The 57,069-nt window shown below is 60.5% G+C and carries 52 protein-coding genes, 2 tRNA genes and 1 pseudogene (1 of these 55 cut by a window edge); 35 read left to right on the top strand and 20 right to left on the bottom strand.

Annotation, left to right across the window (positions count from 1 at the left end; translation table 11 throughout):
- Positions 1 to 190: 190 nt before the first annotated feature.
- The 6 genes from HNR59_RS14545 to HNR59_RS14520 all read left to right on the top strand — a co-directional run bounded on the left by HNR59_RS14545 (position 191) and on the right by HNR59_RS14520 (position 7,407).
- Entirely contained in the window at positions 191 to 1,108 is a 918-nt protein-coding gene (locus HNR59_RS14545; RefSeq protein WP_183831746.1) for a branched-chain amino acid ABC transporter permease, read from the top strand.
- Positions 1,109 to 1,111: 3 nt separating this feature from the next.
- On the top strand, positions 1,112 to 2,302 hold the full coding sequence (locus HNR59_RS14540) for a branched-chain amino acid ABC transporter permease (RefSeq protein ID WP_183831745.1): 1,191 nt from the start codon (positions 1,112 to 1,114) through the stop codon (positions 2,300 to 2,302).
- Entirely contained in the window at positions 2,299 to 3,090 is a 792-nt protein-coding gene (locus HNR59_RS14535; RefSeq protein WP_183831744.1) for an ABC transporter ATP-binding protein, read from the top strand. The genes HNR59_RS14540 and HNR59_RS14535 overlap by 4 nt, the downstream gene beginning before the upstream one ends.
- The gene (locus HNR59_RS14530) at positions 3,083 to 3,784 is read left to right on the top strand and encodes an ABC transporter ATP-binding protein (protein ID WP_183831743.1); all 702 of its coding nucleotides are present in this window, start codon (positions 3,083 to 3,085) and stop codon (positions 3,782 to 3,784) included. Before HNR59_RS14535 ends, HNR59_RS14530 begins: the two co-directional genes overlap by 8 nt.
- Before the next feature lie 214 nt (positions 3,785 to 3,998).
- Positions 3,999 to 6,143 (top strand): TonB-dependent receptor domain-containing protein, encoded by a 2,145-nt coding sequence (locus HNR59_RS14525; protein ID WP_183831742.1) that lies wholly within the window; start codon positions 3,999 to 4,001, stop codon positions 6,141 to 6,143.
- Between the two features lie 22 nt (positions 6,144 to 6,165).
- Positions 6,166 to 7,407 carry an FAD-dependent oxidoreductase gene (locus HNR59_RS14520; protein ID WP_183831968.1) on the top strand — a complete coding sequence of 414 codons (1,242 nt, stop codon included), beginning with the start codon at positions 6,166 to 6,168 and terminating at the stop codon, positions 7,405 to 7,407.
- An 18-nt stretch (positions 7,408 to 7,425) separates the two neighbouring features.
- Here HNR59_RS14520 and HNR59_RS14515 read toward each other — a convergent pair whose 3' ends face one another.
- The gene (locus tag HNR59_RS14515; protein ID WP_183831741.1) at positions 7,426 to 8,331 is read right to left on the bottom strand and encodes a LysR family transcriptional regulator; all 906 of its coding nucleotides are present in this window, start codon (positions 8,329 to 8,331) and stop codon (positions 7,426 to 7,428) included.
- A 105-nt stretch (positions 8,332 to 8,436) separates the two neighbouring features.
- Here HNR59_RS14515 and HNR59_RS14510 point away from each other — a divergent pair, with 105 nt between their 5' ends.
- The 4 genes from HNR59_RS14510 (at position 8,437) to HNR59_RS14495 (ending at position 13,045) form a co-directional block, all read left to right on the top strand.
- Positions 8,437 to 9,462 carry a zinc-dependent alcohol dehydrogenase family protein gene (locus HNR59_RS14510; RefSeq protein WP_183831967.1) on the top strand — a complete coding sequence of 342 codons (1,026 nt, stop codon included), beginning with the start codon at positions 8,437 to 8,439 and terminating at the stop codon, positions 9,460 to 9,462.
- A 346-nt stretch (positions 9,463 to 9,808) separates the two neighbouring features.
- On the top strand, positions 9,809 to 10,498 hold the full coding sequence (locus HNR59_RS14505) for a GntR family transcriptional regulator (protein WP_183831740.1): 690 nt from the start codon (positions 9,809 to 9,811) through the stop codon (positions 10,496 to 10,498).
- A complete protein-coding gene (locus tag HNR59_RS14500; RefSeq protein ID WP_183831739.1) occupies positions 10,498 to 11,619 on the top strand; it encodes an NAD(P)/FAD-dependent oxidoreductase in 1,122 nt (373 codons plus the stop codon). The genes HNR59_RS14505 and HNR59_RS14500 overlap by 1 nt, the downstream gene beginning before the upstream one ends.
- Before the next feature lie 16 nt (positions 11,620 to 11,635).
- Entirely contained in the window at positions 11,636 to 13,045 is a 1,410-nt protein-coding gene (locus HNR59_RS14495) for an FAD-binding oxidoreductase (RefSeq protein ID WP_183831738.1), read from the top strand.
- Positions 13,046 to 13,060: 15 nt separating this feature from the next.
- Here HNR59_RS14495 and HNR59_RS14490 read toward each other — a convergent pair whose 3' ends face one another.
- From HNR59_RS14490 to HNR59_RS14445, 10 genes are all read right to left on the bottom strand, one after another.
- Positions 13,061 to 13,753 carry a GntR family transcriptional regulator gene (locus tag HNR59_RS14490; protein ID WP_246374724.1) on the bottom strand — a complete coding sequence of 231 codons (693 nt, stop codon included), beginning with the start codon at positions 13,751 to 13,753 and terminating at the stop codon, positions 13,061 to 13,063.
- A 24-nt stretch (positions 13,754 to 13,777) separates the two neighbouring features.
- A complete protein-coding gene (locus tag HNR59_RS14485; protein WP_183831737.1) occupies positions 13,778 to 14,827 on the bottom strand; it encodes a histone deacetylase family protein in 1,050 nt (349 codons plus the stop codon).
- Between the two features lie 20 nt (positions 14,828 to 14,847).
- The gene (locus HNR59_RS14480) at positions 14,848 to 16,560 is read right to left on the bottom strand and encodes a thiamine pyrophosphate-binding protein (protein ID WP_183831736.1); all 1,713 of its coding nucleotides are present in this window, start codon (positions 16,558 to 16,560) and stop codon (positions 14,848 to 14,850) included.
- A complete protein-coding gene (locus HNR59_RS14475) occupies positions 16,560 to 18,224 on the bottom strand; it encodes an ABC transporter ATP-binding protein (RefSeq protein ID WP_183831735.1) in 1,665 nt (554 codons plus the stop codon). Before HNR59_RS14475 ends, HNR59_RS14480 begins: the two co-directional genes overlap by 1 nt.
- Positions 18,221 to 19,057, bottom strand: a complete 837-nt coding sequence (locus HNR59_RS14470) for an ABC transporter permease (RefSeq protein WP_210307366.1) — start codon at positions 19,055 to 19,057, stop codon at positions 18,221 to 18,223. The genes HNR59_RS14475 and HNR59_RS14470 overlap by 4 nt, the downstream gene beginning before the upstream one ends.
- 9 nt (positions 19,058 to 19,066) lie before the next feature.
- Complete coding sequence (locus HNR59_RS14465; protein ID WP_183831734.1) at positions 19,067 to 20,035, bottom strand: ABC transporter permease; 969 nt, start codon at positions 20,033 to 20,035, stop codon at positions 19,067 to 19,069.
- Positions 20,036 to 20,131: 96 nt separating this feature from the next.
- Positions 20,132 to 21,724, bottom strand: a complete 1,593-nt coding sequence (locus HNR59_RS14460; RefSeq protein ID WP_246374722.1) for an ABC transporter substrate-binding protein — start codon at positions 21,722 to 21,724, stop codon at positions 20,132 to 20,134.
- A 497-nt stretch (positions 21,725 to 22,221) separates the two neighbouring features.
- Positions 22,222 to 23,673, bottom strand: a complete 1,452-nt coding sequence (locus HNR59_RS14455) for an aldehyde dehydrogenase family protein (protein WP_183831733.1) — start codon at positions 23,671 to 23,673, stop codon at positions 22,222 to 22,224.
- 113 nt (positions 23,674 to 23,786) lie between these two features.
- Positions 23,787 to 25,232, bottom strand: a complete 1,446-nt coding sequence (locus tag HNR59_RS14450; RefSeq protein ID WP_183831732.1) for an aldehyde dehydrogenase family protein — start codon at positions 25,230 to 25,232, stop codon at positions 23,787 to 23,789.
- A 78-nt stretch (positions 25,233 to 25,310) separates the two neighbouring features.
- Positions 25,311 to 26,690, bottom strand: a complete 1,380-nt coding sequence (locus HNR59_RS14445; protein ID WP_183831731.1) for an aspartate aminotransferase family protein — start codon at positions 26,688 to 26,690, stop codon at positions 25,311 to 25,313.
- Between the two features lie 285 nt (positions 26,691 to 26,975).
- Between HNR59_RS14445 and HNR59_RS14440 the strand changes: the two genes are divergently transcribed.
- Positions 26,976 to 27,938 carry a LysR family transcriptional regulator gene (locus HNR59_RS14440; RefSeq protein WP_183831730.1) on the top strand — a complete coding sequence of 321 codons (963 nt, stop codon included), beginning with the start codon at positions 26,976 to 26,978 and terminating at the stop codon, positions 27,936 to 27,938.
- Between the two features lie 15 nt (positions 27,939 to 27,953).
- On the opposite strand, the gene HNR59_RS14435 is transcribed toward HNR59_RS14440, so the two are convergent.
- Entirely contained in the window at positions 27,954 to 29,546 is a 1,593-nt protein-coding gene (locus HNR59_RS14435) for an AMP-binding protein (RefSeq protein WP_183831729.1), read from the bottom strand.
- 161 nt (positions 29,547 to 29,707) lie between these two features.
- Between HNR59_RS14435 and HNR59_RS14430 the strand changes: the two genes are divergently transcribed.
- The 7 genes from HNR59_RS14430 to HNR59_RS14400 all read left to right on the top strand — a co-directional run bounded on the left by HNR59_RS14430 (position 29,708) and on the right by HNR59_RS14400 (position 35,620).
- On the top strand, positions 29,708 to 30,445 hold the full coding sequence (locus tag HNR59_RS14430; protein WP_183831728.1) for an enoyl-CoA hydratase/isomerase family protein: 738 nt from the start codon (positions 29,708 to 29,710) through the stop codon (positions 30,443 to 30,445).
- A gap of 72 nt (positions 30,446 to 30,517) precedes the next feature.
- On the top strand, positions 30,518 to 31,720 hold the full coding sequence (locus HNR59_RS14425; protein WP_183831727.1) for an ABC transporter substrate-binding protein: 1,203 nt from the start codon (positions 30,518 to 30,520) through the stop codon (positions 31,718 to 31,720).
- A gap of 10 nt (positions 31,721 to 31,730) precedes the next feature.
- The gene (locus HNR59_RS14420; RefSeq protein WP_183831726.1) at positions 31,731 to 32,528 is read left to right on the top strand and encodes an ABC transporter ATP-binding protein; all 798 of its coding nucleotides are present in this window, start codon (positions 31,731 to 31,733) and stop codon (positions 32,526 to 32,528) included.
- Positions 32,529 to 32,580: 52 nt separating this feature from the next.
- The gene (locus tag HNR59_RS14415) at positions 32,581 to 33,270 is read left to right on the top strand and encodes an ABC transporter ATP-binding protein (RefSeq protein WP_239801054.1); all 690 of its coding nucleotides are present in this window, start codon (positions 32,581 to 32,583) and stop codon (positions 33,268 to 33,270) included.
- A gap of 1 nt (position 33,271) precedes the next feature.
- Positions 33,272 to 34,159: a branched-chain amino acid ABC transporter permease gene (locus HNR59_RS14410; protein WP_183831724.1), complete on the top strand. Its 888-nt coding sequence runs from the start codon at positions 33,272 to 33,274 to the stop codon at positions 34,157 to 34,159.
- Between the two features lie 31 nt (positions 34,160 to 34,190).
- On the top strand, positions 34,191 to 35,132 hold the full coding sequence (locus HNR59_RS14405; protein ID WP_246374742.1) for a branched-chain amino acid ABC transporter permease: 942 nt from the start codon (positions 34,191 to 34,193) through the stop codon (positions 35,130 to 35,132).
- The gene (locus HNR59_RS14400; RefSeq protein WP_183831722.1) at positions 35,129 to 35,620 is read left to right on the top strand and encodes a thioesterase family protein; all 492 of its coding nucleotides are present in this window, start codon (positions 35,129 to 35,131) and stop codon (positions 35,618 to 35,620) included. Before HNR59_RS14405 ends, HNR59_RS14400 begins: the two co-directional genes overlap by 4 nt.
- A gap of 67 nt (positions 35,621 to 35,687) precedes the next feature.
- Here HNR59_RS14400 and HNR59_RS14395 read toward each other — a convergent pair whose 3' ends face one another.
- From HNR59_RS14395 to HNR59_RS14380, 4 genes are read right to left on the bottom strand one after another with little or no spacing between them, the layout of a single operon-like run.
- Positions 35,688 to 36,890 carry an acetyl-CoA C-acyltransferase gene (locus HNR59_RS14395; RefSeq protein WP_183831721.1) on the bottom strand — a complete coding sequence of 401 codons (1,203 nt, stop codon included), beginning with the start codon at positions 36,888 to 36,890 and terminating at the stop codon, positions 35,688 to 35,690.
- A 14-nt stretch (positions 36,891 to 36,904) separates the two neighbouring features.
- Positions 36,905 to 37,360, bottom strand: a complete 456-nt coding sequence (locus HNR59_RS14390) for an acyl-CoA thioesterase (RefSeq protein WP_183831720.1) — start codon at positions 37,358 to 37,360, stop codon at positions 36,905 to 36,907.
- Positions 37,361 to 37,378: 18 nt separating this feature from the next.
- The gene (locus HNR59_RS14385; protein ID WP_183831719.1) at positions 37,379 to 38,293 is read right to left on the bottom strand and encodes an SDR family NAD(P)-dependent oxidoreductase; all 915 of its coding nucleotides are present in this window, start codon (positions 38,291 to 38,293) and stop codon (positions 37,379 to 37,381) included.
- Positions 38,293 to 38,739 carry a MaoC family dehydratase gene (locus tag HNR59_RS14380; RefSeq protein ID WP_183831718.1) on the bottom strand — a complete coding sequence of 149 codons (447 nt, stop codon included), beginning with the start codon at positions 38,737 to 38,739 and terminating at the stop codon, positions 38,293 to 38,295. Before HNR59_RS14380 ends, HNR59_RS14385 begins: the two co-directional genes overlap by 1 nt.
- Positions 38,740 to 38,921: 182 nt before the next feature.
- Between HNR59_RS14380 and HNR59_RS14375 the strand changes: the two genes are divergently transcribed.
- Together HNR59_RS14375 and HNR59_RS14370 are read left to right on the top strand one after the other, a co-directional pair.
- Positions 38,922 to 39,638: a TetR/AcrR family transcriptional regulator gene (locus HNR59_RS14375; protein ID WP_183831717.1), complete on the top strand. Its 717-nt coding sequence runs from the start codon at positions 38,922 to 38,924 to the stop codon at positions 39,636 to 39,638.
- Positions 39,639 to 39,742: 104 nt separating this feature from the next.
- The gene (locus tag HNR59_RS14370) at positions 39,743 to 40,909 is read left to right on the top strand and encodes an iron-containing alcohol dehydrogenase (RefSeq protein WP_183831716.1); all 1,167 of its coding nucleotides are present in this window, start codon (positions 39,743 to 39,745) and stop codon (positions 40,907 to 40,909) included.
- A 238-nt stretch (positions 40,910 to 41,147) separates the two neighbouring features.
- On the opposite strand, the gene tig is transcribed toward HNR59_RS14370, so the two are convergent.
- Positions 41,148 to 42,620 carry a trigger factor gene (tig, locus tag HNR59_RS14365; protein WP_183831963.1) on the bottom strand — a complete coding sequence of 491 codons (1,473 nt, stop codon included), beginning with the start codon at positions 42,618 to 42,620 and terminating at the stop codon, positions 41,148 to 41,150.
- Positions 42,621 to 42,983: 363 nt separating this feature from the next.
- Here tig and HNR59_RS14360 point away from each other — a divergent pair.
- Positions 42,984 to 43,068: transfer RNA gene (locus HNR59_RS14360), tRNA-Leu, on the top strand.
- Positions 43,069 to 43,218: 150 nt separating this feature from the next.
- Positions 43,219 to 43,923, top strand: coding sequence for a hypothetical protein (locus tag HNR59_RS14355; protein ID WP_183831715.1), 705 nt, complete (start codon positions 43,219 to 43,221; stop codon positions 43,921 to 43,923).
- Positions 43,924 to 44,016: 93 nt separating this feature from the next.
- Here HNR59_RS14355 and HNR59_RS20800 read toward each other — a convergent pair.
- The 3 genes and pseudogenes from HNR59_RS20800 to HNR59_RS14345 all read right to left on the bottom strand — a co-directional run.
- Positions 44,017 to 44,281: pseudogene (locus HNR59_RS20800) on the bottom strand (IS5/IS1182 family transposase); the annotation flags it as partial.
- Positions 44,282 to 44,657: 376 nt separating this feature from the next.
- A complete protein-coding gene (locus HNR59_RS14350; RefSeq protein ID WP_183831714.1) occupies positions 44,658 to 45,794 on the bottom strand; it encodes a tyrosine-type recombinase/integrase in 1,137 nt (378 codons plus the stop codon).
- Positions 45,794 to 46,138, bottom strand: coding sequence for a helix-turn-helix domain-containing protein (locus tag HNR59_RS14345; protein WP_183831713.1), 345 nt, complete (start codon positions 46,136 to 46,138; stop codon positions 45,794 to 45,796). The genes HNR59_RS14350 and HNR59_RS14345 overlap by 1 nt, the downstream gene beginning before the upstream one ends.
- A 130-nt stretch (positions 46,139 to 46,268) precedes the next feature.
- On the opposite strand from HNR59_RS14345, the gene HNR59_RS14340 reads away from it, so the two are divergent.
- The 13 genes from HNR59_RS14340 to HNR59_RS14280 all read left to right on the top strand — a co-directional run.
- The gene (locus HNR59_RS14340) at positions 46,269 to 46,475 is read left to right on the top strand and encodes an excisionase family DNA-binding protein (protein WP_183831712.1); all 207 of its coding nucleotides are present in this window, start codon (positions 46,269 to 46,271) and stop codon (positions 46,473 to 46,475) included.
- Entirely contained in the window at positions 46,415 to 46,750 is a 336-nt protein-coding gene (locus tag HNR59_RS14335) for a hypothetical protein (protein ID WP_183831983.1), read from the top strand. Before HNR59_RS14340 ends, HNR59_RS14335 begins: the two co-directional genes overlap by 61 nt.
- 113 nt (positions 46,751 to 46,863) lie before the next feature.
- A complete protein-coding gene (locus HNR59_RS14330; protein ID WP_183831711.1) occupies positions 46,864 to 47,223 on the top strand; it encodes a hypothetical protein in 360 nt (119 codons plus the stop codon).
- A gap of 225 nt (positions 47,224 to 47,448) precedes the next feature.
- Positions 47,449 to 49,788 carry a DUF3987 domain-containing protein gene (locus tag HNR59_RS14325; protein ID WP_246374720.1) on the top strand — a complete coding sequence of 780 codons (2,340 nt, stop codon included), beginning with the start codon at positions 47,449 to 47,451 and terminating at the stop codon, positions 49,786 to 49,788.
- 261 nt (positions 49,789 to 50,049) lie between these two features.
- Complete coding sequence (locus tag HNR59_RS14320) at positions 50,050 to 50,742, top strand: hypothetical protein (RefSeq protein ID WP_183831710.1); 693 nt, start codon at positions 50,050 to 50,052, stop codon at positions 50,740 to 50,742.
- A gap of 201 nt (positions 50,743 to 50,943) precedes the next feature.
- Positions 50,944 to 52,032, top strand: coding sequence for a hypothetical protein (locus HNR59_RS14315; protein ID WP_183831709.1), 1,089 nt, complete (start codon positions 50,944 to 50,946; stop codon positions 52,030 to 52,032).
- Positions 52,033 to 52,457: 425 nt separating this feature from the next.
- Positions 52,458 to 52,814: a hypothetical protein gene (locus HNR59_RS14310; RefSeq protein WP_183831708.1), complete on the top strand. Its 357-nt coding sequence runs from the start codon at positions 52,458 to 52,460 to the stop codon at positions 52,812 to 52,814.
- Entirely contained in the window at positions 52,811 to 53,206 is a 396-nt protein-coding gene (locus HNR59_RS14305) for a hypothetical protein (RefSeq protein WP_183831707.1), read from the top strand. The genes HNR59_RS14310 and HNR59_RS14305 overlap by 4 nt, the downstream gene beginning before the upstream one ends.
- A gap of 313 nt (positions 53,207 to 53,519) precedes the next feature.
- Positions 53,520 to 53,595, top strand: a tRNA-Thr gene (locus HNR59_RS14300).
- 9 nt (positions 53,596 to 53,604) lie between these two features.
- On the top strand, positions 53,605 to 53,916 hold the full coding sequence (locus HNR59_RS14295) for an HNH endonuclease (RefSeq protein WP_183831706.1): 312 nt from the start codon (positions 53,605 to 53,607) through the stop codon (positions 53,914 to 53,916).
- A 343-nt stretch (positions 53,917 to 54,259) separates the two neighbouring features.
- A complete protein-coding gene (locus HNR59_RS14290) occupies positions 54,260 to 54,547 on the top strand; it encodes a hypothetical protein (protein ID WP_246374718.1) in 288 nt (95 codons plus the stop codon).
- Positions 54,510 to 56,417 (top strand): terminase large subunit, encoded by a 1,908-nt coding sequence (locus HNR59_RS14285; RefSeq protein ID WP_183831704.1) that lies wholly within the window; start codon positions 54,510 to 54,512, stop codon positions 56,415 to 56,417. The genes HNR59_RS14290 and HNR59_RS14285 overlap by 38 nt, the downstream gene beginning before the upstream one ends.
- Before the next feature lie 15 nt (positions 56,418 to 56,432).
- Positions 56,433 to 57,069, top strand: the start of a protein-coding gene (locus HNR59_RS14280) for a phage major capsid protein (RefSeq protein ID WP_183831703.1). The gene runs 1,361 nt beyond the window's last position; only the first 637 of its 1,998 coding nucleotides appear in the window; its start codon is at positions 56,433 to 56,435; its stop codon lies beyond the right edge, outside the window.

Raw genomic sequence — 57,069 nt, 5'->3', positions numbered from 1 at the left:
CCGGGCCCGGAACATGTTCATGCGTCAGCCGATGATGCAGGCTGCGGGATCGCCCCTGCGATAGAAAGTCGTAATTTCCGATGGCCTGCTTCGGAAAACCCTAGTCAAAATCTCAGGCTTTTGCTTTGCGCTGGAACAGAAGGCGCTCATAAGCTGGACCATTAGCGCCACATGAAGAGGGAGGATCTTGATGGACGCTCTGCTTATGCAGCATTTGCTCAACTGGCTGGTGCTTGGCAGCATCTACACATTGATCGCGCTTGGCTTCAGCCTGCTTTTCGGCGTCCTGAATGTGATTCACTTTTCGCACGGCGACGTGGCGATGGTCGGTCCCTTCATCGCACTGGCCATTGTTCAGGCGGTTACGGCCATGGCCATGCCGCTCGGGGCGTCGGCAGCACTGCTGGTGGCGATATTGGCGGCCATGGCCGCCATTGGCTTGCTCGGCGTGTTGCTCGACTGGCTTGTGATCCGGCGCTTTCGCACCTCTCCGGCCATGATGGCGCTCGTCGCAACGGTCGCCCTCGGCACCGTCATCCGCGAAATGATCCGCACCCTCTACCCGCAAGGCTCCAATCCCAAGCCGTTTCCGGCAATCGCCACCGGCGTGATCCAGATCGGCGACGTGGTCATTCCCGTGTTCAGCCTGATCGTGATCGGCGTCAGCGTTGCCATGGTCGCGGCCCTGTTCGCGCTGATCAGCCACACGCCCGTCGGTGTGCGCATCCGTGCGGTCGCCGAAGATCTGAGCATTGCGCGCCTGATGGCTGTCCGGCCGGATCGCATTTTTGCCGTCACCTTCTTCATCGCCTCGGCGGTGGGTGCGATCGGTGCGGTGTTCTTCGTCAGCCATGCGGGCGTCGTCCGCTTCGATTTCGGCATCCAGCTCGGGCTGATCGGGTTTTCTGCGGCGGTGATCGGCGGCCTCGGTTCGATGAACGGAGCCATTCTGGGCAGTCTGCTGATCGCGGGCGTGGACGTTCTGGTTCAGGTGCTGGTTCCCGATGGCGCGTCCTACAGGCTGGTTTTCATCTTCATGCTGACCATCCTCGTCCTGGTGTTCAAACCATCGGGAATGCTCGGCAAACCCGTTTTCGAGAAGGTGTGATCCATGTCGCAAACCGGTATTCAAGTGGAGGCTCCGGCGGAGCGCTCCGGCACGAGCCTTGATGCCTCCATCGTCGTGGCGGTGGAGCTTGGCAGCGCGGTCCTGCTGGGCGCCTTCCTGCTCAGCGAACAGACTGCAATCGTGGTGCTGCTGCTGGCCGTCATGGGCGCCGTCTTCGGCCTCCTGCAATGGCGCCCGGCGTTCGAGGAGCGGATCGTCGCTGCCTTTCATGATCAGCAGCAACTGGCGATCGCGCTGGGAGCCGTGATCGTGATGGTCTATCCCTTCTTCATGCAGGGCAGCAGCTATGCATTGCATCTGCTTATCGTCGCGCAGCTCTATGCCGTGCTGGCGCTGGCGCTGAACTTCCAGCTCGGCAGCGCCAACATTCCCAATTTCGCGACGGGTGCCTCCTACGGCATCGGCGCCTATACCTCGGCGCTTCTGGCCATCAATTTCGGGGTGTCGTTCTGGCTGACCCTGCCGGTTGCGGCGGTCGTCGCCACCATATTCGGCTTCCTGCTGGGCTTTCCGTCGATGCGGACCAAGGACAGCTATCTGGCGCTCGTCACCATCGCTTTCGGCATCGTCGTGCATCAGCTTCTCAACAATTTCAGCTGGACAGGCGGCGCGAACGGGCTGGTCGGCATTCCCGCGCCGAGCCTTTTCGGCCACTCGTTTACCCGCCCGATCGAGGTGTTTGGATTCCGCTTGCCGAGCCAGGCGAACTTCTACTACCTGTCGGCAGCGCTCGTCGGCCTGTCGATCATCGCCGCCCGCCGCCTGCACAACAGCCGGGTCGGGCTTGCCTGGAACGCCCTGCGGGCCGACCCGCTGGCGGCGCGCTGCCAGGGCATCGACATCGTCTGGTACAAGATGCTGGCCTTCGGCGTGGATGCATTTTTGGCGGCGTTCGCGGGCACCATCTACGCCTTCTATGTCAGCTACATCTCGCCGGACAATTTTACCTTCCTCGTCTCCGTGACCATCATGACCATGGTGATCGTGGGAGGCATGGACAACACGCTGGGCGTCATCATCGGAGCCTTCCTGCTGACCATGCTGCCCGAGAAGTTGCGCATTTTCTCCGACTACAGGCTGCTGTTTGTCGGCGTGGTGGTGATCCTGTTCCTCATCCTGCGTCCGCAGGGACTGTTCCCGCAGCGCGCGCGAAACTATGGAGCCCATCGATGAGCCATCCGCTGCTTGAAGTCCGCGGCCTGTCGATCCGCTTCGGAGGTCTGGTCGCGGTCGCAGAGGTCGACCTTACGTTGAACCATTCCGAGGTGGTCTGCATCATCGGCCCGAACGGGGCGGGAAAGTCGACCCTCTTCAACCTGATCTCCGGCATCTACCGGCCAACCCACGGCAGCATGAAGCTGGAGGGTAAGGACATTACGGGCTGGCCTGCGCATCGCATCGCGGCGGCCGGTATTGCCCGCACCTTCCAGTCCAGCCGCCTGTTCAATGACCTGACCCTTCTGGACAACGTGCTGATCGGCATGCACACCCGCACCAGATCCGGTGTCTTCGACGCCTTGCTGCGTCCCGCCACCGCGCGGGCCGAGCTTGAAGCGGCGGCCGTGCGGGCAGGCGAATTGCTTCATGCGGTCTCGCCGCAACTGCATGCCCGCCGGCACACGCTTGCCGGCGCGCTGCCGCAGGCCGATCGTCGCCGTCTTGAGATCGTGCGGGCACTGGCCTCGGAGCCCAGGGTCATCATGCTGGACGAGCCGTCTTCGGGAATGGACGACCGCGACACGGACGGGCTGATGGCCGATGTGCGCAGGGTGATGGCCGAGCGACCGGGCCTCTCCTTCCTGATCATCGAACATGACATGCGCCTCGTCGCGGCGCTGCCCGACCGGGTGGCGGTGATCGACTATGGCCGCAAGATCGCCGATGGCGATTTCTCGCAGGTGCGGCTCATGCCGCGCGTACAGGAAGCCTATCTCGGACAGAAGGCAGCGCATCATGCTTGAGATGAATTCCGTCAGCACGAGTTATGGTTCGGTGCCGATGCTGCGGGATGTCTCGCTGCAGGTGGGGCCGAGCGAGATGGTGTGCCTGCTCGGGCCGAACGGCGCCGGCAAGAGCACCACCTTCAATGCCATCTGCGGCCTGCTGCGCAGCGACAGCGGTTCCATCCGGATCGCCGGACAGGACGTGAAGGAATGCGGCACGGAGCGGCTGGCCAGTCTTGGCGCGGGCTTCGTTCCGGAGGGGCGGCGGCTGTTTCCGACGCTGACCGTTCGCGAGAACCTGCGGCTTGCCTTCGATGCGGCGCGCAATCCCGCGCTTGACTTCGAGACGCAACTCGAACGCATGGCCGATCTCTTCCCGCGCATCCGTGAGCGGCTGGGCCAGAAAGCTGGCACCATGTCCGGTGGCGAGCAGGCCATGGTGGCGCTGGCGCGCGCGCTGATCGGCGATCCCAGGCTGGTGGTGATGGATGAGCCGTCGCTCGGACTGTCGCCGAAGCTCATCGACGAATATTTCCAGATCGTTTCCCGTATCCGCGACGAGGGAAAGGCCGTGCTGCTGATCGAGCAGAATGCGGAAACAGCCCTTTCGATCGCCGAGAGGGGGTATCTGCTGATCCGCGGCAAGATCGCGCTGAGCGGCAAGAGCTCGGACCTGCTGCAGGACGATACCATCCGCCACCTTTATCTCTGAGGCCGGAGCCTTCACGCGCGGGATACGGTAGCGCTTCCGGGGAGCAGGCATATGCCGGTGTTCCCGGTGGCGCTTTTCGGGAAGCAGTGCCCCTGCGGCAATCGCATTGGCCATCCTTGATGGAACCGGTGCGATCTGTTTTTTTAAACTTGACTCGTGATGTTATATAATTACAAAACGCGAACTCCAACCATCCGGTTTTCAGGAGAGTTCCGTGGCCATTGTTCCGCTGCGCAGCGAGAAGCTGCTTGTCGCCACCGCTTTGTCGACGGGTGTCGCGCTTCTATGCGCGATGACCCATGCATCGGCGCAGCAAACTGCGGACGACGGGAGCTCCACCCTGCTCGACACCATCGTGGTGCCTGCCGGAAAGCGGGCACGGCTGGGTGCCGAGGACGCCAGGGCGCTGCGCGAGGCGGATTTCCGTGCGTCGTCATCCGTTCGCACCGTGACACGCGAAGAGATAAAGCAGATCGGACCCGGCCGGCCGGACAACATCCTGCAAACGGTTCCCGGCGTGTTCACGCAAGGGCAGGCGCGGATGCCCGGCGTTTCTGTAAACGTACGCGGCATGCAGGATTTCGGCCGCACCAATGTTTCGATCGACGGTGCGCGCCAGACTTTCCAGTACACGACGGCGGGGCCGATGGGCATGGCATTCATCGACCCCGCCCTTGTTCGCGGCGTGTCCATCGCGAAGGGAACGGTCGCGACCGAGGGCGGTGCTGGCTCGCTCGGTGGAATCGTCAATTTTCGGACGCTCGAACTGGACGACATTCTTACCGGCGGCAAGAATTGGGGTGCTGAAGCCACCACGACCTATGGCACGAACGGCTACAACTGGTCGGGCACGCTGGCCGCAGGTGCGCGCAACGACCGCATCTCCGGGATTGGCGCGCTCAGCTTTCGCGATTCAGGGCGCTACAGGGACGGCAACGGGAAGTACGCCAACCAGACCGGACAGGACCTCGTCTCAGGGCTGGCAAAGGTCGGCCTTCAGTTGAGCGATGACCAGACGCTCGATCTCGGCTTCATCCGCTATCACAACGAATTCGCGCTCAACTCCACCGAGTTCGACGCCAATGTCACCACGCTGACGGCGAAGCATCGTTACGATCCCGACAGCGATCTGGTCGATCTGCGCACCAATGCCTACTACAACAAGACGAAGGTCAACCAGTACTGGTTCACCGGCAACCTGATTGCCGGCGAGGACATCGACTACAACAATGACAGCTTCGGCTTCGATGTCAGCAATGTCTCGCGCTTTTCAGCTGGCGATGTCGCTCTGGCCCTGAAATACGGGATGGAGGGCACATGGGACCGGGTTCGCACCGAAGAAACCGGCCCGGACACACATCAGACCTCATCCGGCTGGACGCCGTCCGGCAATCGCAGCATCGTTTCCGGTTTTGCCGAGATGACGGCGACGAAGGGCATGTTCGACCTGACGGCGGCCGCGCGCATCGATCACTTCTCGCTGTCGGGCTCGGGCAACAATCCGACCACCGGAACGGGAGGCATGCCAGCTGTGCCGGCCGGCCCGTTCTCGGTCGACAAATCCGAGACGGCTGTGAGCCCGAAGGTAACGCTGGCCGCGCGGCCGGCACCGTGGCTTTCCGTCTACGGAAGCTATGGGCTCGGCTTCCGCCCGCCGGCGATCACGGAAACACTGATGGCCAACCGCCATCCCGGTTTTGTCGGGAATTTCGTGCGCTTCTATCCCAATCCCTTCCTCGAACCCGAGCGCTCGAAGGGATGGGAGGCCGGTGCCAATCTGGTTTTCGACAATGTGCTGCGGGCGGGCGACGGCCTGCGCCTCAAGGGCAGCTACTATTCCAGCGAGATCGACGATTACATCGTCTCCATGCAGGGAAGCTGCGTGGCCGCGACCTGCTTCTATTTCGACAATGTGGCTGGCACCAGCAAGGTGAAGGGGTTTGAGCTGGACGCAGCCTATGATGCCGGTTTCGCCTTCGCAGGCCTCGGCTATCACCGCATCAACGCGGACCTGCCGGTGCCGTCTGCTGGTCTCGGCGTCTTCGCCGGGCCGCCGAAACAGGTCTGGACGCTGACCGCCGGGGTCCGGCTGTTCGAGGACCGGCTGACACTTGGCGGGCGCGTGCGCAGCGTTTCTGAGAGCGTCTATGGCGGGCAGGCCTCGACGGGAACACCGCCTTCCGGCGTCGAACCCTACCGGCTTTACGATGCGTTCGCCTCATACAAGGTCAGCGAAAATCTCGATCTCAATTTCACCGCAGAAAACCTGACTGATAAGGTATACAAGCCGGGCATGACCGCGGATTCGATGAACGGTCCGGGCCGCACGCTGAAATTCAGCATCGCGGCGCGGTTCTGACCGCAAAGACAGGAGATCGATGATGGACCAGCCCGCAACATCCAGAACGATCGACACGCAATGCGTGGTCGCCGGCTCCGGCCCCGGCGGGCTCATGCTCGGCCTGCTTCTGGCGCGGGCAGGGGTCGACGTCACCGTGGTGGAGAAGCACGCCGATTTCCTGCGCGACTTCAGGGGCGACACGGTGCATCCCTCGACGCTCGACATCATCGACCAGCTTGGGCTGCTGGAAGAGCTGCTCAAGGTGCCGCACACGCAGGCACCGCGGCTGCATGCCGAGATCGGCGGCAGGGACGTCACCATCGCCGATTTCTCGCGCCTGCCGACGAAATGCCGCTTCATCGCCTTCATGCCGCAGTGGGATTTCCTAGATTTTCTGGCGCGCGAGGCGAGGAAATTGCCGAATTTCCACATCGTCATGTCGGCCGAGGTCACCGACCTGATCGAGGACGGCGGACGCATTGCCGGGCTTGTCGCCCGCACGCCGGACGGTTCGGTCGAAATCAGGGCGCCGCTCGTCGTCGGTGCGGATGGCCGCAATTCCGTCGTGCGGGCAAAGGCCGGGCTGGAAGTCGAAAGCTTCGGCGCGCCGAGCGACGTCTTGTGGATGAAGCTCTCCCATCAGCCGGACGATCCGCCCTACACGATGGGGCATGGCGGACCGCGCCAGGGCTTCGTGATGGTGGATCGCGGCGATTACTGGCAGTGCGGCTATGTGGTGCGCAAGGGCAGCTTCGCCGAGGTGAAGGAAAAGGGCATCGAGGCGTTCCGCGAAGCGGTGGCGGCCGTCTCGCCGCTTCCGGCCGACCGTGTCGGGGAAATCAGGTCATGGGATGAAGTTCACCTGCTTTCCATCCGCATCGACCGGCTGAAAAGCTGGTGGCGGCCGGGGCTGCTGTGCATTGGAGACGCCGCGCACGCGATGTCGCCCATCGGCGGCTTCGGCGTGAACCTCGCCATTCAGGATGCCGTGGCGGCAGCCAACATATTGTCCGTTCCTCTGCGCGAGGACAGGCTGGCCGACCGCTATCTTGCGGCGGTGGAAAAGCGCCGGGCCTTCCCGACCAAAGCCACGCAGAAACTTCAGCTTATGATGCAGTCGAGCAGCAAGAAGCGTCAGGAAAGCGCAACGAAGCGCAGCGGCCCGCCTTCCTTCGTGAGGGGCATTGCCCGCTGGCCATTTCTCGCCCATCTGACCGGACGCCTTGTCGGACTGGGGATCCGTTCGGAGAAGGTGAACATGGCGGCGCTGAAAGCGCGCTGACCTACCTTTGCCGGCGGCCTACAGTTCCGCGCTTCCGGGCAGGGCTGCCGCCAGAGCATCGATGGCAAGGCGCACCCGCAATGGAAGATGCGGGGTTTCGGGCCACAGCGCGTGAGTGCGAAACACCAGCCGCGGCACGTCCTGCAGGAGCGGAAGCAGGCGTCCGTTGTGAACACGCTCGCGGATGAGCCAGCAGGGCAGCCATGCCAGCCCGTGGCCGGCCTCTGCGGCATCGGCGATGGCTTCCAGATCGTCGAACCGCATCCGGCTGGCGGGCGTAACCTCCAGCATGCCATTTTCGGAGGTCGGGAACTGCCATGTCCGGATGCGGCCGGCGCGGCCATAGGTGATGGCGTGATGCGCCATCAGATCGTCGAGCGTTTCGGGCCTGCCATGTCTGGCGACGTAGTCGGGCGAGCCGCACACGGTCATGCGCTGAAGGCTGATCGTGCGTGTCATCAGTCCGGCGCCATCTCCCGTATCGCCATTGCGGATGGCGAGGTCGAAGCCGTCCTCGATGAGATCCACCGGGCGGTCGCTGAAGGAGAGATCGATTTCCAGCCTTCGATGGCTGGCCGCCAGACCGGCGAGAACCGGCGCCACGCAGCGCCGCCCGAACAGCACAGGCATTGATACGCGCAGCCTGCCTGAGGCCTCGCGGCGGCCGGTTTCCAGCGCTGATTCCCCCATGCGCAGTTCTTCGAGCGCTCTTGAGCAGCGCTCGTAATAGACCTGTCCGTCCTCGGTGAGGCTCTGGCTGCGGGTGGTGCGATGGAAAAGGCGCACCTCCAGCCGTGCCTCGATGCGGGCGATGGTCTTGGCCACCGCCGAGCGCGTGAGGTGAAGCCGCTCGGCCGCAGCGGCGAAGCTGCCACATTCCACCGTTGCCACAAAAACATCCACGCCATTGAGATGATCGCTCATCTATTGTCATCCTGAACTATCCAATCAATGGAACAAATATCACCACTGGATAGGATATGGAAACGGTATGGTCGCCGTTCCAAACATCGGAACAAGGACCGTATGATGAAAGAGACAATGAAGCGCTGGGAAATGGATGCCATCGGCCGCGACAGGCTTGAGCTGCGAGAGGTTCCGGTGCCCTGCCCGCAGGCTGGTGAAGTTCTCGTGAAGGTAAACGCAGCCTCTCTCAACTACCGCGACAGGCTGGTGATCGATGGCGGCATGGGCCTGCCGCTTGCCTTTCCTTTCACGCCCGGTTCCGACCTCGCGGGAGAGGTGGCTGCTGTCGGAGAAGGCACCAGTCGCTTCGGCATCGGCGACAGGGTGATCTCTAACTTCGCGCCGGACTGGATAGACGGAGCGCCCAAGGGCGACGCGCGCACGCCTCCCTACCGCACGCTCGGCGGGGTCTATCCCGGCGTGCTGGCGGAATATGTGGCATTTCCGGAGGAATGGCTGGTGCGGGCGCCCGCAACGCTTTCCGATGCGCAAGCGAGCACTTTGCCGTGCGCCGGCCTGACCGCATGGTTCTCGCTTGTCGAAAAGGGGAAGGTCCGCGCCGGCGAGACGGTGATCGTCGAGGGAACCGGGGGCGTTGCCCTTTTCGGGCTTCAGATCGCCAAGGCACATGGGGCCCGTGTGATCGTGATTTCAGGCAGCGCGGAAAAGCTGGAACGGGCACGGCTGCTCGGGGCCGATCACGGCATCGACCGCACGGCGCAGGACTGGCCAGAGGCCGTACTGCGCATCACGCACGATCATGGTGCCGATCATGTTCTGGAACTGGTGGGAGGGCCGCACCTCGGCAGGGCGGTGCAGGCCGCGGCCATAGACGGGCGCGTCTATCAGATCGGGGTCATGGAGGGTTTCGACATTGCCGCTTCCGCCGGGCCGCTGATGCTGAAGAACGTGGTCGTTCACGGCATCGGCGTGGGACATCGCAGAGCGCTGGAAGATCTTGTCGCCGCGGTCGACCAGACAGGCATCAAACCCGTCATCGACACGCGCTATCCCTTCGCCGATCTGCCTGCCGCCCTCGACCGGCTGGATCGCGGCGCGTTCGGCAAGCTCGTCATCGACGTGGGGTGACGCCGGCGCGCGTATGCGCTTTCATGTGTTGACCTTAGGGACCAAAGGCATGACTGCTTGTCTCTGTCTGCAACCAAGGCCGGGACAAGCAGATATTTCTACGCTGCGGCACTTGCCGTTTGCGTTAGATGGCACATGCGGCATGTTTTGAGGTCGCAATCCAGCTGCCTGTCGTTTTTCGCACTCTGGTAATCGGAACCATCACAGGAGACTGCTCTTCACTTTCTTGCGCGCGGCGTTGCCAAAACGGCTTTTTCAGTCTTGCTATTTGGTGTGTGATGCATCATGTTTTTTGATGTGCCGATATCTGTTTCGGTCAAAGTGTTGATGACAGGATGGAAGCGGCATGCAGCCAGACTTCAGCCTCGCGGCGCTGGAAAAGGAAAACCTTGGCGAGACGGTTTACAACCGGCTGGCAGAGGCCCTGATGAAAGGCCGCTTCGCGCCGGATGCACGTCTCACCATCCGTGATCTGGCGCAGTCGCTCGGCACCAGCGTCACGCCGGTGCGTGATGCCATTCTGCGGCTTATTCAGGATGATGCCCTTGTGCAGAAATCGGCGCGCGAGGTGCGCGTGCCGGTGATCACGCCGGACCGCTACCGCGAAATCCGCATGATCCGGCTGAAACTTGAAGGACTGGCGGCACGGGAGACGGCGCTGCGTGCCGGACCGGAAGATGTTGCGCGGTTGCGCAATCTTGTCGAGCGCAATGAGCAGGCTCTGGCTGCTTGCGACTGGGCGGCGGCGCTTGAATTGAACCAGACCTTCCATTTTGCGCTCGCGGACATTGCCGGACTGCCACTGCTGCGCGGCATTCTTCATCGTCTGTGGCTTCAGATGGGGCCTCTGATAGCGGAGGCCTATCAGCCGGGCGGGCGGGTGATGATCGATCATCACCATGAGCTTGTGAAGGCCGTGGAGGCAGGCGATCCGGATGCCGCGGAGCGCGCAATCGAAAGCGATATAGGCGACGCGGGCAGCATCATTCTGGACAGGCTGACGGCGCGTTCCAAATCCAATGCGGGCGAACTTTGATGGATGAAGTCGATTGCATCGTTGCCGGTGCTGGTGTCGTTGGTCTTGCCGTGGCGCGGGAACTGGCTTTGAGCGGACGAGACGTCCTCATCCTCGAAGCTGCCGATGCGATTGGCACGGCCACGAGTTCCCGAAATTCCGAGGTCATCCATGCCGGGCTATACTATGCGCCCGGATCGCTGAAGGCCGGGCTTTGTGTGTCCGGTCGTGACAGCCTTTATGAGTATTGTGCAGAGCGTGGCATTCCGCATCAGCGCTGCGGCAAGCTGATCGTGGCCACCGGTGCGGGGCAGGAGGCGGCGCTGGATGCCATTGCCGACAATGCCGGAAAAAGCGGGGCCGGTGCCTTGCAGAAACTGACTGCGGCCGAGGTGAAGGAACTGGAGCCGGCGCTTGCCTGCACCGCCGCCTTGCTATCGCCCGACACCGGCATCGTCGACAGCCATGCGCTGATGCTGTCTCTGCTGGGCGATGCCGAAGCGGCCGGAGCCATGCTCGGCCTCAACACCGAAATCTCCGGCGGCCGTGTGGAGGCTGGACGGGTCGTTCTGACGACGCGCGACACCCAAAGCGGCGACACGTTCGAGATCGCCACCCGCCATTTCGTCAATGCGGCCGGGCTTGGGGCAACGGCTCTGGCCGGTGCGCTCGAAGGGCTTGATCCGCGTTTCGTTCCGCAGCAGCGCCTCGCCAAGGGCAACTACTTCTCGGTCACCGGCCGCGCTCCCTTCTCGCGCCTCATCTATCCGGTGCCGGAGCCCGGCGGGCTCGGCATCCACCTGACGCTGGACCTGAACGGCATCGCACGTTTCGGCCCCGATGTGGAATGGGTGGAAGGGCTCGATTATCGGGTCGATCCGGCCCGCGCACAGCGCTTCTACGGTGCGATCCGCACCTATTGGCCCGAGCTGGCAGATGACAGCCTGCAACCGGCCTATAGCGGCATCCGTCCCAAGCTTTCGGGCCCCGGCGAAGCCAACGCCGATTTCGTCATTCATGGGCCTGATGCCCACGGCATTGCAGGTCTCGTGAACCTGTTCGGCATCGAAAGCCCCGGCCTCACCTCATGTCTCGCCATCGCCCGGCACGTCGCGCAGGCGCTCACCCGCTCCGATGGCTGATACCCGGAAACAGAATATGCGCGACAGGAATTGTGCCTTCGACCTCGCCATGAAGGAGTGTCTCGGCGAACGAGGATGGCTGACACGTCCTGAAGACAAAGCCGCTCATGCGCGCGACTGGCTGGACCGCTATGGCGAAGTCCCGCTTGGCATTGCCCGGCCTGCAAGCACTGCGGAGGTGTCGGCCATCGTCCGGCTTTGCGCTGAGCATGGGATCTCCATTGTTCCACAGGGTGGAAACACCAGCCTCAACGGGGGCAGCGTCGCAATCAGCCCGGCCAGCGTGATCCTCTCGATGGCGCGGATGAACCGCATCCACACGATCGATGCTGCGGACTTTACCGCTACCGTGGAAGCAGGGGTCGTTCTGGCGCATCTTCATGAGAAGCTCACCGCGCATAATCTTGCCTTTCCGTTGCACCTGGGTGCCGAAGGCAGCGCTCAGATCGGTGGATTGATTGGCACCAATGCCGGTGGCAGCCATGCCATGCGCTACGGAATGATGCAGGATCTGGTGCTCGGCCTTGAGGTCGTTCTTGCCGATGGCACCGTCTGGGATGGCTCGCGTGCCCTGATCAAGGACAATGCCGGTTATCAGTTGCGCCGGCTGTTTTGCGGATCTGAGGGAACGCTCGGCATTGTCACCAAAGCTGTGTTGCGGCTGTTTCCGGCACCGGTCGCGCGCGCGACAGCCCTGCTTGCCCTACCGGACCCCGATGCTGCCCTGCGCATCGGCGCGTTGCTTCGTGCGTCGACGGGCGAGTTTCTGACGGCCGTGGAGTTCTTCAATGAGCCTGGCCTTTCGCTGCTCCTGAAGCATGTCCCCCACATTTCCCGACCACTTGAGACACCGGGCCCGGTCTACCTGCTGGTCGAGATCGCGACCTCCATTCCTGAAATCGAGCTTCCCGACATTCTGGATCGTGCTTTGAGTGCGGCTTTTGAAACAGGGGATGTGCTTGATGGGACGATCGCGACCAGCGAGGCCCAGCGTGCCGCTCTCTGGAGAATTCGGGAGGAATTGCCTGAAGGGCAACGTCTGGAAGGCAGGCAGATCAAGCACGATGTCTCGGTGCCGGTAGCACGGCTTGCGGCATTCGTGGCTGAAGCATCAGCCGGGTCAGAAAGGGTTCTGGCGGGCGTGCGCGTCAATCCGTTCGGTCATCTCGGTGACGGCAATGTGCACTTCAATCTTTCACCACCCGAAGGCTGCACTGACTTCGAGGAGCGCGAAATGCAGCTTTCACAGGCCGTTTACGAGGCTGCCGTTCGCCATGGCGGATCGATTGCCGCCGAGCATGGTCTGGGGCAGGCGAAGGTGGAACTTGCGGATCGCTTTCGCAGCACGACGGAGCGCTCGCTGATGCGGCAGCTGAAATCCACATTGGATCCGCATGGCATCATGAACCCGGGCAAGGTGGTGTGAGGCCTACCGCACGGCTTAAGCGGACCGCGCTGCGGACAGCTCCCGTTCCCGTTCGCCAGCAAGCGCCCCGCGCAGCAAAAGCACTTCGCCGCCGCTGAGGATGTCGTCCTGAATCGCCTTTCGTGCTGCCGGCCCATCGGCAAGCCGTATGGATTCCAGCACGCTGTAGTGATGGTCTATCATCACCCGTCCGCCGGCATCGTATCCGGAGGCGATCAGCGGACCCATCTGCAGCCAGAGATTTTCAAGCACGCCGCGCAGCGTCGGCATCTCTCCGATCTCGGGCAATGCGAGATGAAATTTCTGGTTCATTCGCAGCGAGCGCAGATGATCGTCCATCGCCATCGCCTCTTCATTCTCGGCCAGAATGTCTTCGAGGTAAGCGATGTCGCTGGATTTGGCGAACTGGGCGGCGCGCTCGGCGGCGAGACCTTCCAGTTCGACCCTGATCATGCGGATCTCCAGATAGCGGGAGCGTTCGAGAAATGGCACGCGGATATCGCGCGGACTTTGAAAAAGAAGGCCGCCATTGTTTACAAGCCGCAGCACCGCGTCGCGAACGGGGGTTACGCTCACGCCAATCTTGTCCGCGAGGTCACGGATCTTAAGCCGGGTTCCCGCAGGCAGGGCACCCGACATCAGATCATAGGCAAGCCGGTCGTAGACCTCAGCGGCAAGGCTGCTCTTGTCACCAGTGGTATCGTTCAATCTTGCGCCTCCTTTTAGGTCCGGTCAGGCACCTGACTGCAATTCGCGAAGGAAGCCCTCAAGGCATGCGCCTATGACCGAAACCTGATACCCACCTTCCTGCACGACCAGCACGGGGATGTTCAGGTCTCCCAGCTTCCTGCCTGCGGCAGAAAAGGCTTCTGTCGTAACCTTTACCATGCTCAGCGGATCTTCCACATGGGTGTCGTAACCAAGGGCAAGAACGAGAGCTTCTGCGCCATATGCCTTTACGGCGTCGATGCCCCGCTGAACTCCATCCAGGAAGGTGTCGTTACCGCTGTGGGGGGCAAGCGGGATGTTGAGGTTGTACCCTTCGCCATCCCCGTGGCCGGTCTCGTGCACACGGCCGGTGAAGAACGGATTGTAGTGATCGGGATCGACATGGACAGAGACGGTCAGAACATCGCTGCGCCGGTAGAATATTTCCTGTGTGCCGTCCCCATGATGCGCATCGATGTCCAGAACAGCGACCTTCGCGAACTTCTCACGCAGGCGCTGGGCGGCGATGGCGGAATTGTTCATATAGCAGAAGCCGGAAGCACGATCGACGCGGCAGTGATGGCCGGACGGGCGGCACAGGGCATAGGCAAGCGTTTCCCCGTCGAGCAGCGCGTCGGCGCCAGCCGTGGCTGTATGGCTTGAGCGCAGAACCGATTGCCAGGTGTGTTCGCCGATCGGAACCGCAAGATCACCAAGATAGTAACCCGTTTGCGCCAGAAGCTGATCGGTGGGGCAGGGCGGACGCATATCTCTGGAAGGGTCGCCGTTCCAGTAGGGGAAGGTGTTGGGGAGCACTTCCGGACCGTGCTCCGGCAGGTCGATCCAGCGCCCATAGGCTGTTTCCAGATAATCGAGATAGTGGACAGCATGAATTTTTTCGGCCGGGCCACGGCCGTAATCCTGTGGTTGCTCGGGCTTGATCCCGAGCCGTGCAAGCGCCTTCAGCAGTTCTTCGGTACGCGCCGGCACGTCGTTCGCTTCGCAGATGCGGCCATAGCGCATGAATTGCAGCGGATTATGTATCGCCTGATCCGGATGATAGAAAGCACGCATAGGATGGTTCCTTTCAGAGGCTAGTGCTGCGCGGATCGGGCCAGCGCGTTTTCCGTGATCTGGCTGAGGCGGGTATCGGGCGTGATGTATTCCACGTCGTAGCGCAACTCCAGCAGGGCGGGGCGGTTGTGCTCACGGGCGAAGGCACGGGCGCGCGCAAGACTTTCTGCGAAATCGTCCGTCTTTTCCACCACCTCGCCAAGCGCGCCATAGGAGCGGGCAAGGGCCGCAAAATCCGGGTTTTCGAGGTTGAGCGCGAAAGCGCGAGCAGGGTATTCGCGTTCCTGATGCGCCTTGATCGTTCCCCAGGCGCGGTTGTTGCAAAGCAGGATGACGATGCCCAGCCGGTGCTGTACGGCGGTGCCGATCTCCTGCATTGTCATCTGGAAGCAGCCGTCGCCGGCAAAGGCGAATGCCTCGCGTTCCGGGAAAGCGAGTTTGGCGGCAATTGCAGCAGGCAGGCCATATCCCATGGAGCCGCAAATCGGCGACGCCTGAGTTCCCAGATGCGAGAATTGCATGAACCGGTGCGGGAAAAGAGCGAAATTGCCGGCGCCGACCGACACGAACGCATCCTGCGGCAGCACTTCGGCCATGTGCAGACACGCCTGCGAGAGATCGAAGGCGGAATCCGTCGGATGCGGCAGACGGGATTTCTGGTAGTCCTCGTTTGCAGATCTTGCCAGCCCGGCCCAGTTGAGAGGAGCGTCGGGCTTCAGACCTGCCAGAGCCGTGGCCGCGCCGACGGGATCGGCTGCGATCGCCAGTGTCGGGCGATAGACATGCCCAAGTTCGTCGCTGTCAGGATGAATGTGAACCAGTTTCTGAACGGGAACGGGGCTTTCAACCAGCTTGTAGCCTTCGGTTGTCGGCTCATCCAGCCGCGAGCAGACCGAGATCAACAGGTCTGCTTCCATGATGCGCTGCGCAAGAGCACGGTCGGTCCCGTAGCCTACGTGACCTGCGAAATTGGGATGGCGGTTGTCGAACACCTCCTGCCGGCGCCAGGAAACACCGACCGGAAGGTCAAAGCGCTCGGCAAATGCGGCCAGATTTGCGCGCGCCTCATCGGTCCATCCTGTGCCTCCCGCTATGACGAAGGGGCGTCTGGCTTCTTTCAGCAGCAGTGCGAGTGCTGCCATATCCGCAGCATCCGGGGTGGGGTGAGGGCGCCTGAACGGCAGGACATCGGCAACGGCGGCCTCGCCCCACAGCGTGTCCTCCGGAAGAGCCAGCACGACAGGGCCCGGCCGGCCGCTCTGGCTGATTGCGAAGGCGCGCGCGACGAATTCGGGGATACGATCTGTCCGGTCGATCTGCGCGACCCATTTTGCAACCGGCGCGAACATCTGCCTGTAGTCGATTTCCTGAAAGCAGGCGCGCTCGGTGGTGTCGGAGCCGATCTGGCCGACGAACAGGATCATGGGAGTGCCGTCCTGATGCGCGACATGAAGGCCGATGGAGGCATTTGTGGCGCCCGGACCGCGCGTGACGAAGCAGACACCCGGCTTTCCCGTCAGCTTGCCATAGGCCTCCGCCGCATAGGCCGCGCCGCCTTCCTGCCGGCAGGGCACGGTGCGGATGCTGTCGCGACGGTCGCCTAGGGCGTCGATGCATGGAAGAAAACTTTCACCCGGCACCATGAAGACAGTGCTCACGCCATGCAGTTCAAGCTGCCTGACGAGAATCTCCCCACCATGAGCAGAGGCAGGAGAAGCATTGATTGCGGACATTAGCGGCTTTCCTCATGGAGATTCTGGATAACGTGTTCGGGATGCCACTCCTTGCCCGGAATGGCTGCAATGAGCCGCTGCGTATATTCGTGCTGCGGGGCATCGAAGATTTGTGAGGGCGGTCCCATTTCCACCACTTCACCCTGCCTCATGACGGCGATCTGATCACAGATCTGGGCGGCGATTCGAAGATCGTGGGTGATGAAAATCATGCCGAGCTTCAGCTGTTCCTGAATCTCGCGCAACAGGCGCAGAACCTGCTCCTGAACCGAAACGTCCAGCGCAGAGACGCTTTCGTCGGCGATCAGAATGTCGGGATCCAGCATCAGGGCACGCGCGATGCCGATACGCTGACGCTGGCCGCCGGAGAATTCATGCGGATAGCGGACATAGGCGGACTTATCCAGCCCGACCCTTGCCAGAAGCTGCTCGGCGCGGCCGCGGGCGGTGGCTTTGTCGACACCGTTGGCCAAAGGCCCATCGGTGAGAATGCGGCCGATCGTCTGGCGCGGGTTCAACGAGGCGAAAGGATCCTGAAAGATCATCTGGATCTTCTTGCGCATGGGACGAAAGGCCGACTGGGACAGAGGAGCGATGTCCTTGCCCTGATAGAGGATCTGGCCGCCATCATTGTCGAGGAGCTTCATGATGAGCCGGCCCAGCGTGGACTTGCCGGACCCGGATTCGCCTACAACCCCGAGCGTCTGGCCCCGCCGCAATGTCAGGCTGATGTTCTGAACCGCCGGCACGATGCGGGGTTTGGAGAACAGGCCTTCCTTGCTGCGGTAGGTTTTGTTGAGGTTGCGCAGTTCCAGCAGCGGTGCCGGATCGCCTGTCTGCGTGGACGAGCCTTCCTTGCGTTCCGTTCCGCGATGAGGAACGGCTGCGATAAGACGCTGCGTATAGGGATGGCGCGGGTGGTTCAGCACCTGATCGGCGCTGCCCTGTTCCACAACAAGCCCCTTTTCCATCACGATTACGCGGTCGGCAATGTCTGCGACCACGCCGAAATCGTGAGTGACGAAGATGACCCCCATGCCCTTCGCGCGCTGGATGCGCTTTATCAGCTCAAGGATCTGGGCCTGCGTCGTGACATCCAGTGCAGTTGTGGGTTCGTCCGCGATCAGGATGGAGGGTTCGAGAGCCAGTGCCATGGCGATGACCACACGCTGGCGCTGTCCGCCCGAGAGCCTGAACGGATAGGAATGACGCATGGTCGAGGGGTCGGGAAGGCCCACATATTCCATCAGTTCGAGAACACGGGCCGAACGGGCGCTCGCATCCTCGATGCCGTGCACCAGCATGACCTCGTCTATCTGCTCGCCGACCGTCATCAATGGATTCAGGGCCGACAGCGGCTCCTGAAAGATCATGGCGATGTCGCGACCGCGCAGGTTGCGCTTTTCCTCTTCCGGCAGGGTGAGCAGATTTTTTCCGCGATAACGGATGCCGTTGCCGGTCGGCTTCAGATAGCCGGGAAGCAGGCCCATGATCGCATTGGCCGTCATGGACTTGCCCGAGCCGGATTCGCCGACGACGCAAAGGATTTCGCCTGCGCTGAGATCGTAGCTGATGTCTTCGATCGCGTTCTTGCGGTCGAAGCCCTCAGGAAGACGAATGGTCAGCTTGTCAACGCTCAGGAGTGGGGCTTGGGCAGTGCTCAATTCTTCCTCCCGCGCAGATGAGGGTTCATCACGTCGTTGATGCCTTCACCGATCAGATTGATGGCCAGAACAGCGAGCAGGATGGCCAGACCCGGGAAGAAGCTCATCCACCACGCTTCCCGCAACATGGTTCGGGCCGCACCGATCATGAAGCCCCAGCTCATCGTGTTGCGGTCTCCGAGACCAAGGAAAGAAAGGGCGCTTTCGGTCAGGATGGCAGTTGCGACCATCAGCGAGGCGGTGACGATGATGGGGGAGACGGCGTTCGGCAGGATTTGTGTCAGGATGATACGCGGGCCGCTCTGCCCGATGACCACCGCTGCCTGCACGAACTCACGCTGGCGCAGGGAGAGAAACTCCGCGCGCACCAGACGGGCCACGCTTGGCCAGGATACCACCGCGATGGCGAGTGTGATGGAGATGAAGCTGGGGCTGAAGATCGCCACCAGAACCACTGCCATGGCAAAGGCCGGAATGATCTGAAAGAACTCGGTGAAGCGCATGAGCAGATCGTCGACGAGGCCGCCATAGAAGCCGGCCAGCGCGCCGATCGTCACTCCGATCAGCACCGCAACAAGCGTGGAGACCACGCCGATGAGCAGCGAAACCTTGGCCCCGTGGGCTATGCCGGCCGCTATATCGCGCCCCAGCATGTCTGTGCCGAGAATATAGCTGGGGTCCTGCATCGGACGCAGAAGCGGCATGGCAACCGTCTTCCACGGGTTGCCCGGAAACAACAGGGGTGCGGTTATCGCCATCAGGATGATGAGGGTCAGAATGAGTAGCCCGATGACCGCGCCATAGTTGAGCGAGAAGCGTTTCATGAAATCCATGATCTGTCCTCAGGAGATGCCGATACGCGGATCGACGAAGCGGTAAAGAAGATCGGTGATGAAGTTAACCACGACCACGACCATGGCGGTGATCAGGAAGACGCCGAGCAGCACCGGATAGTCGCGCTGCATGAGCGCGTCGAACATGAGGCGCCCGATCCCCGGCCATGCGAAAACGGTTTCGGTCAGAATGGCGCCGCCGACGAGCTGGCCTGTCTGCATGCTGGCAAAGGTGAAAACCGGCAGGACCGCATTGCGCAGCACATGACGTCTGATGATCCGGCTGTTGGGAACGCCCTTTGCATGCGCGGTCTTGACGAAGTCGAGGCTCATCACCTCCAGCATCGATGCGCGGGTCAGGCGGGTGTAGACGGCGGTGTAGAACAGGCCCAGCGTGACGGTGGGCAGCACCATGTGATGCGCGATGTCCAGAACCCGGCGCCAGCCTGTGTAGCCTGCACCGATGGTTTCCATGTCAAAAGGTGGCAGCCAGCCGAGGTTTATGGAGAAAAGAAGCACCGACATCAGTGCGATCCAGAAGAGCGGCGTGGCATAGAAAAGCAGAGCCAGAGCAGTGATCACGCTGTCGAGTACGGAACCGCGGTGGCGCGCGGCCAGCACACCAAACAGAACGCCCGTGATCAGAGAGAAAATCAGGGCTGCGCCAGTCAGCAGCAATGTCGCAGGCAGACGGCCCAGAATAAGATCAAGAACGGGAACCTGATTGCGGTACGAGAAGCCGAGATCTCCCGTGAGAACGCCCGACAGATAGTTCCAAAGCTGGACCACGACAGGCTTGTCGAGCCCGAACTGCTGGCGCAGGTTTTCAACATACTGAGGATCGCCCGAACCGGCTTCGCCAGCCAGAATGGCAGCCGGATCGCCGGGCGCCAGCTTGATCAGGAGGAAGTTGAGGACAACCACGGCGACTATTACGACAAATGCCTTGCCTGTTCGCTGCAAGGTGAAGTTGAGCATAGGAAGTGGCTCCGAGATTGTCGTGAAATGGGGATAAGGGCATCCCGAAAGGAAACCCTTCGGGATGCCAGATGCACGATCTGAGGGACGCAGGAATTACCTGGCGATCCAGACCTCATCCATCGGCTCGTTCAGGCCGATGGCCGTGCGAACCGGGTTCCTGATCTTGTCGCGGTAGATGGTGGTGTTCTTCATATCGAACATCCACAGCACCGGCACTTCTTCCGCGAGAATCTGCTGGACCTTGGTGTAGGCCTCGGCGGCTTCGGCCTCATCGATGGCGTCAGCGGCTTTGCGGAACATCTCATCGACCTCGGGGTTCTCATAGCCGCCATTGTTGCCGGCATGGGTGCCCTTGACCTGGTTGTCGCTGAAGTAAATACGCGAGACACCCTGAGCCGGATGGCCGAACTGGTAGAGGAAGCTGAAAGCAAGATCGAAGTCGAAGTTGCCCATGGCCTGCAGCCATCCGCCGGCATCGACGGCCTGAATGCTGACGACGAAACCGAGTTCCTCAAGCTGCTGCTTGACGTATTCCGTCATGCGATCCCACGTCGAACCGTAAGGCAGGCCAAGAAGGCGAATGGGATGCTTCGAAAGGTCCACGCCCGAGTCAGCTATCAGCTTCTTTGCCAGCTCCATGTCATATGGATATTGCTGGATGTTCGGATCGTGGAACAGCATGCTTTCCGCAAAGGGGCCGGTCGAGACCTTGCCCTGCCCGAAGAAGATCGCATTGACGATGAAATCGCGATCAAGGGCGTGATAGACCGCTTTGCGGACATCCTTGTTCTTGAAGACCTCAAGGCGAAGATTCGGCTGCAGGAACATCTGCGGGGAGAAATATTCCCATCCGGCTGTCGTCGTCTCCACGCCCGGCAGGGACGTCAGGCTGTTGATGGTGAAGCCTTCGACGTCGCCGCCGCGCAGCAGATCGACAGTGCCCTGTTCAAAGGCGATGGCGCGTGACGCGGCGTCCGGGATCACACGGAAGTAGAGATCATCGATGTAGGGCTGGCCTTCCTTCCAGTAGTCTTCGTTGCGAACCAGATGGATGTAGCTGCCGCGCTGCCAGTCCTCAAACTTGTAAGGGCCGGTGCCGATCGGGCGGGTGTTGTTCGCATTGGTGCGGTAGTCGGTGCCCTGGTACAGGTGAGCTGGCATGATCGGGAACGAGCTCAGCTCGAAGCCGTACAGAAATGCCGAGAAAGGCTTTTTCAGCCTGAAGACCACGGTCAGGTCGTCAGGGGCGGTGACACTTTCGACATAGGCCTCCCGGATGAGGCGCCAGCGAGGATGGGCGTCGACCAGAAATTCCTCAGCCGCAAACACGACGTCCTTTGATGTGAAAGCTTCCCCATCATGCCATTTTACACCTTCCTGCAGGTTGAAGGTGTAGGTCAGGCCGTCTTCGGACACGGTCCAGCTCTTCGCAAGCTGCGGCAGGGGCTTCAGGTCTTCACGATATGTCAGCAGGCTCTGATAGATCTGGCCCGCCACATAGAGGGTGGGACCCTGTGTGTTCAGGCCCACTATCAGCATCGGTGGCTCGGGCTGAACGATCATGTTGAGGGTTCCGCCACGGGTGATTTCGGCGGAGGCGGCGCCATCCTGCGCCATGGCAATGCCGGTCATCGAGGCGCAGCCCAAGAAAACGGCTGTAACCAGCCGGGTAAGTGTTTTCCTCATGTAATTTTCTCCCAGCAAGAGGCGTTTTTGACGAGTCCTTGCTGTCACCCCTTGTTGGCCCAGATTAAGATGCATCTTAATGTGCTGTCAATGAGCCGTTGAGAACTTTGGAAAAAAGCTGTTATTCGCCAGTTCCAACCGGAATTTGATCTGTTTTGAACAGTTCATAAGTGAACATTATTCTTTTTGATGCATCATCTTTATTGAGGGCAGTTTGCATCCAGCCGGATACCGCGAAAAGCGGGTTCCAGACCCTGCAAAACATGCATCTGTGTGATGAGGCGCCGATCCTGATTCTGCGATCGCAGATCACCGGGAAATCGGATCTGAGAATACCGTATGTCACGGTTTCGGGCTGGTACGAGGCTCTGTTTTCCCGGCCGGAATGCGGCAGATATCGATGCGATATATGCCAGGGGCCGCAGCCCGGATGTCGGGCTGCGGTCCCGGAAGATCACGTTTTCATTCAGGGCCCGGCTCGTCCGGGCCGCAGCTGATCAGTCGTTCAGGCTCCAGCCAGAGATGAACTTGGAGTCCATGAACTCTTCAAGTCCCATCCAGCCGCCTTCGCGCGCCCGGCCGGACGCCTTGACGCCACCGAAGGCAGAGCCGGCACCGCGCGACTCTCCGTTCATCTCGATCATGCCGGCGTTCAGCTGGCGCGCCAGTCGATTGCGGCGGGCACCGTCCTGCGTCTGCACGTAGTTGGTGAGGCCGTAGGGCGTGTCGTTGGCGATCTCGACGGCTTCCTCTTCGGTGTCGAAGGGGATGATCGACAGGACCGGGCCGAAAATCTCCTGCCTTGCGATGGTCATGTCGTTGTTCACGTCTGCGAACACGGTCGGCCGCACGAAATAGCCGCGGTTGACGTTTTCAGGCAGGCCGGGGCCACCGGCGACCAGACGGGCACCTTCCTCGATGCCTTTCTGGATGAGGTCCTGAATCTTGTCCCACTGCTGCTTGCTCACCACCGGGCCGATATGCGCGCCGGGCAGATGCGCGCTGGCCACGGCGGTTTCCCCGGCAACGCGGGCAGCCGTTTCCACCGCCTTTTCGTAGATCTCGCGCTGCACCAGCATGCGGGTGGGCGCGTTGCAGGACTGGCCGGAATTGTTGAAGCAATGTCGGGTGCCCCGCACCACCGCGTCCGCATCGGCATCCGCGAAGATGAGGTTCGCGCCCTTGCCGCCGAGTTCCAGCGCCACCTTCTTCAGCGATGCGGCAGCGGCCTTGGAAATGGCGATACCGGCACGGGTGGAGCCGGTGAAGCTGATCATCTCGATGTCGGGATGGACCGAAAGCTGCGTTCCGACACCGACGCCATCACCATTGACGAGGTTGAACACACCGGCAGGCAGGCCCGCCTCATGCACGATCTCGGCAAACAGCATGGAGGAGAGCGGGGCGATCTCGGATGGCTTCAGAACGGCCGTGTTGCCGCCCAGTATGGCCGGAATGACCTTGAGTGTGACCTGATTCATCGGCCAGTTCCACGGCGTGATCAGGCCGACAACGCCGATCGGTTCCCATGCGACCATGGTGGTCGGTGCATGCGGCCCCAGCGGGCGGATGAACTCGAAATTCCTGTAGGCTTCGATGAAGGTCTCGATATGGTAGGTGCCGGCGCCCGTCTGCGAGGCAAGCGACATGTCCTGCGGGGCGCCCATTTCGAGCGTCATGGACTGAGCCATCTCCGCTGCGCGGCGCTTGTAGATGGCGAGAATTTTCTCGACATAGGAAAGCCGCTCGGCCGGAGAGGTCTTCGACCATGATGCGAAGGCCGCTTTCGCAGCTGCGACTGCACGGTCGGTGTCGGCCTGTGCGCCGATGCTGATGACGGCGACGGGCTCTTCGGTCGAAGGATCGACCACTTCAAGGTCATTCGCAGCGACAGGGTCTACCCATTTGCCGTCGATATAGAACTTGCGCTTGTCCAAAAGCTCACTCATGTCTTCCTCCATGCTGCGTACGACAGATAACGATATAGGCTTGTGTTCGGTGTGACACAAATCGACCGGCAGCGAAAATCCCCTGGGAGGGCTCCGCTGCCGGTCCGTTTATATCAAAGCGGGTTGGTGTAGGCCGTTTTGGAGCTGGTGAAAAATTCGCGCGCGGCGCGGCCCTGCTCGCGCGGGCCATAGCTCGACGCCTTCTTGCCGCCGAACGGAACATGGTAGTCGACGCCTGCGGTCGGCAGGTTGACGAACACCATGCCCGATGCGGAGCGGGTCTTGAAGTCCTCGGCATATTTCAGCGATTTCGTGCAGATTCCCGAGGAAAGGCCAAGGTCCGAATCGTTGGCGATGGCGAGCGCTTCCTCATAGTCGGCGGCCTTGATCACGCTGACGACCGGCCCGAAGATTTCCTCGCGCACATGCACCATCTGATTGGTGCAGTTGGCGTAGACCGCCGGCGACAGGTAGAAGCCGCGCTGCGGCCGTTCCAGAATCTCGCCACCGCAAAGACGCTCGGCGCCCTCGTCATCGGCGATCGCGATGTAGCGCAGGTTGGTGTCGAGCTGCTTCTGGTCCACCACGGGGCCGATATGGCTTGCGGGATCGAGGGCATTGCCGACCACCAGCGCACGCGTGCGCTTCGCCATTCCTTCAACCAGCGCATCGTGAATGGCCGGGGTGGCGATGATGCGGGTGTTCGACGTGCAGCGCTGGCCGGTGGAAATCACCGAGCCGCCAATGGCGCAGTCGATGGCGTTGTCGAGATCGGCATCGTCGAGCACCACGAGAGGGCTTTTGCCACCCATTTCCTGCTGCACCTTGCCGCCGCGCTCGGCAACGATGCCGCGGATGCCCCGGCCGGTTGCTTCCGAACCGGTGAAGGTGACGGCATCGACGAGAGGCGAACGGGCGATGGCATCACCAACGATACGGCCCTTGCCCATGACGAGGTTGAAGACCCCGGCAGGCAGGCCGGCGCGCGAGAGGATTTCGGCAAGCGCCCATCCGCAGCCGGGCGTGAGGTCGGCGGGCTTGAACACCACCGTGTTGCCATAGGCGAGGGCGGGCGCGATCTTCCATGCCGGAATGGCGATGGGGAAATTCCATGGCGTGATCATGCCGATCACGCCGACTGGTTCGTGTCGTACCTCGACGCGCACGCCGGGCCGGATCGAGGCGATGGCGATGCCCTCTACGCGCAGGGCTTCCTGCGCATAGAACTTGAAAAGCTGTGCTGCACGGGTGGCTTCCCCGATGCCTTCGGCGTGTATCTTGCCTTCCTCGCGGGAGAGCAATTCGCCAAGCTCTTCACGGCGTGCCATCAGCTCGGTGCCGACCCGCTCCAGAATTTCCGCGCGGAACTGCGGCGTCGCCGCCGCCCATTCCGACAGTGCGGCGCGCGCGGCGGCAATGGCATCCCCGGTCTGTTGTGCACTCGCCTGAGCATAGTGGCCGATCACATCATCGAGATCCGACGGGTTCCGGTTTTCGGTGAATTCGGCGGCGGCCACCCATTCCCCGGCGATGTAGTTGTGCTTTTCGTTGCGGGACATTCGACGGATCCTGTTCCTGAAAGCGCGGCGCCATCCCTGACCAGGGAGGTGCCGCGCTATGGTTTGCTGGCGGCGTCTTCAGGCTGAGCCGATTTCGCTTTCGACCTCGCGCAGAGACTTTGCGATGATTTCAAACATCTCGTCGGCCTGCGCCTTCGTGATGATGAGCGGCGGGCAGAAGGCGACCGCGTCGGCCATGTTGCGCGAAATCAGGCCGTTGCGCTGCATGGCGGCATTCATCAGTCCGCCGAGCTTGCCGACCGTGCTGACCGATTTCGTTGCCTTGTCGTTGACCAGTTCGATTGCGGAAATGAGGCCGACGCCGCGTACTTCGCCGATCAGCGGGCTTTCCTTCAGTGTCTCAAGGCGCTGCAGGAAGTGCGTGCCGACCTCGCGGGCATTGGCGACGAGATCGCGTTCCCTGATGACGGCGATGTTCTCCAGCGCCACGGCAGCGCCAAGCGGGTGCCCGCCGCCGGTGAAGCCATGGCCGAAGGTGCCGATGCTGTGGCTCTCGTCGGCAAGCGGCTGGTAGAAGCGGTCGTTCATCATGATCGCGGAGAAGGGGACGTAGCTCGATGTGATCTGCTTGGACATCACGATCACGTCGGGGCGGATGTCGTAGGTGATAGAGCCGAACATCTCGCCGGTGCGGCCGAAGCCGCAGATGACTTCGTCGGCGACGAAGATGATGTCATACTTTGCAAGAACGGCCTGGATCTTCTCGAAATAGGTTTTCGGCGGAACGACGACGCCGCCCGCACCCATGACCGGCTCGGCCCAGAAGGCGGCGACGGTGTCGGGGCCTTCCTTCTGGATCAGTGCTTCCAGATCGTTGGCGCAGCGGGTGGCGAACTGCTCCTCCGTCTCGCCGTCGCGGCCTTCCTTCCAGTAATGCGGCGCGGTGGTGTGCAGCACGCGGTCGATCGGAAGGTCGAAGGAGCGGTGATTGTTCGGCAGTCCCGTCAGGCTTGCCGAGGCGATGGTCACGCCGTGATAGCCGCGCGTGCGGGCGATGACCTTCTTCTTTTCCGGCTTGCCGAGCGCGTTGGAGCGATACCACACCATCTTAAGCACGGTGTCGTTGGCCTCGGAACCGGAGTTCGTATAGAAGACCTTGCTCATCGGCACATGGGCGAGTTCAACCAGCTGGTCGGAAAGTGCGATGGCCGCCTGATGGCTCTTGTGCCCGAAATTATGATAGTAAGGCAGCTGCTTCAGCTGCTTCGTGGCAGCGTTGATCAGGCGATCCTCCTGAAAGCCGACGCCTACGCTCCACAGGCCCGAAAGACCCTCGATATAGCGCTTGCCGCTGTTGTCGGTGACATAGATGCCCTGACCGCTTTCGATGATCATCGGTCCGACGTCCTGATGGCGGCGGGCATCGGTGTAGCCATGGAAATGGTGGGCGATGTCGCTCGCTTCCGGCGTTTTGTCGAAGTTCTTCAGTTCGGTCATCGTTTCTGTTCCTGTGGTTGCCGCGCGCCCGATGGGCGCTGGTTTCGCCTGGTCCGGCCGGCGTCACGCCAGCCAAAATGGTTCAGAAGGCGGGCCGCGTACGCGCTTTGCGGCGACCGGCCCTGCCGGACAGGGGCAGAGGTACAGCCTGCAAGGCTGCCTTGCGCATCATCCGCCAGCTTCTTCCTTACCTTGCGCTATCCGATCGGTCGCTTCGCGTCGATATCAGTTTGCTTGACCAAAGTTTGATGAAATGAAAACTATTGGCAAATCGAGGACAAAGACATGACACCGCTCAGCAAGCCGTTCCGCGGCAATCTTTCCGACGCCGATATCGCAAGTCTGCGCGAGTTCGTGGAGATCGTCGAAGCCGGTGGCATAACGGCGGCGCAGGCCCGGCTAGGCAAGGGAAAATCCGCTATCAGCCTTGGTCTCAGCCGGCTTGAGGGGCGTCTGGCGATGCGCCTTTGCGAGCGCGGCAGGTCCGGGTTCCGGCTGACGGAGCAGGGGCAGATGGTTCACTCCGCCGCGGTCCAGCTGCTGGGGGAGATCGGCCGGTTCAACGATTTCATTGGTGCAGCCACGCAGAAACTGGAAGACAAGGTCACGCTGTTCGTGGACGACAGTTTCCTGTTCGAGTTCGGTGAACCCATGTCGCGCGCCATTGGCCGCATCAGCGACCGCTATCCCGGTTTGCGGCTGACCATTCGCATGAGTTCACCCGATCACATCTATGCGTCGGTTCTCGAAGGTGTCGCCGATCTTGGCTTCACCGCGCTCAGCCGTCACACGGATGCGCTTGCTGCCACCCCTGTCTGCACAGAGTGGATGGGCATTTTCTGCGGCCGCCAGCATCCTTTGTTTGACATGGACGATGCCATGATCACTCCCGCTGAACTGCGCAGGCACAGTTTCGTTGCCACGGAGGTCACGCAGGAGGAGGCTTATTCCGAGTTTGTCCGGGGGCTGATGATCAGGGCGACAGCGCCAACCATCCTGTCGCGCATGCTTTTGGTGCTGTCGTCACGCTATCTGGGCGTCGTGCCCATCTCCTTTGCGCAGCACTGGGTGGAGAAAGGCGATATACGCGAATTGCGGGCGGAAGGCAGCCGCACCGCCAATACCTGCTATCTCATCCATCGCAGGGCCCGCCCGCTCGGCCTTGGCGGAACCATTTTCCGCAACATGCTGATCGACGAGCTTGCGCTTGCCGGCGCCACGACCGGCACAGTTCCGGACGAAAGCTGAGGACGCAGCCGTCCGTCAGCGCCTCACCTCGCCATCATAGGTGTCGGGGGTCACGCCTTCCTTGCGCAGCAGATGCTTCTGCACCTTGCCTGAGGCCGTCTTGGGCAGGTCGTCCAGAATGCGGATATAGCGGGGCACCATGAAGCGCGGCAGCGCCTTTTCCAGCTCTGCCTTCACGGCGACGGGATCGATGGTCGCGCCTTCGACCGGCGTGACGACGATCAGCACCTCGTCCTCGGTGAATTCGCTCGGAACGGCGACTGCCGCGCATTCGCGGATAGCGGCGATATTCAGCACTTCGCTTTCAAGCGCAAAGGAGGAGATGTTTTCCCCACGGCGGCGGATGACGTCCTTCAGCCTGTCGACGAAGAAATAGGTGCCGTCCGGCGTGCGGCGGAAACCGTCGCCGGTGTGGAACCAGCCGTTGCGCATGGCCTCCACCGTGGCGGCCGGGTTGTTGTAGTAGCCGCTCATCAGCGCCCATGGACGGTGGGTGCGCACAATCAGCTCGCCCACTTCTCCGTCGGCAACTTCCATGTCGTTCCCGTCGACGATGCGCAATTCGTACCAGCGGCGCGGTTTGCCGGCGATGCCCTTTTCCGTGATGCCGGGGCCGGCCACCATGGGGCTGGCGATCTCGGTCATGTTGTAGATGGTCCAGGCATCTACGCCGAAGCGCTTTGCAAACAGCGGTCCATCCTCGCCGAAGGGGGTGATGAAGGCACGGCGCAGCGGATGGTCGCGCTCGCCTTCGGCCAGCGGCTGCTTGAGCAGGAAACTCGCCATGACCCCGAGCAGCAGGCAGTAGGTCGAGCCGGTTTCGCGCACGGCCTGCCAGAAGGTGCCGGTCTTGAACTCGCGCATCATGCCGATGGAAAGCCCGCGCGCCAGCATCGCATAGACGAACAGCGTCGAGCCGCAATGGAAGATCGGCCCGCAGATCATGCAGCGGTCGTCCGCCTCCACGCAATCGAAGGCGTCAGGGCCCATGGTATAGAGCTGCGTATAGCTGCTCATCACGCCCTTGGCGTTTCCGGTGGTACCGGACGTGTACATGATGGCGTAAAGGTCCCACGGCTCGACCGGCTGCGAAAGCTCCAGCAAGGCGGGTTCCTCCGCCTCAGCATCGACCAGTGGGCGGATGTCGAGACTTGCGATAGCGGGTGCGTCGCCCTCGCACACCAGAACGGTCTGCACCTTGCCGGGTGAAACCTCGCCGAGGCGCTCGACCAGCGGTGCTGCGGCGATCAGCAGCGGCGCGTCGGCATCTTCGAGGATGTGTTCCAGCACGCGTCCGCGCGCGCCGGTGTTGATCGGCACATAGACCGCGCCAAGATAGTTTATAGCGAACCAGGTGCACAAAAGGTCGGGCCCGTTGCCCATCAGGCACAGCACATGGTCGCCGCGTTTCACGCCGGCGCGGGCAAGCGTCGTGGCGCGTATCCGTACCCGCCTCAGCGTTTCCGAATAGCTCCACTCCGGGCCCGGCCAGAAATGGACGAAGGGCGCATCCGGGTTCGATTGCGCATAATTTTCAAGGATATAGCGGAGCACCGCGCGATTGCGATCAAGTGCGGGTTCAGGTGCGAGCGCAGGGCCGGTCGTCATCTATCCGGGTCTCCTTCCTGGGGGCATCGGGACTTTTGCACCGCAATATGCCCGATGAAAATATGCCTTGCAAAGTTCAAAGCGGATATGCAACATACTCGGTAGTATGTCAAAGCGGTTTCTTCACAGAACCGCGAAGAAGGCCCGTTTTGGGAGGATTCATGTCTGGAGTATCGACGGTGTCGGAAGGCGCTGTGGCAACACTGCGCTTCGATCGCGGCGGCAAGGCCAATGCGCTCAATGCCGAGCTGATTGCCGGTCTGGAGAGTGCCGCGCTGGCGCTCGCGCAGCGGGCCGACATTGCCGTTGTCGTGCTGACCGGAACTCCTTCCATCTTCGCTGCGGGTGTCGATCTCAGGGATGAGGCTCTGTGGAAGCCGGGTGCCGGCGATGTCGAGCGGGCGCAGGCCATGAATGCCGGCGGTCGCATGACGGATGCGTGGCGCCGGGTTCCCCAGCCGGTCATCGCTGCCCTTGAAGGGCCGGTGATTGGCGGCGGTGCCATTCTGGCGCTGACGGCGGATTTCCGCGTCATGGGCGCTTCCTCCTATCTGCGCTTTCCCGAAATCCGTCTCGGCATGACGCTTGGCTGGGGCGGTCTGCCGCTTCTGGTCGAGCGCGTCGGTTCGACGCGGGCTAAGCGCATTCTGTTCTGTGACGAAAAGATCGGCGCTGACGAGGCGCTGTCGCTCGGCCTGTGCGACCGTGTCGTGACTGACGGCTCGACTGAGACCGAAGCACGAAGCTGGGCTGCCGGGGTGGCAGAGGCACCTTCGCTTGCCTTGCGCATGACCAAGGCCGCGATCGATGCTGAAACCCGCCAGAACTGGGCGGCGGCCAGCGAGGGCGATCAGTTTTATCTCGCCCGGCGCGTCCTGGAGGATGCCAGTCATTCATGATTTCGGGGGATGTGCGGCGGTTCGCGCATCCGGGTTCTGGCACGCCTGTGTGCCTGATGGAGGAGTAGTGGAATGAAAAATCTGAAGACCATCATTCTGTCGACGGTGTTCACTTTGTCGGCAACGGCGGTTTTCGCCGAGCCCTACCGCATCGGTGTCCTGACCGACATGTCGGGCATGAATTTCGATCTCGCGGGGCAGGGCTCTGTCGTCGCCGCGCAGATGGCGGTTGAGGATTTCGGCGGCAAGCTGCTGGGCGAGACGGTCGAGGTGATTGTCGGCGACCACCAGAACAAGCCCGATGTCGGCTCGACGCTGGCCCGCACCTGGATCGACTCTCAGAACGTGGTCGCTGTCGTCGACGTGCCGACCTCGTCGGTGGCGATGGCCGTGCAGGAAATCACCCGCCAGACGGACACCGCCTTCCTGATCTCGACGGCCGGTTCCTCGGCGCTGACCGGCGAGGCCTGCTCGCCCTCCACCGCGCAGTGGACCTGGGACACCTTTGCCATGGCTAACGGCACCGGCCGCGCCATGACGCTGGAAGGCGCCAAGAAGTGGTATTTCATCACCGTGGACTACACCTTCGGCCACGCGCTTGAGGCTGATACCACGCAGGCCGTTCTGGCGGCCGGCGGCGAGGTTGTGGGTTCCGTGCGTCATCCGCGCGAGACCACCGACTTCTCGTCCTACATCCTGCAGGCGCAGGCTTCCGGCGCGGACGTGATCGCGCTCGCCAATTCCTCCGGCGACACCATGACGGCGCTGAAGCAGATGCAGGAATACGGCATCACCGATGCCGGGCAGAAGATTGCCGGCATGCTTTTGTTCCTCACCGACGTGCAGGGCGTTGGCCTCGATATCGCCAAGGGTCTGACGCTCACCACCGCCTTCTACTGGGATATGGATGACCAGACCCGCGAGTGGTCGGCCCGCTACAGCGAGCGCATGGACGGCAAGAAGCCCACCATGGTTCATGCCGGCGTCTACTCGGCCGTCACCAACTATCTGAAGGCCGCCGAAAAGGCCGGTGAAGCCAAAAGCGGCTCGAAGGTGATGGAAACCATGCGCGGCATGGACATCAACGACTTCTTCAACCGCAACGCCTATCTGCGTGAAGACGGCCGCGTCGTCCACGACATGTTCCTGGTCCGCGTGAAGAAGCCGGAAGAATCCACTTCAGCCGGTGACCTTTACGAAGTGCTCGCCACCATCCCGGGCAAGGAAGCCTTTGCCTCCGTGGAAAACAGCGCCTGCCCGCTCGTCAAGAAGTGATCGGATAACGATGACCACCCATCCAGCCGCGGTTCGCTCCGATGCTGGCGCCTCCCGTGCCGTTCTTTCGGCACGGGGGCTGACCAAGCGCTTCGGGCCCTTCCTTGCCGTGAACAATGTCGACATCGACATTCATCATGGCCGGGTGCATGCGCTGATCGGCCCGAACGGCGCCGGCAAGAGCACGGTGTTCAACCTGTTGACCAAGTTCTATACGCCGACGGCGGGGCGTATCGTGCTGGACGAAACAGATATCACGGCGATGGATCCTGCGCGCGTGGCGCGCATGGGCATGGTCCGCTCGTTCCAGATTTCCGCCACCTTCGGCGACATGTCGCTGCTCGACAATGTCTGTATTGCCCTGCAGCGCGCCAACAATCTCGCGGTGCAGTTCTGGCGGCCGCTTTCCAGCCTCGACAGGCTTCGCCCGCGCGCCATGGAACTGCTCGACCGTGTCGGCCTTGCCGATATGTCGCAGCGGCGCGCCGCCGACCTTTCCTACGGCCGCAAGCGTGCGCTGGAGATCGCCACGACGCTGGCGCTCGAACCGCGTGTGCTTCTGCTCGACGAACCTCTGGCCGGCATGGGCCATGAGGACGTGGAGAACATGGCCTCCCTGATCTCGACCGTCGCACGCGATTGCGCGCTGCTCATGGTCGAGCACAATCTCAAGGTGGTTGCCGATATCGGCCACGAGATCACCGTTCTGCAGCGTGGCGAAGTTCTGGCGCGCGGCGATTACGCCACCGTCAGCACCGACCCGCGCGTGCGCGAAGCCTATATGGGGTCTGAAGATGGCGGGCACTGATCCGGTTCCTGCGGCCGGCGCCGCCCCGCGCGGCGGGGGCGCGGCTGCGCAGCTGAAGGTACGCAACCTCGAAGCGTGGTATGGCGAGAGCCATGCCCTGCACGGCGTCGATCTCGACGTTTTTGCGGGCGAGACGGTGACGCTGCTTGGCCGCAACGGTGTGGGCAAGACCACGACGCTGCGCGCCATCATGGGCATCATCCGCAAGCGCAAGGGCGACGTCGAGTTCGAGCAGCGCTCCATCATGCGCCTGCCGCTGCATCGCGTGGCCCGCACAGGCCTCGGGTTCGTGCCGGAAGAGCGCGGCATCTTCGCCAGCCTTTCCGTCGAGGAAAACCTGCTGCTGCCGCCGGTGGTGGCCAAAGGCGGCATGAGCCTTGAGGAAATCTACAACATCTTCCCGAACCTGCTGGAGCGGCGCACCAGCCCTGGCACCAAGCTTTCCGGCGGCGAGCAGCAGATGCTGGCTATCGCCCGCATCCTGCGCACCGGCGTGCGCATGATCCTGCTGGACGAGCCGACCGAGGGGCTCGCGCCCGTCATCGTGGAGCGCATCGGCGAAATGCTGAAGGTTCTGAAGTCGCACGGCCTGAGCGTGCTTCTGGTCGAGCAGAATTTCCGTTTCGCAGCACGCATTGCCGACCATTTCTACGTGATGGACCACGGCAAGATGATCGACAGTTTCTCCGTGTCGGAATTGCCTGCGCGCACCGAGGCGCTCAACACGGCTCTGGGGGTGTGAGATGACGATGATCTTTGGAGTGCCTTTGCCTGCCCTGATGGGGCAGTTGCTGATCGGACTGATCAACGGGTCGTTCTACGCATTGCTGTCGCTGGGACTGGCCGTCATCTTCGGACTGCTGCGGGTGATCAATTTCGCCCATGGCGCCTTTTACATGCTGGGTGCCTTCGCGGCGTGGATGCTGCTGGCCTACGCCGGCATTGGCTACTGGGGCGCGCTCATCCTTGCGCCGCTGATCGTCGGCATCGTCGGAATGGCGATCGAACGGCTGATGCTGCGCCGTCTCTATGGTCTCGACCATCTCTATGGCCTGCTGTTCACCTTCGGTCTGGCGCTGCTGCTGGAAGGCACGTTCCGCCATTTCTTCGGCACATCCGGCCAGCCTTACACTGCGCCGGAAGCCCTGAGGGGCGCGACCAATCTGGGCTTCATGGTGCTGCCCAACTATCGCGGCTGGGTCGTCGTTGCCTCTCTGGTCATCTGTCTCGGCACCTGGGCGGTGATCGAGAAGACCTCGATCGGCGCCTATCTGCGCGCGGCGACCGAGAATGCCACGCTGGTGCAGGCTTTCGGCGTCAACGTGCCGGTGTTGCTGACCGTGACCTACGGGTTCGGCTGCGCGCTTGCCGGCATTGCCGGCGTGCTGGCTGCTCCCGTGTTTCAGGTCAGTCCACTGATGGGCTCGAACCTGATCATCATTGTGTTCGCCGTGGTGGTCATCGGCGGCATGGGCTCCATCCTTGGCGCCATCGTCACCGGCTACATGCTCGGCATCATCGAGGGTCTGTGCAAGGTCTTCTATCCCGAAGCCGCGAATATCGTGGTGTTCGTCATCATGGCCATCGTGCTCCTGCTGCGCCCGGCCGGGCTTTTCGGAAAGGAGACCTGATATGAGCGCCATTCCTACCGAAGCCGCCGACATGCCGTCCCGTCGCAGCCCTCGTTCGGGGTTCATCCTTCTTGCGCTCGTGGTCGCGGCGCTGCTCGTCGCGCCCATGTGGGTCTATCCGATCTTCATGATGAAGCTTCTGTGCTTCGCGCTGTTCGCTGCCGCCTTCAACCTGCTGCTCGGCTATACGGGGCTGCTGTCCTTCGGCCATGCCGCCTTCTTCGGCGGCGCTGCCTATGTGACGGCCCATGCCATGAAAGTGTGGCAGGTGACGCCGGAAGTGGCGATCCTTGCCGGCGTCGGTGCGGCCATCGTGCTGGGTCTGATCATCGGCGCCATCGCCATCCGCAGGCAGGGCATCTACTTCGCCATGATCACGCTGGCCCTAGCGCAGATGTTCTACTTCTTCTGCCTGCAGGTTCCGTTCACCAATGGCGAGGACGGCATTCAGGGTTTTTCGCGCGGCAAACTGTTCGGGCTCATCGACCTCAACGACACGATGAACCTATATTACTTCATTGCCGTGATGACGGTGCTGAGCCTGATGCTGATCTGGCGTATCGTGCATTCGCCTTTCGGACAGATCCTCAAGGCCATCCGTGAGAACGAGCCGCGCACCATCTCGCTTGGCTATTCCGTGCAGCGCTACAAGCTCGCCGCCTTCGTTATGTCGGCTGGTCTCGCGGGTCTCGCTGGCAGTCTCAAGGCGCTGCTGTTCCAGTTCGCGACGCTGACCGACGTGGCATGGAACATGTCGGGCGAGGTGATCCTGATGGCGTTGCTGGGCGGCATCGGCACCATGGCGGGGCCTGTGGTCGGCGCAGGCATCCTCGTCGGATTGCAGAACTTCTTTGCCACCTCCGGTTTCCCGGTCACCATCGTTCTGGGCGCTACCTTCATGATCTGCGTGCTTCTTTTCCGGCGTGGCGTGGTGGGTGAAGTCCGGCACTGGCTGGACAACCGCAAGGCATGACCGACAGGCGCGCTGCGGCGAGCTTCACCCGCAAGACGCGGGTGGGGCGGGAATGGGTGGACTATAATGGCCACATGGCCGATTTCGCCTATGCCATTGCCTTCTCCGAGACCATGACCGCCTACATGGATGAGATCGGTCTCGACGCTGCCTATCGTGCGGCCACATCCGCCACCCTCTATACGCTCGACATGCGCATCGGCTATCTGCGCGAATGCCATGAAGGCGATGCGCTGCAGCTGTCGCTGCATGTGCTGGCGGCGGATTCAAAGCGTCTGCATGGCTATCTGGAAATGCACAATGCCGGCGGCACGCTGCTTGCCTGGAGCGAGCTGATGATGCTGCATGTCTCGCAGGCAGGCGGGCAGCCGAAGGCGGCGGCGTTTCCGGCGGAAGTGGCGGCACTGCTCGACCTTGCCGTTGTGGACAGCGCTGAAATCCTTCCGCTTCCTCACCTTGAACGGCAGATCGGTCTTTCCCGCACCTGAATGATACACAACGAAAAAGGGGCGGTGGAAATGTCCACCGCCCCTTTTTCGTTTTCGATATCGGTGCTCAGAGCACTTCGAACAGGCCGGCAGCGCCCATGCCGCCGCCGATGCACATGGTCACGACCACATAGCGCGCACCACGCCGCTTGCCCTCGATCAGGGCATGGCCCACCATGCGGGCACCCGACATGCCATAGGGATGGCCGATGGAAATGGCGCCGCCATTGACGTTGAGCAGTTCATCGGGAATGCCGAGCTGGTCGCGCGAAGGAATGACCTGCGCGGCGAAAGCCTCGTTCAGCTCCCACAGGCCGATGTCCTCGACCTTGAGGCCATGGATTGCCAGCAGCTTGCGCACGGCCGGCACCGGGCCGATGCCCATTTCCTCGGGGCCAACGCCAGCCACGGCAATGCCGCGATAGAGGCCGAGCGGGGCGAGGCCGCGCTTTTCGGCTTCGCTGCGCTCCATCAGAACGGACGCGGAAGCGCCGTCGGAAAGCTGCGAGGCGTTGCCGGCGGTGATGAAGCGGCCTTCGGCAATGCGCTGGCCGTCCCGGAATACCGGCTTCAGGCTGGAAAGGCCTTCGAGCGTGGTTTCAGGGCGGTTGCCCTCATCCTTCGCCAGCGTCACTTCCTTCTCGGAAACGGCACCGGTCGCCTTGTCCGTCACCTGCATGATCGTGGTGAGCGGAACGACTTCCGCATCGAGACGACCGGCGGCCTGTGCGGCGGCGGTACGCGTCTGCGATTGCAGCGCGTATTCGTCCTGTGCCTCGCGGCTCACGCCATAGCGGTCGGCCACGATCTCGGCGGTTTCCACCATCGACATGTAGGTCTGCGGCAGATGCGCGTCGATCCACGGATCGTGCCAGTGCGAGGTGTTCATCTGGGGCGTCTGCACCAGCGAAATCTGCTCGACGCCGCCACCGACAGTGATCTTCATGCCGTCGGCAAGGATCTGCTTGGCCGCGATGGCGATCGCCATCAGGCCGGACGCACACTGGCGATCGACGCTCTGGCCGGGAACCGTGACCGGCAGGCCGGCGCGCAGCAGGCCGGTGCGGGCGATGTTCATGTGGGTGGTGCCCTGCTGGAGTGCTGCTCCGACCACGACATCCTCGACCTCCGCCGGATCGATGCCGGCGCGGGCGACGGCATGTTCGATGGCGTGGCCGATCAGGCGCGGCGCGGTCGTGGCGTTGAAGGCGCCGCGATAGGCCTTGCCGATGGGGGTGCGCGCGGTCGAGACGATTACGGCTTCTTTCATCTGCTTCTCCTGATTCAGATATCGGTCGGTGCGGCGAGCGCGCGGGCGCAGGCCAGCAGCGGTTCGGTCAATGGTACGGGGCGGCGCGTGGCGCGGTCCACATAGACATGCACATAGGTGCCTCGTGCCGAGCACAGCTCGGAGTCGGCGGAAAACAGGCCAAAACCCCAGTTCATGCTGGTGCGCCCAACCTTCTCGACCCGCACGCCGACCCACAGTTTGGTGGGAAAGGTGATTTCGCTGAAGAACTGCGCGCCGTTCTGCACGACGAGACCGATGGGATCGGTTGCGTCGTGCGAAAGGTCCAGCGCGCCATGTTCGATCAGCGACATGTTCAGCGCCGTATCGAAATATTTCAGATAGGCCACGTTGTTGAGATGGCCGTAAATGTCTGAATCCGCCCATTGCAGCACCGTTTCCTGATGCCAGGGATAAGCGCTTCGGGTGAGAGGGGTGAGGCGTTCGCTCATGGCTCTTTCTCTGTCGCCTCAGGCCCTGCCGAGCGCGGCGCGGGCGTTGGCGAGAATGCGGTCGACGTGACGCAGGCCTTCCGGCGGCTCGATCGGATTCTCGAGGCTGGCGATGCGGTCGAAATTCGCGCCGACCTCATCCGGCGTAAACGGCTTGCCGGTGAAGCACACGCCCTCGCTCTCGACCACGGCAAGGCGCGCCACGGTGCCGGCACCGGCCAGCAGCACCGTGCGCGAAGGAGCATCCCGGCTCACCAGCCAGACGGCGGCGGGCGAGACAAGTTCGGGTGCCAGCAGTTCAAGCATTTCCTCGCTCATCATGTCGCCGGTCATGCGGGTGGCGGCAGTCGGCAGGATGGCGTTGACATGGATGCCATATTTCGCGCCTTCGAGATGCAGCGTGTTCATGAGGCCGAGCACCGCCATCTTGGCCGCGCCGTAATTCGCCTGTCCGAAATTGCCGTAGCTGCCGGAGGTGGAGGAGGTGACGAGGACGCGGCCGTAGTTCTGCTCGCGCATGGTCGCCCATACCGTCTTGGTGGCGATGGTCGTGCCCATCAGGTGAACGTCGACCACGGCCCTGAAGTCATCGATCGTCATCTTGGCGAAGGTCCTGTCGCGCAGGATGCCGGCGTTGTTGACCAGCACGTCGACACGGCCGAAAGCCGAAAGCGCCCGCGCGACCATGGCCTCCATGTCGGCCTCGGAGGTGACGTTGCCGCCATCGGCGATGGCGCGGCCGCCCGCCTCGATGATCTCACGCACCACGGCTTCGGCGGCTTCGGTCGATCCGCCCGATCCGTCACGCGCGCCACCGAAATCGTTGATCACCACGGCTGCGCCGTGTGCAGCCAGCATCAGCGCGTGTGAGCGGCCGAGCCCGCCGCCTGCGCCGGTTACGATTGCGACCTGATCCCTGAAGCTGACCGACATCAATTCTCTCCTTCCATAACCAGCACGAGCCATTCGGCTATCATGGCCGGCTTTTCATTGCCTTCGATTTCGACCTCGACGCTGAAGCGTCTGAGCTTTCCTGCGCCCTTCGGCTCCTGCGAGAGCAGAGTGAACTTGCCCCGCACGCGGGCGCCAACCGGAACGGGAGCCAGAAAGCGGACCTTTTCAAACCCGTAATTGATCTCGACAACGCCCGCGGCCGGGCGGGGCAGGGCGGTGTGCGTAAAGTGGGTGAGCAGCGACAGCGACAGGAAGCCGTGCGCGATGGTGCCGCCATAGGGGCCTTCTGCCTTCGCCCGTACGGGATCGACATGAATGAACTGATGGTCCAGGATCGCATCCGCGAACCGGTCGATGAAAGGTTGATCGACCTCGATCCAGTCGGATGTCAGCGGTGTGCCGGGAGTGTGGATCCGGTCATTCATCCGGTCTTTCCTTTGATTTAATGTGTGTTTCGCCCTGTCGGCAATTGCAACATACTCAGTAGTATGTTTAATTGTGCCCGTCCAGCTTATATCGCCATCGCAAGATGGATGAGCGCCAGATAATTGCGCGACATTCCAAAGCCGGCGATATTTCGGGGCGAATGAAATTCGGAGGATATTCCATGGCCAGATCGGATCACGAAGCCGAAGGGCAACGCGATCTCGGTGCGGATGCAGCCGTGGTCGAGGCCGGGCGCCCGCGCCGCCCGACACGCTCGCGCCGCAAGGCTGGCGAGGCTGCCGGAGCGGACAACAATGTCGATATTCTCGACTGTGCCGCTCAATGCTTCATGGAAATGGGCTTTCAGGGCACCAGCATCGACGATGTGGCCCGCCGGCTAGGTGCGACCAAGGGCAGGATCTACCACTATTACGCCTCCAAAACTGACCTGTTCTTCGACGTCCATCGTGAGGGCATGCGACGGCTGAACGAGGCGGTCAATGCGGCGATGGACAATGGCGGCAATGGGCGCGAAACCCTGCGGGCCATGCTGGAGGCCCATGCGCTTACCATGCTGCAGAACATCGCCTATCTGGCGGTTGTGGTGCAGGGCGTTCACATGCATCGGCTGGGCGCCACCACGCTGGCGCAGCGCCAGGTGCTGGACGAGATCATGGCCATTCGCCGCGACTTTGAAAAGCTTTTTGCCGATGTCTTCCGCCGCGGGCAGGCCGACGGCAGCATCCGCGCCGGAAACGCCTCCATTGCGGTCAAGGGCATGCTCGGCGCGGTGAACTGGACCGCCGTCTGGTATCGCCCGCGCGCGAACGAGACGCTTGCCGACAAGCAAAAGATCGCGCGTGAGCTTGCCACGCTTCAGGTGGAAGGCGTGGCCTGACTCCTCCTTGTGTCGATTAATCATTTTGACCCGGCGCACCTGGTGCCGGCTTTCATGTCTCGCCCGGCGCTGACGCGCCGGCACAGCGCATAAGGAAAGCAGCCATGAGCTTTAAACCCTTCTCTTTCACCACGGTCGGGCAGATACATGTCGAATGGGGGGCGGCCTCGAAGCTTGGTGCGCTGCTTGGCCAATGGTTTCCTGCACGCAGGCTGCTGCTGGTGACGGACAAGGGCTTGCACAAGGCCGGTGTCCTGGAGGCGGCAAAGGCGTCTCTGGCTGCCGAAGGCTTTGCCGTCACCATATTCGACGATGTGGTGGCTGATCCGCCCGAGGCTGTGCTGTTCGATTGCGTGGCTGAGGGCCGCAAGGCCGGCGCGGATATCGTGCTGGGGATCGGCGGCGGCTCCTCCATGGATGTCGCCAAGCTGGCCGCCGTGATGCTGACGACCGATCAGCCCCTGAAGGAGCTTTACGGCATCGGCAAGGTGCAGGGCGCGCGCGTGCCGCTGGTGCAGGTGCCGACCACGGCCGGAACCGGCTCCGAAGTCACCAACATCACCATCCTGACCACCCCGGACGACTCCAAGATGGGCGTGGTGGCGGATCAGCTCTATGCCGACCGCGTGCTGCTCGATGCCGAACTGACCACAGGTCTGCCGGCGCTGCACACTGCCGCCACCGGCATCGACGCCATGGTCCACGCGATCGAGGCCTACACCAGCCGACACAAGAAAAATCCGCTTTCGGATGCGGCCGCGCGTGAGGCATTGCGTCTGCTCTCCTCCAATCTCGTTGCGGCCTGCAAGGATGGCAAGGATCGCGCGGCGCGCGAGGCGATGCTGCTGGGCGCTACGCTTGCCGGGCAGGCCTTCGCCAACGCACCGGTGGCGGCGGTGCATGCGCTGGCCTATCCGCTGGGCGGCCGCTACCACATTCCCCACGGGCTCTCCAATGCGCTGATGCTGCAGCCGGTGCTGGAGTTCAACATGAAGGCGGCAGAGGCGCTTTATGCCGAGCTCGCCGGGCCTGCCGGGGCCGATGTTGCGCCCGATGCCGGCACGGCAGAAAAGGCGAAGGCCTTCGTCAAGCGGCTGATCGCGCTGATGGATGCCTCCGGTGCCCCGCGCCGCCTGCGCGATGCCGGTGTCGCCGAAGAAATGCTGCCGCAGCTTGCTGCCGATGCCATGCTGCAAACACGGCTTCTCGGCAACAATCCGGTCGAGGTTACGGAAGCGGATGCGCTGGCGCTCTATCGCGCCGCCTTCTGAAAACTGCGATAACTGAGTAACCCAGCCTGTCCCGCAGATTTCACCAGCCTGCATGCAGCGGGCTGGTGAAATCTGGTCTCATGAAAAGGTTTTAGGCGAGAGAGCTCAGGCCGACTGGTCGATTGAGGCCGAAATGCCGGAAAGCAGCCACCGATAGCAGGAAAGAATGCCCAAAAGAAAAGGCCGCCTTTCGAGGCGGCCTTTTCTTTTCGTATGCAATGCGTGGCGCAGATAAATCTTACTCTGCGTCCTTCTCCGCCTTCTTCTTCGGCGCGGCCTTCTTCTTCGGCGCCTCGGCTTCGCCGTCCTCGGCCTTGGCCGCAGCCTTCTTCGGCGCAGCCTTCTTCTTGGCCGGCTTGGCTTCGGCCTCGCCCTCTTCATCTTCGGCCAGCAGCTCTTCCTTGCTGACCTTGGTGTCGGTCACGGAAATCTGGCCAAGAAGATGGTCGACGACCTTTTCTTCGAAGATCGGAGCACGCAGCGAGTTCAGCGCCTCGGGGTTGCTGCGGTAGAACTCGAACACTTCCTGCTGCTGGTTGCCGGGGAAGCGGCGAACCTGCTCGAACAGACCGCGCTGCAGTTCTTCATCGGAAACGGTGACGCCTGCCTTCTCGCCGATCTCGGCAAGAACGAGACCAAGGCGCACGCGGCGCTCGGCCAGACGCAGATACTCGGCGCGGGCGTCTTCCTCGGTGGTCTCTTCGTCCGTGAAGGTGCGGCCGGCGGCTTCGAGGTCGCGGTTGACCTGATTCCAGATGTTGTTGAACTCCGCCTCGACCAGCCTGGAAGGCGCTTCGAAGCTGTAGGAGGAGTCAAGCTGGTCCAGAAGCTGGCGCTTGACCTTCTGGCGGGTGATGGAGCCGAACTGGTTCTCGATCTGGCTGCGCACGATTTCACGCAGGCGCTCCAGCGACTCCAGACCCAGAGACTTGGCGGTCTCGTCGTCGATCTTCAGTTCGCCGGGCTTGGCCACTTCCTTGACGGTGACGTCGAAGGTCGCTTCCTTGCCGGCCAGCTGCGCGGCCTGATAATTCTCGGGGAAGGTGACGACAACCTGCTTCTCATCGCCGGCCTTGGTGCCGATGAGCTGGTCCTCGAAGCCAGGGATGAACTCCTTGGAGCCCAGAACCAGCGGCTGGTCGGAGCCGGTGCCGCCCGCAAAGGCTTCGCCGTCGATCTTGCCGACATAATCAATGGTCAGGCGGTCGCCATCGGCGGCCTTGCCGTCCTTCGGCTCATAGCTGCGTGTGGATTCGGCCACGCGCTGCACCTGCTCGTCGATCTCGGAATCCGGCACGTCGTAGACAGGGCGCTCAACCTTGATGTCGGCGAAATCCCTGATCTCGATCGGGGGGATGACTTCGTAGTTCAGGCTGAACTCGAAATCGACGCCGCCGTCGAGAATCTTTTCGGCTTCCTTCTCGTCCTCGGTCATCACGACCTCAGGCTGCATGGCAGCCTTTTCGCCGCGCTCGGTGATGATGCTGCGCGCGTCGTTGAGAATTTCGTTGACGACCTCGGCCATGAAGGACTTGCCGTAGACCTTGCGCAGGTGCTGGACCGGCACCTTGCCGGGACGGAAACCGTTGATGCGGACCTTCCCCCGGGCATCGGTGAGCCGGGTCATGAGCCTGGCTTCCATGTCGGTAGCCGGCACGACGACCTTGATCTCGCGCTTGAGGCCGGAGTTGAGCGTTTCGGTGACCTGCATCATCAAACCTTTATCTAGACCCGTAGGGCCGTAAAACGGATTCTACCGTTCACAGCCCGCCGGTACATTATTCCGGAGTTGGCTTCGGGGCGAAGCCGGATGAGCTGGCCATCTCCTGACCCAATCACCCGAAACGCTCCACAATGTGAATAAGTCCTTGTTGTTCCAGCTTCTTTTCACATGTTGCAGAAGCGGATCGTCGCATCCCGTCACATTCGACCCGCCTTTTGTCACAGGCGAGGCCAATTTTCAACTATCTTCGCATCCTGCGGGGAGCTTGCGAAATATGCGTGCAGGCTTGTCGGCCGGGTCCGGGCGAGTGGATTGACAGAGATTGGCCTTCGTGGGATTGGCGGGTTGCATGCGGATGTGGCGGAACTGGTAGACGCCCCGGATTTAGGTTCCGGTGCCGAAAGGCGTGGGGGTTCGAGTCCCTTCATCCGCACCAGTATTTCATGAATTGTTCATGTGGCTGCTTCAGTTATCTGATCATAAATCTGGAAGCTTTGTTGCAGCAAACGACTGCTGACCGCATCATCCCATGACAGATCAATGTTTTTGAGTTTTCAGCACCGGATGCGTTCAAAAAGGAGCCGAAGTGACAAGTGAACGTTTTGAGCCGGCGATCCGTAACGCGATCGCAAAGCACCGCGCCGAAACCCGCGAGCAGAGAGAGCGGATTTATCAAGCCGCAAGAGCAAGCTTTCAGCGTTCAGACAGAAGCAGTGAAGATATTGAAAATCTGAATTTAGCGATTGAGAAAGTTGAGTCGTCATTTGAAAGAAATACCGGTGCAGTTCTGAAAAAGCAGAAGCAAAGGAATCTCGTGAATGCGGCAATTCTGCTGTTTCTGGGGGTTTTCATTGGGTCTGTATCTTCGCTCATTTTTACCGGATCTACGACAGCTGATTCTGAAGATGATTTGAAGAAAATATTTATTGATAGATATAATAAAGATATTGTTATTGTTCCTGATGCGATTGAATATTTGCGTGAAATTACCGATGCTATTGTTGATCACCAAAGGAACAATCGAGACATTCTTACTCCTTCTAATAAGACATTCGTGACTATTGCAAAAATTGATCCGGATCTAGCGAAGCGGATGCCGAAGACGCTTCCTCAGGGGACGCAGTTCATCGTGAAAGCTGATCATAAGGACTTCAAGGTGCTTGCTAACTGGACGCTGTGCGGGGCCGCAATGTTTTCAAACCCGGAAATGCTGGATCCGGTAAGAAGTAAAGCCGACAGAATAGGGTGCCCTAATTTCGGAATGTGGACACCTGGCGCGGTCAAATGGTGATTTTTCCATAACAAAGGGAAACGCATTTCATATCTGTTTTCGTTCCGATTATATTAGCCTTGGTGCCTTTGCGTCCGGGCTAATTGATCAGACTCAGAAGATTATGATTGCGACGAGTTCTTTGGCAGAGAAAAACTCCATCAGGCACCGATCGTAGCATATAGTAACAAGCCGTCGTTCTTGAGACGCCTGAACATGATCTCGATTCGGTTGCGAGGTTTGTAGCGACGCTTGTCGTATTTAACGGTCTTGTTCCGGGATTTTCCACGCGATGCAGGGAGTGATCCTCCTTGCCCATCAAAGCGTCACGAAACCAGTCTGCTTCACAGCCACGGTCGACCAGCAGCCATTCGGCCTTGCTCCGATCGATAACGTCGTAACCTTGGAGGCCGCTGCTTTGTGGCCTTTTCAAGGAGCATATGGTGGAACTGCGGGAAGCACTCGGTGGAGACCTCACCAGTCGTGATGTCCTAGAAAACGCCGTGCTCCGCAAGGTCGTCAGGTCGGTAACGGTCTTGCGGGATTTTAACAGGAGAGGCGACGTTAAGGTCGAGGCTCAGAGACATCTGAACACTCTGCTCAAGTTGGATACCGTATCGGTGGGGTCTAGTGGTAGCGGAGGACGGATTTGAACCGCCGACACAAGGATTATGATTCCTTGAATCTACGCTGATTTTATTACTATTTTTTGAATTTATGTTGCATTGTGTTGCATGTAGCCGGCGGAATTATTGCTATTCGGCGGGAATTAGGGCGTCTTCGATCGCCTTCGCCGCGGCCTTATCGTCATCGCGCTTTTCGATGAGATACCCGTACTGATCGAAAGTTTGCTGGATTGAGGCGTGCCCCATCAGCACTTGAATTCGCTTGGCAGTGACGCCCTGTGCAATCCACATGGCGGCAGCAGCATGGCGGAGGGCGTGCAGGGAATACTTCGCCTTCATGACCGGCTTACCGTCTTCGTCCTTTTCATCGGTCGTTAGACTGACGCCCGCTGCGATCTGGATCGGCCAGAAAATGCGCTGCAGCATGTTCGCGTGCGACTCTATATTCCCTGCGCCGTTCGGGAAAACCAGATCGCGCGCGCCTTTGGGGCAATGCTCTTTCCAGTCTCTCAGCAACGAGACCACCGTCGGCCCAATAGGTACAGTGCGGGTGCCCGCATCCGATTTCGGAGATCCAATCTTATTGTATGGATCGGCTCGTTGCGTGACGTGAATTTCGCCAGCGTCGAGATCGACATCGCGCCACGGGAGACCGCGAAGTTCCGAGGCGCGCAGCCCGGTGAATGCGGCCGTATATATAAGCGGCCGGTGCTTCGACGGCGTTGCCTTCAATATCGCCTGCAACTCCGCCGTCGTCGGCATTTCAGGCCGCCCCCTATCCCGCTTCGGCAAGTCAACGCGAACCTCGCGAACTGGATTCGTGACAACGCGCCCACGGCGAACTGCGTCGGTGAAGATCATGGATAACGAGCCGATAATTTTCTTCACCATGGCGCGGGATTGCGTCTTCGCCAATTCGTCCGCGAAGGCCTGCACGGCCGGCGCCGTGACGGCTGACAGCTTTGTTGCGCCGATTGCCGGAACAATGTGGATATCACGATGCTGCCGATAACTGGCCAGAGTTGAGGCCTCCAGCCCCTTCGCCTCGGCTTTTTCAATCCACAGATCGGCAGCCTCGCGGATCGTTATCGACTGGCTGGCCGGCGTATGCGTTCCCTTTCGTACCTCGCCTCTTGCCGTGAGCAGGAAGTCGTCCGCGTCCTTCTTCCGGGCGAATTGCCGGAACCTGCGCTTGCCGGAACCATCTCGGTACTCGGCCAGCCAAGCGGTTTTTCCAGACGGAAGCGTGCGTTTTCGAAGAGCCATTAACGTCTTCTCCTCGGAGCGCCGTGCTGAGAAACAATCTGCCGAACGCGCTCGCGGCTGATTTCGAAAACCTTACTGATTTCCGTGTAGTTGTGCCCAAGGGCAGCCATTCTGACGATCATTCCATCTCGACTATCCACGGCCGGCGGGACAGTTGGCGCGCCGGTCATCTGGGTTTCATAGAAACTACGCAGCGCAGCGAGCTTTGAGGCGCTCGGCACGAGGCTGCCAGATCGCCAACGCGAGACCGTTACCTTGCTCACGCCCAACGCCTCCGCAACCTGCGATGCATTTATTCCATGGCGGCCTTTCAGGTCCCGCAGGATTTTTTCAATTTCATTCATGCTGACCCTTATAGACCTGTTTCCATCACGTGCAACATATTTGACTAAATTAACGAAACCGTATTGACAAAGTTATCCTAATCGCACATGATGTGAATATGCGGAATTTCCCGCGCTAAAAGAGGACAGTATGGAAGCTTCAAACGACAACAGCCTGGCCGCTGACCTGCTCCGCGGTGCCGAAGCTATCGCGGATTATCTGGGTTTCCCCCGCAGGGCCGTTTACCACTCGGTCGCGAAGGGGCACCTCCCGCACTTTAAGATAGGCGAGACGATTTGCGCGCGGCGCTCGACGTTGACCGCGTGGATAGCCCAGCAGGAGAAGAAGGCGGCGTGAACCACCAAGATATTCTCGATATGCAAAGCCGCCCTGCGGAATTTACCGAAGGATACAAGGCGGCACTCAAAGCTCTAAGAGCATGTGCTCGCGCATACTCGCCAGCCCGTTATCATGCGGCCGTATCGGCGGTGCGCTTCATCAGCCAGCATGACGAAATAGAGTCCGTGCCAAACATTGCCGATCAGCTTGCCGATTACGACAAGGTTGCCTGTGACGAAACGCTGATGCGGCTTTGCAGCAAAGTCGCAAGGCTTCACGCCCGCGCCGCATAGCATCCACGAAATCCGTGACGGAATCTGTGCCTCTTACTTTTGTTGAGGCCCAATCACCATGAAACTTTAGGTAGTCGCCCGCCGCAAGATCGGCCGGGTAGGGGAGAATTAGCATGCCCAATCGCACCATTCCAGTTGCACCCACGGGTGCACGAACCCGCGCCTGTACGACACCGCGCATTCGTGGCTACGCTGTCGGTATCGATTTCATCGAAGGGCGACCGCACGATGCTCGCCTGGTGGACCAGTCGCCAGTGCTTTTCATAGAGAAAGTAGGATCTGCTGGATTCGCTGATGACGGTAACCGGCGAATGTGCGCGGTTGAATTCAACGGAGAGGGGCGACCGCCAGAGTCCGGGTTGCAGCGCCACGTAGTCGATGCATTTTTCGTGGACCGTCGCGTAGCGGAATTCGTATGGCAGGCCGTCATCGAAAAAATCGAGAATGATGCAGCTTCAACAGCAACCGCATGACGCCTCGCATTCTGACAGTGTGGCCACTTCCTGAAGGGGCTGGCAACGTCCGCACCAGATTCGATGCGAAACTCGATTCAGGTATCCACTTTCACAAACTTAAAATCGTCCGGTCAGCGAGCGGCTGACGGATATGCGGGCCGCAACACAATAGCGCGCCTGTTGTCACATTGCCAATCGTCGTAGCCGATCAGCTTGCCGAACTCGCACTGGAAGCCATCGTCAATGCCCACATTGTTGAAACTGAAGCCTGAGCTTGCCTCCTCGTTTGACGAGGAGGCAGTCCGCAGCCACGCGGAAATGATCAACCGGTTGGCTGCCGGCTTGCAGGGCAAGTTCGTTGTCTCGGCATTCTTCGCCAATCCGAACGGAGAGGACCACGGCGGAGGTATAGTCAGCCATCATAAAGTCGGCGACATAGACGACATGGTCGATGCCGTGATGGCTCACGCCGCTACACCGAACGCAAATGTCTATATTTGCCCGAACCTGATGCGTCCAACGCTGGAGCGAGGCAGAAAGGGTGGCGAGGCTGATGTGATCGCTGTGCTGGCGCTCGTAGCCGATATGGATGACGATACGGGTCGATCAGGTTCGATGCCCGTTGAGCCTAACTATGTCATAGAAAGTTCGCCAGGCAATCGCCAATGCTTCATTCTATTGGATCGCCCCCTGGCCCCTGTTGATGCTAAGCCGCTTGCTATCGCCCTGAAGGGGGCCGCCAATTCCGATCACTGTACAGTGGACGTCTCCCACGTGTGGCGTGTACCGGGTACTCTCAATTGGCCGAACGCTAAGAAGATCGCTCGGGGCCGTCCATTAGACCCGGCGAAGGTCAGTATTGCTGCCGCGTGGGACGGCACTCTTACTGATGCTGAAGACCTGCAAGCCGCCATGGCGCCCCACATGCAGGCTGCGGCAGCCGTGCGATCTGTCCAGATTTGCGAATTCCCTTCAATCGAGAGCATCGAAGTCAGCGCGCATGCGGCCGAATTGCTCGCAGCAAATGATGTCGGTGACAGGTCGGAGCACGCCGCTAAGGTAGTTGAACAACTCGCATTCGATGGCCTGACCGCAGAACAGGCGCTTGTCGTTTTTCGATCTGCCACGGGCGACTGGTTTGCCCGATACGAAACGAAAGACGCGCAGGCCGACTTTCTTCGGCTATGGGGCAAGTTCGGAGCGCACCATGCCACAGAGCGTGCGGAAGCCGTGTCCGCAGTCAAAGGATTGTTCGCAAAATCACTACCCATAGCTGCAAATGACAACGAACAGGATACCGCGCCGGCGAGGGCTCACCCAAGGTTACCTAGAATGCATCCCGACCCGTTCAGCCCTGATGCGGCAGGCGGCCTTTTACATGATGTCTCTCGATGGATCACCGAAACGGCAATCGTTCCGGTTCCCGAACTGTCACTGACGGCCGCCATCGCGCTGATCGGCGGCATGTTCGGAGACAAGGCACTCGGACCGACTCGGAGTGGCTTGAACATGTTCATGACGACCGTAATGGGTGTGGCTTCAGGCAAGGGCCATGCACCGAAGTCTATCGTTCATCTCGCAAACTCGGCGGGGCAGCCTGGCGCTGTGACGAACGGGGATCCGACTTCGTTTGCGGCGATCGAGCGGATGCTGAGACGCAACCCGTCAACTGTTGTAGTTATGGACGAGTTCGGCCTTGTACTGCAGGATGTGAACAGCAAGCGGGCGAATGCGGCATCGGCATCGATCCGAAAATTGCTTCTGGCTATTTATGACCAGGCGGATGCTGTTTTCCATGGGCGACAGTATGCGAGCGCGGACTCAAAACCGGACGACAGTCCTATTATGGGACCAGCGCTAACGGTTCTCGGTATGACGACGCCATCGACGCTCTACGCAGGATTGTCGGAAGACTCGCTGACCGACGGCATGCTTTCCCGGTTCGTTTTCATTGAGGGAGAAGGGCCGGACGAGATACGTCCGCCGAGATTAAACCGTGAAGTAAAAATCCCGAAACAGCTACAGGCTGACCTCAAACGAGCAATTTCCGAATTTCCGAAAGGCAACAATCCGCTGGGAATTAACAAGGTGATTGTTCCTTTTGATGGGGGCGAGGAGGGGAGCGCATATGCACTATGGGCTGACATTTTCCGATGGCAATCTGATCGATACTGGAATGAACGTGAACATCACATAATCGGTCGAGCGGCGGAAAATACCGTTCGCCTTGCTGCAATCCGCGCGGTGAGCCGAGATCCATCCGCTCCGGCCATCACCGATGATGACGTCGCGTGGGGATGGGCCATCGTTCACAGATCTATCCAAATCGTATCCGAGGGCGCCGATCGGCACATGTCCGGCAGTGCGACTGAGGCGCTGCGAAAAGCGATTGTGCGGGCGCTGGAGCGCGCTCCAGAACACACACTTGCGTGGTCGCATCTCCTTCAGCGCGAAGGAGTCAGCTCCGCTCGCCAGGACGAAGTAGTCGAGGCGGTCACGTGGTTAGTGGAAACGGGCAAGGTTGCCGAACTGACCGGCAAGGCAAAACTGGGTTCGAGGTGCCGATTCCAACTTGTGGATTAGCCACAAGGGACGTCACAACTTGTGCCGCGATGTCCAGCGAACTTGTGAAAGTTGGTTGAAATTGTGAGGGCGCCACAAGTTCGTAGGGTGACAAAAAGAGTAGTAAATACATATATATAGAGAGATTGTTCTCTTTCATTTTTCTTTAGTTGTGAACTTGTGAGAACTCTTCCCAATCCCTCGTTTCCGGTTTGCTTGGGGATTTATCAGACGGTTTTAACAAGTTTCACAACGCCACAACGAGTAAATTGGATGGCATCCATGGGCGAGGCAAAGAGACGGCGAGAAAATACAGTTCCGACCGTCTATCACCACACCAGTACACTACGCACAAACCTAATCTGGATGTCTGGGGTCATCCAAGTTGAGGGTAAATCTGAGGGCGTATTTCATCCCCGTCTCGGTCAGATACAGACCGATGCACTATCACGGCGAGCCCTGAATGATTTCCCTGCGGTGGCATGGTTTACCACCCGGATCGAAGTGCCGAACGTATTGACGCGCGGCATTTCTTTGTTTGCGGTAGACAACGTCACCGGGGAGCGAAAAGACCTTCAGTCAACATCCGACGCAGCAAATGCGATAGCGATGAACAGGGTTGCGCTCGGTTTTGCGATATCGAGCATTCCTGTCACGCCTTGGGTTGATCACAGGGGGTACTCTACGGATGAGGGGCAGGAACTCAACGCAAGTGCGAGAGAAGCAGGCGATAACCCAGACGAATGGTACGTGTCCGAGTCGCCGGTCGACGTGCTCAACGTTTCGGAGTTTTGGTATTCACCCATCGTGATGAAGCCGAGGCTTAAGCGCTTTGACCCCTACGTCAACGACATCCGACGAATGGTACAAAAGTGCAGAGATACGCCAGGGGCGTATATACCACCAACGTGGCTTACCATCGAAGAGGCAACATTGGTGGCCCGCCAACTTGGCGTATCGGTAGCCATCCCATGAGTATCGGCGCAAAACGTGACCGCCTCCCTCATCAACTGGGCGGCCCGGCTTGGAAAGGTCCAGCCCCCGCCATGACAAGGCACTTCCATCTTCCCGCCGATGGCATAACCGCACTCGACCGCCTCAACGCCTTGGCAAGTGGCGTCCACGTTTCGACTCCCCGTCCGCACTGCACTCCCGCAAACGACAATAGGATCCCTGATGATGGCGAATGAACAGCATGAGCAGAAATACGCCAAATTTCTAGACGGCCTGTCCGTCTACATGGAGGCACTCAGCAATCCCACAAAGCGACCTCGCCGCAGCGGCGCTGAGCTTGATGCGGTTCGGCAATGGAAAAATCAGCCCGCTTCAATCGACCCAACCAATTGGTCAACTGTCGCCAACGACAATCATCAGAGCCAAGATAACGCTGTCGAGGAAGATGCATACCGCGGCGAAGTCGTGCGCGAAATCGTCCCTGACGGGAACGCGATTTCCGATGAAAGCATCATAGTGCGATCGATGGAGGGGGTTGAGTTTCGAGCCGTTCCCATGGCTGATTCTTCCAAGAAAAAAGGGGAGCACCCGACGTTTCTTCACCCAGTCAGTGGCAACGTAGAATTTGGTTCGGCGGTTGACGGCGAGGGTATGGCGCACCGTGTTGTTACCCGCCTTGGCAAGCTGCGATTCAGTGACGGGACGCAGACAGAGGTTGCAACTGTCCGAGATTCGAACGGGGAGATTGTCGATAAACAACTGCCGATGCGAGTAGGAGCCATGCTGGGAACGCGCGAGCGCATTCGAGGCGATAAGGGTAGTCGGTGCGCCGACGGCCCACCGAATCAAGTGTGGTGCAATTGGCTGGGAAATCCCGTACGAGCTCAGCCCTTGAAGAGCGGCAAGCGCCGTCAAGGCCGCTCGATATCCGCCGCCGAAAGCGCAGCAGAACTTGCTGCGGCGATCGAGAACACAAACAATATGCCTGTTGTTAAAAAGTGCCCGACTGGTCTGCCTTGGAAGCCGGAGCGAATCTCGGAGATGTTTTTGGCTGGCAAAAAGGAAAAGACAGGGAAGGGAGGTGCCGTAGCTTGGACGGATCTGGCCATGGGAATAGACAGTCCGGCTGCATGGAAAAAGATTCGAGCGGAGCTTCTCGATTCAGACAAAGAGGTTCTGGATGCTGCCATGACTGCGGGAAGTTATTCCGACATCGGAGCCGTGGTTGGAGCTTCACGGAAGGTAGGCAAGCGGGCGCTTAAAGCAGCAAACGACAATCTAGCTGCGGCAATAGAAAAATTTGTCGCCTGACAGGCCAATTCCCGAATCTGGGACCCCTTATAAAGCGGAGGGGCTTTCCATCTTCGCACACCTGTAATCCGTGGTAACGTCTCTGCCTTAACTGGTATGCGCCCACGGCACAGCATCCGGTAAGGCGTGATTACGCTGATAGGGCGACGATAGACGTCGCGTCGCCTGCGCTATGAGCGTCTTACCGGGCCTTGCCGCCCATGCCATGTGTATGCGGCGCATTCGTTGATGTTTGGCATCAACAGCATCCGCCCTTGGCGCCATTCTCCTCCGTCGCTTGCGACGTCTGGCGGCCTTGGGCGTATCAGCGGCGGGTTGAGCAACGGATAGATAAACCGGGCCCGTCTGGGCTGCTCCCCGCCGCTTTCGGATCTTGTATTAAACTTAGGCCATCGGTATTCCTCTCAGATTGCTGGGAGGCAGGAATGATTTCGATCGATGGCAAGAACGTCATAATCAATAGCACTGTTCTGCTTAATGCGGATGAGCGCTCCGTGGAATTTAAGGCGGGCGACGGCTTGGTCGTGCGCGTACTGTTCAGGAAAAACGCCACCGAGAAGGCGAGTATTTCTCCGTCATTCTCCGACGGAGCATTTATTTTGCCACTTACGAACTTCGGAAATCCGCTAGGTATGGCTGTGAGCGGAAAGATGACAGCAAGCACGGCATCTGGCCATCGCAGACCCGGCACTTGGTACTTAACTTACGCAGTCTCGGTCCAAGACATTGGCGAGAGTTTCAAGAGCCTTCATCTCACCGTTGCCGAGGAGCGCGTGGCATGAGTGAGATTATTCATGGCACTGCAGAAGGGCCGATCTCGGGGTCCATCGTTGTAAACGACTACGTCCAGCGGAGTGTGAAAGTGCTAGCCATTCACGAGCACGAAGTGGAGCACATTTCGTTCATGAACGGACTAAGTGCTTTTTGCTTTTCAACCATGTCTGCATTTGCCTCCTTCGCAGCGGCAACGTGGGTTAGTGCATCTCTGCAGTCAACGATTACGCCGGCGACACAAATTCTCACAACGGTGATAGGGCCGGGAGCGTTGATCCTAGGTGTCATCGTAGGTATCCTAGGATTTCTTGTTCTAAGGAGACGCGGATCAACCCTGAAAACTATCAAGGGACAGACGATTACAGTCGTGGATCCTTCTACACCTTCAGCCGCCTTGTAATGAGATGGTCCGGGGTTCGATTCCTCGCTAGGGTACCTAAGGTCATGGCCGCCGTCACTGCACGGCAAACGTGGGTAGCATAACCCTGCCGTTTACGCGTCGCGGCCTTCTTATAACCCAGAGCAGCAACCGCGCGGCGGGCTAGGCAATTCGGTCTAGCCCGCCTGCTCGCTAGCTTCGGTATCTGTCATGGACGCTAGCTTCGGGCTGTAGTGCGCAGCCCTCTTGGCGCTTTGGCGTCGCGGCCTTCCCATCACCACCCGCCCATCCAGCAACGCCTCGCATAGGTGCCGAGTGGCTGGGCCATCAGTTTGCCGGCATAGCTCAACTGGTAGAGCAGCGTCCCTGTAAGTCGATGGTTGGTGGTTCGATCCCGCCTGCCGGCTCCATGGTGTTCAATGGCACGTAAAGACCAGCGTAGCGACGAAGCGCGTGAATGGAGACGGCTCTATAGATCGGCAAGGTGGGCCAAGCTGCGTCAGTCGGTGCTCGATGCTGATCCGCTGTGCCGTTACTGCCTTGAGGCCGAGATAATCGAGGAGGCCAAGGTGGTCGACCACATCAAGCCTCACAAGGGCGATCCGGAGTTGTTCTGGTCCGTCGATAATCTTCAGCCGCTTTGCGAAGCCTGCCACAACGGCAGGAAGCAGCGCGAAGACCTTGGGCAGAAGTTGGTCCGGTTTGGGCCAGATGGGTGGCCGATCGAGTAGAAAAGTTACGACGGCTAACCTGCTGTCCTGCTCGAAAAAATCGAGAAATCGGCAGATTGCGAAAGAAATCTGAGATTACGAAAGTTATCGAAGATTACGAGAAAGATTTCGACGACCTCCAAAAATTCAGTCGTTGCAAAAATGTCACATCCGGGGGGGGTAGGACGAAAGTCCTCGACCGCCGCCAGCCCGGACCGGCGATGGGCGAAAGTACGCATTTTTCCAATTCAAATGTTGAGGTTTGAACTGAATGGCAAGGCCACGGACGCCAAAGGCCAAGGCCGAGGCGACTGGCCAGGCTGCTGTCAGGCGTAAGAAATTTGAGGCTCGAAATGAGCCCGCTGTGAATGAAGAGCTTGGCCCCGCTCCGGACTGGATGGATGAGGGGCAGCGAGATGCCTGGAATGTCATCTCCAAAGAAATCCCGTGGCTGAATTCCAGCCACCGAGCCCTTGTTGAGATCGCCGCAACTATCCGCGCTCGCCTCATGGCGGGGCAGGATGTGGGCGTCCAGGCGCTTAACTTGCTTAGACAATGCCTTGGGCAGATGGGCGCTACGCCCGCTGACGCCAGCAAGGCCGGAGCAAAACCGGATGGCGAAAGCAAAGACCCTGCCGACGAATTCTTCTGAGCTCGATCCTCTGTATCCTTGCGGGACGGTAGACGACTACGCGGAGAAGGTTATCAGCGGCGAGATCATCGCCGGGCCTCACGTGCGAAACGCTTGCCGCAGGCACCGGGACGACCGCCTGAATGGGCCAGATCGCGGAATACACTGGGATCCCGAAGCCGCGGACCGCGTGTTTCGTTTTTTCAGGACCGTTCTTCGCCTAAACGGCGGCCAGTTCGAGGGTCGTCCGTTTAATTTACACGACTCTCAGAAATTCATCGTTGGCTCGCTCTTCGGGTGGAAGATGCTTGAGTCGGACGGTGCCATGGTGCGTCGGTTCAGGCGCGCCTATATCGAAATGGGCAAGGGCAACGGAAAATCTCCGTTGGCTGGCGGCATTGGCCATTATGCAATGGTCGCAGATGGTGAGGCGGCGGCTGAAATTTATGCGGCGGCTGCGAATAAGGATCAGGCATTCGTTCTGTTCCGAGATGCCGTTGCGATGTACGAGCAGTCGCCAAAACTCAAGGCGGAGCTGACGCCTTCTGGCGGCAACCCGGTGTGGAACTTGGCGTACCTTAAGCGCCGATCGTTCTTCCGTCCGATTTCGCGTGAGGGAGCCCATTCCGGCCCGCGTCCGTACGTGGCGCTATGTGACGAAATCCACGAGCATCCAGACGGCCGCGTCATTGAAATGCTTGAGCGCGGTTTCAAGTTCCGTCGCCAGCCTCTGCTGTTCATGATTACGAACAGTGGTAGCGACAGGAACTCGATTTGCTGGGAGGAGCATGTTTGGGCGTGCAAGGTAGCGGCCGGCACCGACACACCGGATGAGGATTTCACCTATGTGGGTGAAATTGTCGGCATAGAGGGGTCCAGCGACAGAACGTTTAGCTACGTGTGCGCCCTCGACAAGGACGACGACCCTTTCACCGACCCGACGTGCTGGCAGAAAGCCAACCCTCTTTTCGGCGTCACGCTGAAGCACGACTACTTGGCCGGCGTTGTGGCGCAGGCCCGCGATATCCCATCGAAGCGAAACGGCATTCTTCGCCTGCATTTCTGTGTTTGGACAGAAGCCGACACGGCATGGATACCTCGTCCCCTCATTGAAAAGGTGATGGGCGACTTTGACCCGTATGAAGACGGCGCCGGAGCGATAAGCGCAGCCGGACTTGACCTGTCACGAGCCAAAGACCTGACTGCCGCGTCGTTTGTCCGCGAGACTGGCGTGAAGCGGGTAGTCAAGGCTGACGGAACAGAGGCCGATCTGCCAACCTACGATTTGTGGGTTGAAGCGTGGACCCCGCGCGACACGATGGATGAGAGGTCCAAGACAGACAGCGTTCCGTACCGGACGTGGTATGAGCAGGGGTATATCCACGCGCCGGAAGGCGGGCGGATACGATATGACCATGTAGCAGCGCTCATAGCCAGGCTTCACACGGAGTTTGGCATAGGCGTTCTCGCTTATGACAATTATGCCTACGACAAATTCGCTGACGAACTCGACGCTTATGGATGCGACGTAAGGACGGTCGCTCACCCGCAGGGCGGAAAGAAGCGAGCTCGCCCAGATGCTGACGCGGTTGAGGCCGCAAAAGCGGCAGGCGACGAGCCGCCTCAGGGACTGTGGATGCCGGGAAGCGTCGCGGCGCTTGAGGAGCTAATCCTTGAGGAGCGCGTCCGCATCCGGAAGAGCCCGGTAATGATGGCGGCGCTAATGGGCGTCCACATTGAGACTGACCCGCTCATGGGCAATCAATGGTTCAACAAGAACAAGACGTCTAACCGCATCGACCCTGCTGTTGCCGCTGCCATGGCGGTTGGGGCCGCGGTTGAAGGGCGTGTTGAGCGTCGCGAGCCCAAATACCAGATGATAATTTTCTAGGGCGGGAACACCCGAATGAACAGAGCTTATAGCTTGCTGACCGTGAAGGCGGTCAGCGAGGACGAGCGCATTATCCGCGGCGTGGCCACGACGCCTAGCCCGGACAGAGTCGGTGACATTGTTGAGCCTTTGGGCGTCAAGTTCACTAACCCAATGCCGCTCCTGCATCAGCATGACCACGACAAGCCAGTGGGAACCGTCAAGTTCGACAAGCCCACGAAGGACGGCATCACGTTTGAGGCAAGGCTGCCGAAGATCGATGAGCCGGGTCCGCTCAAGGATCGTGTCGACACGGCTTGGGCTGAAGTGAAGGCTGGCCTTGTCCGTGCTGTCAGCATCGGCTTCCGAGCTTTGGAAGACGGCTACGAATTCATGAAGGAAGGCGGCATCCGCTTTCTGAAGACGGAAGTGCTTGAGCTTAGCCTGGTTACAATTCCGGCGAACGCGCAGGCTACGATTACAGCCGTCAAATCCATCGATTCCGGCGTCCGGTCTGCCATTGGCAAGGTCGATGCTTCCACCGCCGACAAGGCGGTTTCTCCAGCGGCGAAGTCCGCTCCTGCCGGCGTTACGGCATCAACCATCAAACCTAACCAGCCCGCTCCAAGGCGGGCAGCCGTAACCCTCAAGGAGGTACATATGGCGAAGACCA

Origin of the sequence: Aquamicrobium lusatiense (genome assembly GCF_014201615.1) — a bacterium.
Classification (GTDB): Bacteria; Pseudomonadota; Alphaproteobacteria; order Rhizobiales; family Rhizobiaceae; genus Mesorhizobium; species Mesorhizobium lusatiense.
The sequence above is the reverse complement of the archived record's forward strand: the minus strand, read 5'-3'. Positions and strand labels throughout refer to the sequence as shown.

Bases quoted from the DNA above. Each gene is read 5' to 3' on its own strand.
- HNR59_RS14370 (WP_183831716.1), top strand. From the start codon at position 39,743: ATGAGCTTTAAACCCTTCTCTTTCACCACGGTCGGGCAGATACATGTC.
- HNR59_RS14450 (WP_183831732.1), bottom strand. From the start codon at position 25,232: ATGTCCCGCAACGAAAAGCACAACTACATCGCCGGGGAATGGGTGGCC.
- HNR59_RS14285 (WP_183831704.1), top strand. From the start codon at position 54,510: ATGGCGAAAGCAAAGACCCTGCCGACGAATTCTTCTGAGCTCGATCCT.
- HNR59_RS14460 (WP_246374722.1), bottom strand. From the start codon at position 21,724: ATGAGGAAAACACTTACCCGGCTGGTTACAGCCGTTTTCTTGGGCTGC.
- HNR59_RS14435 (WP_183831729.1), bottom strand. From the start codon at position 29,546: ATGACGACCGGCCCTGCGCTCGCACCTGAACCCGCACTTGATCGCAAT.
- HNR59_RS14465 (WP_183831734.1), bottom strand. From the start codon at position 20,035: ATGCTCAACTTCACCTTGCAGCGAACAGGCAAGGCATTTGTCGTAATA.
- HNR59_RS14540 (WP_183831745.1), top strand. From the start codon at position 1,112: ATGTCGCAAACCGGTATTCAAGTGGAGGCTCCGGCGGAGCGCTCCGGC.
- HNR59_RS14410 (WP_183831724.1), top strand. From the start codon at position 33,272: ATGACGATGATCTTTGGAGTGCCTTTGCCTGCCCTGATGGGGCAGTTG.
- HNR59_RS14420 (WP_183831726.1), top strand. From the start codon at position 31,731: ATGACCACCCATCCAGCCGCGGTTCGCTCCGATGCTGGCGCCTCCCGT.
- HNR59_RS14295 (WP_183831706.1), top strand. From the start codon at position 53,605: ATGGCACGTAAAGACCAGCGTAGCGACGAAGCGCGTGAATGGAGACGG.
- HNR59_RS14305 (WP_183831707.1), top strand. From the start codon at position 52,811: ATGAGTGAGATTATTCATGGCACTGCAGAAGGGCCGATCTCGGGGTCC.
- HNR59_RS14320 (WP_183831710.1), top strand. From the start codon at position 50,050: ATGGGCGAGGCAAAGAGACGGCGAGAAAATACAGTTCCGACCGTCTAT.
- HNR59_RS14325 (WP_246374720.1), top strand. From the start codon at position 47,449: ATGCCCACATTGTTGAAACTGAAGCCTGAGCTTGCCTCCTCGTTTGAC.
- HNR59_RS14445 (WP_183831731.1), bottom strand. From the start codon at position 26,690: ATGACCGAACTGAAGAACTTCGACAAAACGCCGGAAGCGAGCGACATC.
- HNR59_RS14405 (WP_246374742.1), top strand. From the start codon at position 34,191: ATGCCGTCCCGTCGCAGCCCTCGTTCGGGGTTCATCCTTCTTGCGCTC.
- HNR59_RS14440 (WP_183831730.1), top strand. From the start codon at position 26,976: ATGACACCGCTCAGCAAGCCGTTCCGCGGCAATCTTTCCGACGCCGAT.
- HNR59_RS14400 (WP_183831722.1), top strand. From the start codon at position 35,129: ATGACCGACAGGCGCGCTGCGGCGAGCTTCACCCGCAAGACGCGGGTG.
- HNR59_RS14385 (WP_183831719.1), bottom strand. From the start codon at position 38,293: ATGTCGGTCAGCTTCAGGGATCAGGTCGCAATCGTAACCGGCGCAGGC.
- HNR59_RS14485 (WP_183831737.1), bottom strand. From the start codon at position 14,827: ATGCGTGCTTTCTATCATCCGGATCAGGCGATACATAATCCGCTGCAA.
- HNR59_RS14510 (WP_183831967.1), top strand. From the start codon at position 8,437: ATGAAAGAGACAATGAAGCGCTGGGAAATGGATGCCATCGGCCGCGAC.
- HNR59_RS14350 (WP_183831714.1), bottom strand. From the start codon at position 45,794: ATGGCTCTTCGAAAACGCACGCTTCCGTCTGGAAAAACCGCTTGGCTG.
- HNR59_RS14500 (WP_183831739.1), top strand. From the start codon at position 10,498: ATGGATGAAGTCGATTGCATCGTTGCCGGTGCTGGTGTCGTTGGTCTT.
- HNR59_RS14380 (WP_183831718.1), bottom strand. From the start codon at position 38,739: ATGAATGACCGGATCCACACTCCCGGCACACCGCTGACATCCGACTGG.
- HNR59_RS14395 (WP_183831721.1), bottom strand. From the start codon at position 36,890: ATGAAAGAAGCCGTAATCGTCTCGACCGCGCGCACCCCCATCGGCAAG.
- HNR59_RS14520 (WP_183831968.1), top strand. From the start codon at position 6,166: ATGGACCAGCCCGCAACATCCAGAACGATCGACACGCAATGCGTGGTC.
- HNR59_RS14480 (WP_183831736.1), bottom strand. From the start codon at position 16,560: ATGTCCGCAATCAATGCTTCTCCTGCCTCTGCTCATGGTGGGGAGATT.
- HNR59_RS14345 (WP_183831713.1), bottom strand. From the start codon at position 46,138: ATGAATGAAATTGAAAAAATCCTGCGGGACCTGAAAGGCCGCCATGGA.
- HNR59_RS14495 (WP_183831738.1), top strand. From the start codon at position 11,636: ATGCGCGACAGGAATTGTGCCTTCGACCTCGCCATGAAGGAGTGTCTC.
- HNR59_RS14375 (WP_183831717.1), top strand. From the start codon at position 38,922: ATGGCCAGATCGGATCACGAAGCCGAAGGGCAACGCGATCTCGGTGCG.
- HNR59_RS14545 (WP_183831746.1), top strand. From the start codon at position 191: ATGGACGCTCTGCTTATGCAGCATTTGCTCAACTGGCTGGTGCTTGGC.
- HNR59_RS14425 (WP_183831727.1), top strand. From the start codon at position 30,518: ATGAAAAATCTGAAGACCATCATTCTGTCGACGGTGTTCACTTTGTCG.
- HNR59_RS14530 (WP_183831743.1), top strand. From the start codon at position 3,083: ATGCTTGAGATGAATTCCGTCAGCACGAGTTATGGTTCGGTGCCGATG.
- HNR59_RS14470 (WP_210307366.1), bottom strand. From the start codon at position 19,057: ATGGATTTCATGAAACGCTTCTCGCTCAACTATGGCGCGGTCATCGGG.
- HNR59_RS14315 (WP_183831709.1), top strand. From the start codon at position 50,944: ATGATGGCGAATGAACAGCATGAGCAGAAATACGCCAAATTTCTAGAC.
- HNR59_RS14515 (WP_183831741.1), bottom strand. From the start codon at position 8,331: ATGAGCGATCATCTCAATGGCGTGGATGTTTTTGTGGCAACGGTGGAA.
- HNR59_RS14430 (WP_183831728.1), top strand. From the start codon at position 29,708: ATGTCTGGAGTATCGACGGTGTCGGAAGGCGCTGTGGCAACACTGCGC.
- HNR59_RS14340 (WP_183831712.1), top strand. From the start codon at position 46,269: ATGGAAGCTTCAAACGACAACAGCCTGGCCGCTGACCTGCTCCGCGGT.
- HNR59_RS14535 (WP_183831744.1), top strand. From the start codon at position 2,299: ATGAGCCATCCGCTGCTTGAAGTCCGCGGCCTGTCGATCCGCTTCGGA.
- HNR59_RS14390 (WP_183831720.1), bottom strand. From the start codon at position 37,360: ATGAGCGAACGCCTCACCCCTCTCACCCGAAGCGCTTATCCCTGGCAT.
- HNR59_RS14455 (WP_183831733.1), bottom strand. From the start codon at position 23,673: ATGAGTGAGCTTTTGGACAAGCGCAAGTTCTATATCGACGGCAAATGG.
- HNR59_RS14505 (WP_183831740.1), top strand. From the start codon at position 9,809: ATGCAGCCAGACTTCAGCCTCGCGGCGCTGGAAAAGGAAAACCTTGGC.
- tig (WP_183831963.1), bottom strand. From the start codon at position 42,620: ATGCAGGTCACCGAAACGCTCAACTCCGGCCTCAAGCGCGAGATCAAG.
- HNR59_RS14310 (WP_183831708.1), top strand. From the start codon at position 52,458: ATGATTTCGATCGATGGCAAGAACGTCATAATCAATAGCACTGTTCTG.
- HNR59_RS14330 (WP_183831711.1), top strand. From the start codon at position 46,864: ATGCCCAATCGCACCATTCCAGTTGCACCCACGGGTGCACGAACCCGC.